39 protein-coding genes are annotated in these 50,153 nt (G+C 46.7%); 21 read left to right on the plus strand and 18 right to left on the minus strand.

All coding sequences use genetic code 11. The features are described from left to right. Nucleotides 1-264 precede the first annotated feature (264 nt). Together QT974_RS00660 and purC are read right to left on the minus strand one after the other, a co-directional pair. Nucleotides 265-2,748, minus strand: coding sequence for a BamA/TamA family outer membrane protein (locus QT974_RS00660; protein WP_333466618.1), 2,484 nt, complete (start codon nt 2,746-2,748; stop codon nt 265-267). A gap of 231 nt (nt 2,749-2,979) precedes the next feature. Further along, on the minus strand, nt 2,980-3,708 hold the full coding sequence (purC, locus tag QT974_RS00665) for a phosphoribosylaminoimidazolesuccinocarboxamide synthase (RefSeq protein ID WP_333466619.1): 729 nt from the start codon (nt 3,706-3,708) through the stop codon (nt 2,980-2,982). 362 nt (nt 3,709-4,070) lie between these two features. Between purC and QT974_RS00670 the strand changes: the two genes are divergently transcribed. From QT974_RS00670 to QT974_RS00710, 9 genes are all read left to right on the plus strand, one after another. Then, nucleotides 4,071-4,502, plus strand: coding sequence for a response regulator (locus QT974_RS00670; RefSeq protein ID WP_333466620.1), 432 nt, complete (start codon nt 4,071-4,073; stop codon nt 4,500-4,502). Between the two features lie 121 nt (nt 4,503-4,623). Further along, nucleotides 4,624-8,043, plus strand: a complete 3,420-nt coding sequence (locus tag QT974_RS00675) for a response regulator (protein ID WP_333466621.1) — start codon at nt 4,624-4,626, stop codon at nt 8,041-8,043. Between the two features lie 336 nt (nt 8,044-8,379). Further along, complete coding sequence (locus QT974_RS00680; protein WP_333466622.1) at nt 8,380-10,728, plus strand: DNA phosphorothioation-associated putative methyltransferase; 2,349 nt, start codon at nt 8,380-8,382, stop codon at nt 10,726-10,728. A 60-nt stretch (nt 10,729-10,788) separates the two neighbouring features. Beyond that, a complete protein-coding gene (locus QT974_RS00685; protein ID WP_333466623.1) occupies nt 10,789-11,190 on the plus strand; it encodes a VOC family protein in 402 nt (133 codons plus the stop codon). 141 nt (nt 11,191-11,331) lie between these two features. Further along, entirely contained in the window at nt 11,332-11,598 is a 267-nt protein-coding gene (locus QT974_RS00690; RefSeq protein WP_333466624.1) for a BrnT family toxin, read from the plus strand. A gap of 2 nt (nt 11,599-11,600) precedes the next feature. Next, entirely contained in the window at nt 11,601-11,858 is a 258-nt protein-coding gene (locus QT974_RS00695; RefSeq protein ID WP_333466625.1) for a BrnA antitoxin family protein, read from the plus strand. A gap of 56 nt (nt 11,859-11,914) precedes the next feature. Beyond that, a complete protein-coding gene (locus QT974_RS00700; protein WP_333466626.1) occupies nt 11,915-12,154 on the plus strand; it encodes a hypothetical protein in 240 nt (79 codons plus the stop codon). Nucleotides 12,155-12,235: 81 nt separating this feature from the next. Beyond that, on the plus strand, nt 12,236-12,841 hold the full coding sequence (locus QT974_RS00705) for a transglutaminase-like domain-containing protein (protein ID WP_333466627.1): 606 nt from the start codon (nt 12,236-12,238) through the stop codon (nt 12,839-12,841). A gap of 9 nt (nt 12,842-12,850) precedes the next feature. Continuing rightward, nucleotides 12,851-13,315, plus strand: coding sequence for a DMT family transporter (locus tag QT974_RS00710; protein WP_333466628.1), 465 nt, complete (start codon nt 12,851-12,853; stop codon nt 13,313-13,315). Between the two features lie 393 nt (nt 13,316-13,708). Here QT974_RS00710 and QT974_RS00715 read toward each other — a convergent pair whose 3' ends face one another. The 4 genes from QT974_RS00715 to QT974_RS00730 all read right to left on the minus strand — a co-directional run bounded on the left by QT974_RS00715 (nt 13,709) and on the right by QT974_RS00730 (nt 16,219). Next, a complete protein-coding gene (locus tag QT974_RS00715; protein ID WP_333466629.1) occupies nt 13,709-14,881 on the minus strand; it encodes a TRC40/GET3/ArsA family transport-energizing ATPase in 1,173 nt (390 codons plus the stop codon). A 229-nt stretch (nt 14,882-15,110) separates the two neighbouring features. Beyond that, nucleotides 15,111-15,320: an antitoxin gene (locus tag QT974_RS00720; protein ID WP_333466630.1), complete on the minus strand. Its 210-nt coding sequence runs from the start codon at nt 15,318-15,320 to the stop codon at nt 15,111-15,113. A 76-nt stretch (nt 15,321-15,396) separates the two neighbouring features. After that, on the minus strand, nt 15,397-15,609 hold the full coding sequence (locus tag QT974_RS00725; protein WP_333466631.1) for a BrnT family toxin: 213 nt from the start codon (nt 15,607-15,609) through the stop codon (nt 15,397-15,399). A 217-nt stretch (nt 15,610-15,826) separates the two neighbouring features. After that, on the minus strand, nt 15,827-16,219 hold the full coding sequence (locus tag QT974_RS00730; protein ID WP_333466632.1) for a DUF2358 domain-containing protein: 393 nt from the start codon (nt 16,217-16,219) through the stop codon (nt 15,827-15,829). 137 nt (nt 16,220-16,356) lie between these two features. Between QT974_RS00730 and QT974_RS00735 the strand changes: the two genes are divergently transcribed. Next, nucleotides 16,357-16,971 (plus strand): glutathione S-transferase N-terminal domain-containing protein, encoded by a 615-nt coding sequence (locus QT974_RS00735; RefSeq protein ID WP_333466633.1) that lies wholly within the window; start codon nt 16,357-16,359, stop codon nt 16,969-16,971. 258 nt (nt 16,972-17,229) lie between these two features. Here the strand turns inward: QT974_RS00735 and QT974_RS00740 are convergent, their stop codons facing one another. The 6 genes from QT974_RS00740 to QT974_RS00765 form a co-directional block, all read right to left on the minus strand. Then, nucleotides 17,230-18,654 carry an NADP-dependent isocitrate dehydrogenase gene (locus tag QT974_RS00740; RefSeq protein ID WP_333466634.1) on the minus strand — a complete coding sequence of 475 codons (1,425 nt, stop codon included), beginning with the start codon at nt 18,652-18,654 and terminating at the stop codon, nt 17,230-17,232. Between the two features lie 42 nt (nt 18,655-18,696). Further along, nucleotides 18,697-18,828: a hypothetical protein gene (locus QT974_RS00745; protein WP_333466635.1), complete on the minus strand. Its 132-nt coding sequence runs from the start codon at nt 18,826-18,828 to the stop codon at nt 18,697-18,699. A 127-nt stretch (nt 18,829-18,955) separates the two neighbouring features. Beyond that, a complete protein-coding gene (locus QT974_RS00750; RefSeq protein ID WP_333466636.1) occupies nt 18,956-19,570 on the minus strand; it encodes a DedA family protein in 615 nt (204 codons plus the stop codon). 318 nt (nt 19,571-19,888) lie between these two features. Further along, a complete protein-coding gene (gene ahcY / locus QT974_RS00755) occupies nt 19,889-21,166 on the minus strand; it encodes an adenosylhomocysteinase (protein WP_333466637.1) in 1,278 nt (425 codons plus the stop codon). 76 nt (nt 21,167-21,242) lie between these two features. Continuing rightward, a complete protein-coding gene (locus tag QT974_RS00760; RefSeq protein ID WP_333466638.1) occupies nt 21,243-21,410 on the minus strand; it encodes a hypothetical protein in 168 nt (55 codons plus the stop codon). Between the two features lie 184 nt (nt 21,411-21,594). Beyond that, the gene (locus QT974_RS00765; RefSeq protein WP_333466639.1) at nt 21,595-22,200 is read right to left on the minus strand and encodes a DedA family protein; all 606 of its coding nucleotides are present in this window, start codon (nt 22,198-22,200) and stop codon (nt 21,595-21,597) included. Between the two features lie 48 nt (nt 22,201-22,248). Here QT974_RS00765 and QT974_RS00770 point away from each other — a divergent pair, with 48 nt between their 5' ends. Further along, complete coding sequence (locus QT974_RS00770) at nt 22,249-23,232, plus strand: mechanosensitive ion channel family protein (RefSeq protein WP_333466640.1); 984 nt, start codon at nt 22,249-22,251, stop codon at nt 23,230-23,232. A 225-nt stretch (nt 23,233-23,457) separates the two neighbouring features. Here QT974_RS00770 and QT974_RS00775 read toward each other — a convergent pair whose 3' ends face one another. Further along, nucleotides 23,458-24,168 carry a PEP-CTERM sorting domain-containing protein gene (locus tag QT974_RS00775; RefSeq protein WP_333466641.1) on the minus strand — a complete coding sequence of 237 codons (711 nt, stop codon included), beginning with the start codon at nt 24,166-24,168 and terminating at the stop codon, nt 23,458-23,460. Between the two features lie 616 nt (nt 24,169-24,784). Beyond that, entirely contained in the window at nt 24,785-25,384 is a 600-nt protein-coding gene (locus tag QT974_RS00780; RefSeq protein ID WP_333466642.1) for a sulfite oxidase-like oxidoreductase, read from the minus strand. Nucleotides 25,385-25,694: 310 nt separating this feature from the next. On the opposite strand from QT974_RS00780, the gene QT974_RS00785 reads away from it, so the two are divergent. After that, nucleotides 25,695-25,928 (plus strand): hypothetical protein, encoded by a 234-nt coding sequence (locus QT974_RS00785; RefSeq protein ID WP_333466643.1) that lies wholly within the window; start codon nt 25,695-25,697, stop codon nt 25,926-25,928. Between the two features lie 783 nt (nt 25,929-26,711). Here QT974_RS00785 and QT974_RS00790 read toward each other — a convergent pair. Both QT974_RS00790 and QT974_RS00795 read right to left on the minus strand, forming a co-directional pair. After that, on the minus strand, nt 26,712-27,407 hold the full coding sequence (locus QT974_RS00790; RefSeq protein WP_333466655.1) for a potassium channel family protein: 696 nt from the start codon (nt 27,405-27,407) through the stop codon (nt 26,712-26,714). A gap of 140 nt (nt 27,408-27,547) precedes the next feature. Next, nucleotides 27,548-28,882 carry a TrkH family potassium uptake protein gene (locus tag QT974_RS00795; protein WP_333466644.1) on the minus strand — a complete coding sequence of 445 codons (1,335 nt, stop codon included), beginning with the start codon at nt 28,880-28,882 and terminating at the stop codon, nt 27,548-27,550. A 254-nt stretch (nt 28,883-29,136) separates the two neighbouring features. Here QT974_RS00795 and QT974_RS00800 point away from each other — a divergent pair, with 254 nt between their 5' ends. From QT974_RS00800 to QT974_RS00810, 3 genes are all read left to right on the plus strand, one after another. Beyond that, complete coding sequence (locus QT974_RS00800; protein ID WP_333466656.1) at nt 29,137-30,072, plus strand: methyltransferase domain-containing protein; 936 nt, start codon at nt 29,137-29,139, stop codon at nt 30,070-30,072. Nucleotides 30,073-30,360: 288 nt separating this feature from the next. Continuing rightward, complete coding sequence (locus tag QT974_RS00805) at nt 30,361-31,359, plus strand: homogentisate phytyltransferase (protein WP_333466645.1); 999 nt, start codon at nt 30,361-30,363, stop codon at nt 31,357-31,359. Between the two features lie 299 nt (nt 31,360-31,658). Continuing rightward, on the plus strand, nt 31,659-41,420 hold the full coding sequence (locus QT974_RS00810; RefSeq protein ID WP_333466646.1) for a tetratricopeptide repeat protein: 9,762 nt from the start codon (nt 31,659-31,661) through the stop codon (nt 41,418-41,420). Between the two features lie 213 nt (nt 41,421-41,633). On the opposite strand, the gene QT974_RS00815 is transcribed toward QT974_RS00810, so the two are convergent. Then, nucleotides 41,634-44,051, minus strand: coding sequence for a class I SAM-dependent methyltransferase (locus QT974_RS00815; protein ID WP_333466647.1), 2,418 nt, complete (start codon nt 44,049-44,051; stop codon nt 41,634-41,636). 71 nt (nt 44,052-44,122) lie between these two features. On the opposite strand from QT974_RS00815, the gene cobA reads away from it, so the two are divergent. From cobA to QT974_RS00845, 6 genes are all read left to right on the plus strand, one after another. After that, complete coding sequence (cobA, locus tag QT974_RS00820; RefSeq protein WP_333466648.1) at nt 44,123-45,679, plus strand: uroporphyrinogen-III C-methyltransferase; 1,557 nt, start codon at nt 44,123-44,125, stop codon at nt 45,677-45,679. A 158-nt stretch (nt 45,680-45,837) separates the two neighbouring features. After that, on the plus strand, nt 45,838-46,029 hold the full coding sequence (locus QT974_RS00825; RefSeq protein WP_333466649.1) for a DUF2281 domain-containing protein: 192 nt from the start codon (nt 45,838-45,840) through the stop codon (nt 46,027-46,029). Beyond that, complete coding sequence (locus QT974_RS00830; RefSeq protein ID WP_333466650.1) at nt 46,016-46,402, plus strand: type II toxin-antitoxin system death-on-curing family toxin; 387 nt, start codon at nt 46,016-46,018, stop codon at nt 46,400-46,402. The genes QT974_RS00825 and QT974_RS00830 overlap by 14 nt, the downstream gene beginning before the upstream one ends. Before the next feature lie 231 nt (nt 46,403-46,633). Beyond that, nucleotides 46,634-47,815, plus strand: a complete 1,182-nt coding sequence (locus QT974_RS00835) for a tetratricopeptide repeat-containing serine protease family protein (protein ID WP_333466651.1) — start codon at nt 46,634-46,636, stop codon at nt 47,813-47,815. A gap of 87 nt (nt 47,816-47,902) precedes the next feature. Next, nucleotides 47,903-48,481, plus strand: a complete 579-nt coding sequence (locus QT974_RS00840; protein WP_333466652.1) for a Uma2 family endonuclease — start codon at nt 47,903-47,905, stop codon at nt 48,479-48,481. A gap of 153 nt (nt 48,482-48,634) precedes the next feature. After that, nucleotides 48,635-49,267, plus strand: coding sequence for a restriction endonuclease subunit R (locus tag QT974_RS00845; RefSeq protein WP_333466653.1), 633 nt, complete (start codon nt 48,635-48,637; stop codon nt 49,265-49,267). A gap of 145 nt (nt 49,268-49,412) precedes the next feature. Here QT974_RS00845 and QT974_RS00850 read toward each other — a convergent pair whose 3' ends face one another. Further along, complete coding sequence (locus tag QT974_RS00850) at nt 49,413-49,997, minus strand: YdeI/OmpD-associated family protein (RefSeq protein WP_333466654.1); 585 nt, start codon at nt 49,995-49,997, stop codon at nt 49,413-49,415. Between the last annotated feature and the right edge of the window lie 156 nt (nt 49,998-50,153).

Consider the following 50,153-nt stretch of genomic DNA (forward strand, 5'->3'; position numbering starts at 1 on the left):
GTCATTGGTCATTGGTCATTGGTCATTGGTCATTGGTCATTGGTCATTGGTCATTAGTCATCTTGCACCGATCGCGGATTGTGTGCCAGCCGAGTCGAGGAGAGCCGAAGCAAGTAGAAGTAGCTCTCGTCGAGGAGAGCCGAAGGTGGTGATTGGTCATCAGTTAAGCCTAAGGTGCGCAATTCCCGATTCCCGATTCCCAATTACCCTAACTAAATGACTGATGACAACTGTCAACGGTCAACTGACAACTGTCAACTGTAATTAGAATCGCTCACCAATCCCAAAGTGAATTTGATTGTTGCCGCTGTCGTTGATACCGTAATCGATGCGGATCGGGCCCAAGGGAGATTGAATCCGCACGCCGAGGCCGTAACCGTAACCGCTACCCGGCTTTTTCCGGATGCCTGCCGGGTCGCCCGGGACATCCTTGCCGGTGCCCAAGTCGGTGCCCGCATCCAAAAACAGGGCTCCGCCGATAAACGAAATAATCGGGAAACGGTACTCAACGCTGCCTTCTAGGAAGCTGCGGCCTGCTCCGACATCACCTTCGTTGTATCCCCGCACTGAGTTGGCGCCACCCAAGGCAAAAGCTTCGTAGGGAGGCAAATCACCGAATACGGTGCCGGCTTTAAAACTAAAGGCCAAGGTTTGGGGGCCGGGGGTAAAGTTGGTGTACTTGACTGGTAGGTAAAAGTTGTAACTGGCCCGCAGGCGGTTGAACAGGATGTTGCCGGAACCGACAGGAATTGATTGTTCCATGCCAAATCTGAGCAGGGAACCGCTAGTGGGGCGGACGGGGTCGTTGCGCCGATCGCGCACAGCACCTGCTTGCAGCGCTGTCAAGTCGTCGGTGCCAGAATTGCTAAAAGTTAACTGGTTGCCGAGTTCGTCCTCGGCTTCGCGCCTGCCTTTGCGATCGGTAGTTGAGACTCGTTGGTACTGCAAGCCGACTGAAGCTGTCCATTCAGAATCGGCAAAAGGATTGCGCGACAGGGGACGGGTAAAATTGATGCCGGCGCCGGTGCGGACGATGCGAGGTCGATCGCCATTTGGCAAAAAAACTTCCCGTTCGCCGCCGTCAAAAATCACGCTGATCGATCGCCTGCTAAAAGCGTTCACCGTATAAGAAGTGCGGTAAGGATCGCCCGCAATCCAAGGGTCAGTAAAACTCAGGTCAAACAGCGTTTGGCGTTCCCCGATTTGTACTTCAGCCCCCAATTTTTGGTTTCTACCGAACAAGTTTTGCTGCTGGTAACTCAGCGTACCGAACAAACCCGTTGCCGAACTCAAACCCGCACCTGCGGCCAGAGAACCAGTATTTTTTTCGATGACGTTGACAATTACCCTGGCCTTGCGGGGGTCAGTCGCTCCCGGTTCCAAGCCCAGGCGCACGTCTTCAAAAATCCCCAAACCAAATACCCGTCTCAAATCCCTTTCCGCCTTGGTGCGGTTAAAGATGTCTCCGGGCTTGAGTTGTACTTCGCGGGTGATGACATAGCGTCTGGTATTGCCTCCGATCGTCTGACCCGTCGCATCCGTGGCTTCTCCTTCCTTGTTCAGGAAACGGACATCAACCGATTCGATTTGGCCTTCTGCCACTACCAGGGTGACTGTGCCGTCATCTGCTACTTGGGGCGCATCAGTGATTTGACCCAAAACATAGCCGTTGTCTTGATACCAGGCATTAATTTTTTTCACTCCCTCCTCAAAGCGGCGGAGGTTGAGAATTTTGCCGTACTGATCGCGGAAGCTGTCGTCAATTACGCTTTGGGGCAGCACTTGCTGACCGGTGATTTTCACTCCCTGGAGCACCGGATTTGCCTGCACGATAAAAGTCACCCGCACGCCTAAGGGGGTGTCTTCCGGTACTGCGCGCACGTTTCTGAAAAAGCCCGTGGCAAAAATAGCATTGATATCTTGTTGCAGTTGGCTGCGGTTGGTCGTGCGTCCCGGTTGGGTGCTGATGACTCGGTAAATCTCGTTTTGCAGGTCTCCCGTCGCACCCGTAATAGTGACTTCGGCAACTAACACCTGCGGTTCTGCCGCCCCTGCTGGTGCCGGGGTTGGTCTCGGCTGCGGTGCTGCTGGGCCCGAGGGCAATGGGGGAACGCTGTTAGCTGGCGGTCTGGTGGGAGCCGGTCTGGTGGGAGCCGGTCTGGTGGGAGCCGGTCTGGTGGGAGCCGGTCTGGGGGTAACTTGGGCGTTTTGCGTGAGTTCTCCGGAGGCGTCCGGGGCCGGTCTGGGAGAAACTTGGAGGTTTTGCGCCCTGGGCCCTAATTCCTGCTGTTTGCGAGGCTCTATTGCAACCCAGGCGGGCGTTGCAGCGGCCCGCCTGGGGGGGAGGGGGCTGGCGAGTTGCGCGTCTGGCAGCACGTTTTGGATGCTAGAGGCGGGGGCTGGGTTGGAGGCTAGCTGAGATTCGAGTTGAACGGAGGCTGGCACAACCGGGGATGGCGGGTCTGTGACTCGGTTTGGGGGTTCGCGGTCGTCTTCTCCTCTACCGGGGGCGACCGCGATTGTTAGAGCTTCGGCTTTGCTGTTTTTAGCTGCTTTGCGATTTTGAGGAGAATTTGGGGTTAATTCTAGAATGGGACGATCGGGTAATTCGATCGACGGGGCGGGGGGAACGGCGGCCGCAGTCCCCTCTGTTGATTCAGAGTAGGATGTTTGACCACTGGCCGAATTTGATAGTCCGAAGGTTGCTGAGACAGTAAAAACTGCCACCAATACAGCAGATAAGCGCATTTTTGTTCACTCTTTTGGGCAATCGACACACACCACATTATTCGTCATTAGTCCTGCCGTCATTAGTCATTAAGTCCGTTGAATTTCGCGCTGACCGCTAATTGATGACTGTTGACCGCTGATTGCTGACATCGAAGTTTGACATACCTCAGGCCTAAAGGCATGAGGATTCTTTCATCACAGGGAGCGTTATCACTTTACCCCAAATTTTTGGTAGCGCATTTCAAGCCTCTATACTTTCTGAGCTAGAACCCGTTGCAGAACTTGTTGGTAAGCGGTTTCTACCGATCCCAAGTCGCGGCGGAATCGGTCTTTGTCCATCACGCGGGCGTCGGGGTCGGTTTCGGCGTTGTCCCAGAGGCGACAAGTGTCGGGACTGATTTCGTCTGCCAGAATCAGATTTTGATGTTGGTCGATGCCGAATTCTAGTTTGAAGTCTACCAGGGTGATGCCGCACTGGGTGAAAAATTCTTTGAGTATTTCGTTGATTTCGCGGGCGGCGATTTCTAGTTGGTCTACTTGTTCTGCGGTGGCTAGCTGCATTAACATCAGCCTGCCTTTTGTCAGCAGTGGGTCTCCCAAATCGTCGTTTTTGTAATAAAACTCCACCAGCGGCGGATTGATAATTGTACCGAGGGCGAGTCCGGTTTGCTTGCAAAGACTGCCGGCGGCAATGTTTCTGACGACGACTTCTAAGGGCAATATCCGGACGCGGCAGACTCGCATTTGATTGGGGGCGGGCGTGTCGATGAAGTGGGTGGGAATCCCTTTGGCTTCTAGCATCCGAAACAGGTGGGCTGATATGGCATTGTTGATTTCGCCTTTGCCGGCGATGCTGCCGCGTTTCTGGGCGTTAAAGGCGGTGGCGTCGTCCTTGAAGTGGGTCAGCAAAATTTCGCCCTCTTCGGTGGAGTAGAGGATTTTGGCTTTGCCTTCGTAGAGTTTGCGATCGGCTGACATGGCAATTAATAATTTAGATCAGTTTGAGATTTTACTGTAGCTCGATCGGACATTATACCATTCAAGCTTTTTAATCTCTAAAAAAATAATCTGCAATCGCGGATTCTGTATGGGTTTCGAGCTATCCTAGCAAACTTGGATTATTTTTTTGAACAGGTGTTATTTCCCAGTTATTGACGAGTTATCGGCCGCTCATACCCCCCCTTTCGAGTATGCCCCTAGATATATACTGCGATCGGCTGAGGCATAAATGATTCTTGACACAGCACAATAGAGTTAGACCTGCTGGGTTCGCGATCGGTGTTCAATCAAGCTCACCACACAGACTGGCGGTTAAAAAACATCTATAAAATGGCTGATTTATGGAAGACAAAAAAATTCATATCCTCTTGGTAGAAGATGATGAGGTGGATGTGATGAACGTCCAGCGAGCGTTCAAAAAAAATAACATCGTTAATCCCCTCTACATGGCTGCAAACGGATTAGAAGCTCTGGCTATATTGCGTGGAAAAAGTAAAATAGAGCCTGAAATGCCTCAAGCGCGCCGGTTGATTTTGCTAGACTTGAATATGCCCAGAATGAATGGGATCGAGTTTCTGCGAGAATTGCGGCTAGATGAAAGTTTGAGGTCTATTCCGGTGATCGTACTTACAACTTCTAATGAAGACAGAGATAAGGTAGAAGCTTATAATTTAAATGTAGCCGGTTATATTCTCAAGCCAGTTACTTTTTCTAATTTTGTAGAAGTTATGGCTACTCTCAACAGATACTGGATGCTGAGCGAAATTCCCTAAATGAGGGAAGATATAACCAAAAAAATTTTAAGGTTACTGTTGTAATTTATCGGCGGTTTATAGCTGGCAATTTCTTTTTGAATGACCCAAATTTGGCAGACAAATCAACAATTCGGTTGTTATGGACAAACTTACTAAAATTTTGATCGTTGATGACGATGAAGTAGATCGGATGGCGGTCAAGCGCGCGTTAAAATCCGCTGGGGTTTCGGTAGAAGTTATAGAAGCAGAAGACTGCGCTGATGCCCTGGCAAAACTATCTGTTACCCAAAAATTTACCCCGGGAGCACAACTCTCAAAACAAGATAAATCTCAAGATTTGAGCGAGGTTGACGGGCCGGAAAATTCGCTGGTATTAAATCAGATATTTGATTGCAAATTTGACTGTGTATTTCTAGACTACCGCTTGCCGGACGGAGACGGACTGACTTTGGTGCGAAATGTGCGGCAAGCCGGGATCAAAGTTCCCTTAATTGTTCTGACAGGTCAAGGTGACGAACAAATTGCTGTGGAATTAATGAAGGCGGGAGCTTCTGATTATATAGCCAAAAATAAGCTGTCCTCGGAGAGTTTGTCCCGGAGTTTGTTCAATGCCCTTCGCGTTTACCGTGCCGAAAGTCAGGCGTTTCAGACCAGCCAACAACTTAGGGAAAGCGAGGAACGCTACAGGTTAGTTTTAGAGGGAGTTAATGACGGAATTTGGGATTGGGATTTAAGTAAAGATGAGGTTTATTGGAACGATCGCCTTTTGGAAATTATCGGTTTGCCGCGACAGCAATTTGGCAGCACTATGGATGCTCTGTACAACCGCTTGCACCCAGATGACAAGGACAGTATCATCCGGGCGATCGCCAGTCACCTCGATCGAGAAATCGACTACAATGTAGAATTCCGCCTGCTGCACTCATCCGGTGCTTACCGCTACTGCACTTCCCAGGGCAAAGCTCAGCGAAACGCCCAAGGACAAGCGGTGCGGATGGCCGGCATGATTAGCGATATTACTGAACGCAAACAGGCGGAAGATGCCTTAGAAAGAGAACGGCAGCAACTGAAACAAATTGTTACCTGCGTGCCCGTAGCCATGGCAATGTTCGATACAGAAATGCGATATGTAGCCAACTCCCACAAATGGCTGACTCAATTTAATTTGGAGTGGCAGTCCCTGACCAACCTCAGTCATTACGAATTGTTTCCAGATACGCCGAATCGCTGGAAAATGATGTATCAAAAGGTGTTAAAGGGTGAAGTCATTTCTGTGAGCGAAGATGCTTGGCAACGAGCAGACGGCTCTGTTTTATTTTTGCGCTGGGCAGCTCACCCTTGGTACAATCCTGAGGGGAAAGTGGCGGGAATTGTGATGGTGGCAGACAAAATTAATGAGTTGGTGGAAGCGAGGGAAACTGCGCTGAAAGCCAGCCAGGTTAAGTCGCAATTTTTAGCGAACATGAGTCACGAAATTCGCACTCCGATGAATGGGGTTTTGGGGATGGCTCAATTGTTGCTGCGCGCTCCTTTGGAACCAAAACAGCGCGAGTGCGCTCAGACTATTTACCGCAGTGCCGAACATTTGCTAATCGTGATTAATGATATTCTCGATTTTTCTAAAATTGAAGCGGGAGAAATGCGGCTGGAAAAGGCAAATTTTGATTTGGATACTTGCCTAGAATCTGTGATAGAAATGGTGGCGCCTTTGGCCGAGGAAAAAAATCTAGAATTGGATTTTTTAATTGACAGTTCGGTACCGAAAGACTTGGTGGGCGACTCTAGCAGGTTGAAACAAATTTTGCTGAATTTGACTGGTAATGCGATCAAATTTACCGATCGCGGTCAAGTTTTAGTTCACGTGACCGTGAAACGGGGCAACCGATTGGCAGACGGCAGACAAGGAGAAAGTTTGCTATTTTCGGTGCGCGATACAGGTATTGGAATTTCACCGGAAGGGCAGACAAAACTGTTCCAATCTTTTTCTCAGGTAGACGATTCTCCAACTAGGGCTTACGGCGGCACTGGTTTGGGTTTGGCTATTTGCAAGCAGTTAGTTGAGATGATGGGAGGTTCGATTGGGGTGCGCAGTCTTGTTGATAGCGGTTCGACTTTTTGGTTTGCTGTACCTTTAGAAAAACAGTTGCAAGTTGAGCCGAAATCGCCGGAAATAGCGGGAAAGAAGCTATTAGTCGTGTCGGGAAGCGCTTTGAAGAGGGCGGCGGTACGATCGCTCGCTCAAAGTTGGGGCGCCCGCTGCTACGAAGCAGAAACTGTGGCTGCTGCTTTGACTTGGTTGCAAAATGCCGCAATTGGCATTTCGAGCCATTCCGAGTACAAGGAAAAATCCTGCGATGCGGTGCTGGTAGATTTGCAAATCCCGGATTTGGATGCTGGGGAATTTGCCAGAAAAGTGCGATCGACCTTGAGAGTTGGCTCCTTAATCGTCATGACTCCTTTGCGCGAACAGCCGAAAGCTGAAGCCCTTTGTTCTCAAGGTTTTAGCAGCTATTTAATCGAGCCTGTACGCCCGCACCGCCTGCACGAAGCTTTGCTGGCGGCGGTTAAGGGAACCGGAGATGTCGGCAGCTTCGATGCTGCAAATAATGGCAAATTACCAGCAGTTAATTCTCAATATGTTACTTCCCATTCGCCATCGTTAAAAATTTTGCTGGCGGAAGATCACCCGATCAACCAACAAGTGATTGTCGAACAGTTGGCAGTTTTAGGGTATGATGCTGACTGCGCCACCAACGGTCAAGAAGCCCTAGACTTGCTAGACCAAAAAAGCTACGATCTAGTGCTGATGGACTGTCAAATGCCCGTACTTGATGGTTACGAAACGGCGCAAAAGTTGAGAAAAATCGAAACAGGCGATCGGCATACTTTTGTAATTGCTTTAACAGCTCACGCTATGCCGGGGGAACGAGAAAAGTGTCTGGCGGCAGGAATGGACGATTATCTCAGCAAACCTGTCGATTTAGATGCTTTGGCGGCGGCGCTGAAAAAGTATGAAGCCAAAATTTTTTATTTAAAAAATAAGTACGGAGTGAAAAGTATTAATTTGGAAAACAACGATCGCAATTCTCAGTTAGCAACAAATCATACAGAAGCTCTGGAAAAAGCCCCTGTTGTGGCGGAGCCAGCAGCAAGATCGATCGCCCTTAAAACTTGGGAACACGGAGACTGCGACGGACTGTTCGACAAGAACAGATTGGAGCAACTCGGACGAGTTAATGTTAAATTGCCGGAGCGACTCTTGCAAGCATTCGTAGGAAACGCGCAAGCTGATGTGGATGCCGCTAAAATAGCAGCCGAAGCTCGAGATTGGCAAGCTGTCGAATATCAGGCTCACCGTCTCAAGGGAACCTCGGCAAATGTGGGGGTTGCTGAGATGTCGCAGTTAGCGGCACAATTAGAGCATCAAGCGCGAGGATTTCAATCTAAAACATCAGCTTCGGGATTGTCAACTATTGAGGGGGTAGAGAATATATTAGTGAGTTTGTCCAGTCATTTAGCCCGAGTTCAAAAATTTGTAGAAACTCGAATGTTTGGTTAATATTTAATTTTTTAGATGCGTCGGCGATTATAGTCACAGATTAAAATCGCCCCTATACCAAAGATGTCCGAGCGAGCGAGGGACTCAAGAAAATAAGGTAATTTTAACTGCACCGTCTAATTATCTTCAACCCACGGAGGCACGTGCAAGTCTGTACAGACGCGGTTGAAACCGCGGGCGTCTTCTTCGATCTCAAGTTAGTTATTGTAGTTATTGTAGGGCGCGTCAGGGCGGATTTTTTTGACAAGAGACGAAGAATATTCTCCCAGACGCACCCTACGGCTCTGTGTCCTATGTATTATCTGCGGTTACTTTAAAAAGTCGATTAGTTTAGCCATGACTGACGATACCGATACAAAAACTATTTCACATAGCGAACCATTAGAAAATAATGGAGAAATTGTAACGCCTTTGATGGCTTTTAGTCGGGAAGTTTGGCTGTATGAAAATAATGCTATGGCTGGGGAAACTTCTGTAAATGCTGTGCCGTGTCCGCCCGATGAAATCAATAATCTTTCTGTGGACACTCTGGTGGAAAAAGTAGCTAAATGCTGTGTAAAAAGCGAAGCGGGAAAAAAATTACCGATCGCTTTTTACGTTCACATTTCCGCTTTACCAACACTCAATCCTATCCTGGGAATCTACGAAAATTGTGCGAGACGCTATCTCGAAAATATTGAGGAAGCAACTTTAGTTAAATTTTCGCTCCAGCAACCTAAAATCTCTTATCTTTTTTATCCAGATTTCGACACAGACGCTCACCCTGCTTTGCAAACTAGCATCCAAATTAATCTGGAAACGGGGGAAGCTAAATATTTTGATTACAGCCACAGCCAAAATCCCCCAGTTTTGCACCGCAAAGAAACTTTTGTGACACCGGATTATCCCCATTACGAAAAGTTTGCTCGACTCACTCACTCCGAGGAAAAGTGGGGACTGCTTGACAATACTAGCGTCATCGGAACTCGTGACGGTTGGCTCAAATATTTGGGATATTGCGGTGTGGAAATCCAAGATCATGCTGTTGTCGAGCGTTTGAAACAGGAGAATAGCGAGTTATCAATTCCCAAGATTGAGCGGCACAAAGCTGCGATGGTGCGCAACTCTATTTCTAAACCTGTGCGCCTGGTTTGGGAATCGGATTTGTTTGTTGATGGGATGACTTTTTTTGATTACGGTTGCGGTTACGGTGGGGATGTTAAATGTATTGCCCAAGAGGGTTATGTTGCTGCGGGTTGGGACCCGTATTATCAGCCGGATACTCCCAGAAATTGTGCGGATATTGTGAATATTGGTTATGTAATTAATGTGATTGAATCTTTGGCGGAACGCCGGGAAGCTTTGCTAAATGCTTGGGAATTAACTAAGAATTTATTGGTGGTGGCGGCTCAGGTTTTGATTGATGATGGCGATAGAGGTCAAATTGCTTATGGGGATGGAGTGATTACTTCTCGGAATACTTTTCAGAAGTATTACGAACAGGAAGAGTTGAAGGTTTATATTGACCAAGTTTTGAATGTTGATGCGATTCCTGTGGCTTTGGGAATCTATTTTGTGTTTCGGGATGCGGCCTGCGGTGAGAGTTTTCGGGCTTCTCGGTTTCGATCGCACTTAGCGACTCCCAGAGTGCGATCGCAAGTCAAGCGTTTTGAGGATTATCAGGAAATGTTAGCACCTTTGATGGCTTTTGTGAGCGATCGCGGCCGCCTTCCTGTCAAAGGCGAATTAGCTGAAGAATCGCCAATTAAGGAGGAATTTCACAGTTTCAATCGCGCTTGGAGGGTGATTTTGCAAGCAACGGATGCGGATGATTGGGAGACAATCGCCGACAAGCGCCGCCAGGATTTGCTAGTATATCTCGCTCTCAACGGTTTGGGCGATCGACCTTCGATGCGGCGGCTTCCGGCTCAAATCCGCAATGACATCAAGGGTTTGTTTGACAGTTATCACAGGGCTTGCACTTTGGCAGATTTAATGCTGTACAGCCTGAGCAAACCGGATATTGTGGCGGACTGTTGCGAGGATAGTGCGATCGGCTACAAACAGCACGGTTCCCTTTCAGTTCATGCCTCATTTTTAGAAGAACTCGACCCTTTGCTGCGCCTCTACGAAGGCTGCGCCAACCGCACAATAGGCAGGCTAGACGGCGCGACAATCATCAAATTTCATGCTCGCAAACCTCAGATTTCCTATTTATTTTATCCCGATTTTGACACTAATCCGCATCCAGCCCTGCACAAGGCTATGCACATACATTTGGGCGACCTTTCTGTCAGCTATCAAGATTATTCCGATTCGTACAACCCGCCGCTTTTGGTGAGAAAAGAAACTTTTGTGACGCCGAGTTATCCTCATTACGAAAAGTTTGCCAAACTCACCCGCCAAGAGGAAAAGTTAGGGATTCTTGATAATAGTGCAGTTAGGAAGTATCGGGAATGGGTGCAGTGTTTGGAGGACAATTGCGTTAAAATCAAGGGTCATAAGTTGTTTTGGCGATCGAATGCTGACCCGAAAAAGTTGAAAATCCTGCAAAAAGCTGCGTCGGAACGTCGCCACAAAAAGATTGAGGTTAATGCAGGAAAGATTGAAGGAACCGCAGAGGGCGCAGAGAGCACAGAGGAGGGAAAAAAGGTTCAGATTGAAGCAGTTGAGAGTGGTACTGTTACGATTGAGACATTTAATTAGAGCGGGGCGATCGAGTAAGGCTTGGTCTAAGACTCAGGTAAACAAGAGAGGATTTCGGTGATGTTTAGTCACGTGACAGTAGGATGCCGGGACATTGAGAAGGCTGTGGCCTTCTATGACGCGATACTTGGTCCAGTTGATTTGAAGCGACGTGTCGTCACGCCCGACGGTGGTCCTCCGGTGGCGTGTTGGGTTGAACCAGATCGTACATTGCCGAGGTTCTACGTTTATATGCCGTTTAACCAGAAGCCCGCAACAGCAGGTAACGGCAGCATGGTCGCGTTCTCCGCCCCTTCCATTGCAGCGGTTGACGCAGCCTATGCCGCAGGCATTGATGCAGGTGGCACGGATGAAGGAGCCCCCGGCCCACGATCTCACTACGGTATTGGCTACTACGGCGCATATCTCCGCGATCCTGACGGCAACAAGGTTCACGTCGTCTATCGTGGGGATTTGCTCTAATAACGAAAGTCACTGTCTTATGAATGCAGACACTATGAACAATATCTGTATGACGGTATTCTGTGGTCATTGGTAGCGCAACCACAGGTGACAAGTGTTTTCGTCCTGGTAATATATAAAAATGTGCATACTATAATTGAGATGGCTTATCAATGGAATCGAGAGAAAGCAGCAGCCAATCTTCATAAACACGGTATCGACTTTGCTGATGCAGTATCGGTTTTCTCAGATGATCTGGCAATTACAATTCCAGATGAGCGTTTTGATGAAGAACGATTCGTCACGATTGGCATGGATGGCTTTGCCAGGGTTTTGGTTGTTGTTTACACATTGCGGGGTGATGAAATTCGACTTATTTCTGCCCGCAAAGCGACTAGGCAAGAGCGACAGCAGTACGAGGAGGAATAGTCATGGAAACAGAGTATGATTTTAGTCAGGGTAAGCGAAAGGCGATCGATCCAACATTACCTGGGAAAACTCGGATCGCAATCTGGTTAGATGATGAGGTTTTAGCGTGGTTTCGCGAACAAGTTCATTTAGCAGATGGAGGGAATTACCAAGCCTTGATTAATCAAGCGTTGCGTCAATATATCCAGCAGAGTTCTGAGCCTTTGGAAGAAACTTTGCGAAGAGTTGTACGAGAAGAACTTCAGCGTATTGAAAAGTGAAGTGCTTGCAGAGGGCTAACACGACACGGTATCTCCAGGGCGAAAGTCACTGTCTTATGAACGCAGACGCTATGAACAATACCTCAAAAACCGACTGGGCTAGAATCGACGCAATCAGCGATGAAGAGCTCGATACTTCCGATATTCCACCACTATCGGAGGAGTTCTTTACTAGAGCGCAATTACGAATGCCTCAGTCGGCTATTACTATGCCAGTTCAAGTCGATCCTGAAACATTTGCTTGGTTTCAAGCACAAGGAGAAAGTGCAGGGGCAGCAAATGTCTGTAGCACTTAGGATTTATGCAGATGCACACAAAACCTATCCTGCATTCGTACCAAAGCCAGCATAGTGAGAGCAGTACGAGCAAGAATAGTCATGGAAATGGAAGAATACTTAAAAGTGAGTGAAGTTATTGATTGGCAACATCCCGAAATCATGGAATGTGCTAAACAAATCGCATCGAGACATGAGACACCAAGTGCGATCGCCCAAGCGTGTTTTGAGTGGGTTCGAGATCAAATTCATCACAGTTATGACTATCAAATGAGTCCTGTTACCTGTCGAGCTTCCGATGTTCTTCAACACAAAACAGGTTATTGTTATGCGAAAAGTCACTTGTTAGCAGCGTTACTAAGAGCAAATGAAATTCCAGCAGGTCTTTGTTACCAGCGGTTGAGTATTGACGGTAAAGGTGCGCCCTACTGTTTGCATGGGTTGAATGCTATCCATTTGCCTGCAATTGGTTGGTATCGGGTTGATGCCAGAGGTAATAAAGAAGCAGTCAACGCTCAATTCACTCCACCTCAAGAACAGTTAGCGTTTAAGATTCAGTTTCCAGAAGAGGCAGATTTTCCAGCCATATTATCAGAGCCGCTTCCAGTGGTTATAGAAGCATTGCAAGGACAGAATACATGGGATGATATGCTTCGCAATCTCCCAGACATTTCGTTCGAGTTCATGAAGAGTTATGGTTTGTGGTGATACACGATTATGATAAACATCACATACGCTACTCGAATCATCCTTTTTCTTCTGGTCGGCCTCGGCGGAGCGGGACTCACAATCCAGATGGCTTGGAATGCGCGTTTGCGATCGTCAACTGGCTCTCCGGTTCTCACTACGATGATCTCAGTGTTCGTAACTCTGCTTTCACTCGCTCTAGTTTGGGCCAGCGGAGCGACTAATCGCGGCTCCATCCCCGCATTTAATTCTCTTCCACAATGGGCCTGGTTCGGTGGGGTTTTGGCGGCATACTATCTTGTTGCGTCATTGATCGCAATCCCGAAATTAGGTGTGACGGTCGTTTTTTCATTGGTGATTTGTGGACAGATGATTGCAGCACTCGTCTTGGATTCTACTGGCGCATTTGGTGTTACTCAAATTTCCCTCAGCGCGTCTCGTGTCTTGGGAACTGCATTATTGCTGATTGGAGTAATCCTGATTCAAAAACAGTGAGAACGGCTAATTTAGAAGTGTCGAGTTAGTTAGTCCTGCGGCAAATATTCCATCGCCAGAATTGCAAGCTGTACTTGATACCAAACAAATCAAGCTAAGTATTGGAGAAGATTATTGCATCCAGCTTGGGTTTGATGGAGAAGTACAGGGGAAAGAGATAGATTTGCGAGCGGGATTACCACTGATTTTAAGTTCGTAGTAGATTTTAATTAAAACTCTGATTATTAGAGCATATTCCAGGTTCATAAAGTACAGTATAAACCTTAATTGTGTGGTTTTTGGTAGGGTGCGTCGCTTCCTATATCTGCAATTTTTATCCCAGATATAAGAAGCGACGCACCTTACTTGTAGCGCCAGATTATCTGTACCACATATACATGGAATATGCTGTAATTAAGCAAACTTAATCTTCAAATAATCATCCTCCATCTTCGCCCCCGAAGGTTGCAGTGCAGCTAAAGCTTGCGGCAAAACCATATTGCGGCGGTGATTCCCAATCCGAACATTTAACTCATCTCCAGTTTTAGTCAACTGAATCTGATCCTTAGCAATTCCCGGCAAATACAGTTCTAAAACATATTGATTGTTGTCCTGAACAATCCTAATCGTATTTTCTGTGTAATAAACCTTGCTGGGATCTTCATCTTTATAAAGCGTTTCTTTCAAGCGCTCCAAAGCTGGTAAACCACACATTTCCTCGGAATAAAGCGGCACTTCCTTCACTGGTAGCGGCCGGAAATTTTCGTGAATTTCCTGACGATACTGTTCCTGGCTTTCTTTCCAACGCTTGAAAAAGGGATCGGTTACTTCTTCGGGAATAATCCGATTGGCTACGATTAAATCTGTGGCAACATTGTACAAACTCAAATAAGCGTGGGCGCGCAAAGACTCTTTAATTACCATTTTTTCGGGATTAGTAATTAACCTGACCGAAGTCACAGTATTATCAGTTAAAATCTTTTCCAAAGCTTCGATTTGTTCGTAAAATTCATAAGGTGCATCCATCACCTCTTTGTTCGGCAAAGAAAAGCCCGCAATTGGTCTAAAAATCGGTTCAACTAAAGGTCTGAGGGCGGCTGATATGCCTTGCAATGGCTTGTAAAATTTTCTCATGTACCAGCCGCCAACTTCTGGCAAACTTAGGAGCCGCAATGCTGTGCCGGTGGGAGCAGAATCGATAATTAAAACATCATAGATTCCCTCGTCGTAATGCCGCTTCATCCGCACCAAACCAAAGATTTCGTCCATTCCCGGCAAAATGGCTAGTTCTTCAGCTTGTACGCCCTCAAGTCCCTGCGCTCTCAAAACCTCACTAATGTAGCGTTTGACAGCTCCCCAGTTGCCTTCTAATTCCCTGAGAGCGTCTAATTCTGCTCCCCACAAATTCGGTTTTACGAGTCGGGGATCGTGTCCGAGTTCCATGTCGAAGCTGTCGGCCAAGGAGTGGGCGGGATCTGTACTCAGCACTAGGGTTTTGTATCCCAATTCGGCGCATCGCAGCCCTGTGGCGGCGGCTACGGAGGTTTTACCCACCCCGCCTTTTCCGGTCATTAATATTAAGCGCATTGATTGTTTAGCTCGTTTGAAAGTTCTTTACTCCTATATTGTAACGTTATGTAACGGAGATTAATTTAGTGGGGGAATCAATTTGGGCGATCGCGCCTAGTAGAAAGCTGATTTCCTGTGAAGCACTAAATTGGTGCGATGTCAATAGATGAGTTGAGTTAAAAGGGCGATCGCATTGTAGCTATAGTTAAAAAATCAGTGAGTGCAATTGTCTTTGGTTTATCCTAGGCTAATTCAGAGATAATTTTCGCTTAGAAACAACGCAATCTTGCAAATAAAAATTAATTAGTTCCTGAGAAGATATACCTTTTTCTTCAGCCATCGTTTCAAAATATTCAATCACATCAATTCCTAGAGAAATCGTGATCTGTTTTTTTAACTGTTTGGCAAAAGGATTAGGTCTTTTTTTCATTTTTGAAAGATCGTATTCTGGTTCCATTGTTTTATCTCCTATATTCTTTACTTTCATTTTTAGTAGGTTTTCTTGCAGATATAATTCTAATGATAGAATCTTCTTATCGAAAACAATGAACTACAAGTAATATTCTCATCTTAGAGCTTATACCCAGAAGTAAAAAACGTTCTTCTTCTTGGGAGTGATCTTCGTCCCAAAATTGAAGGGCATAATCATCAAAGAAAACTGATTCAGCTTCTTCAAAAGAAATGCCATGCTTTTGTTGATTAATTTTATTTTTTTGCTCATCCCACTGAAAGGTTATTTTATTCATTCTGCCAAAAGGTCATTCAATCTTTATCCTTAGTCATTAAATCATCTTTGGGGATTTTGACAATAGCCATATATTTATCCTCCTATTTGTTCGGGTAATAATTTAATTTATAGTTCAACTTCCTTTCTACTCCACACTTCCCTATTATACATCATCCATGACCGATCGCACTACCGAACAAATTGATTTTGATTTAATCGTTTGGAGTGTCGGCAATTCAAACATTAGTCTGGACTGGAAATACCAATTGTTTGAGCACATCCAACCGCGAACAGTTCCAGTAATCGATGTGGGAAACGATTAAATTATCGCTGTTGACTTTCAGTTCGCTCCTACCCGCGATCGCCATTTGCGGCCGCCAAGGTAACGGTGCTTTCCAACTCAGCGTCCACCGAGTTTCTATCGTATCTCCCGACTGCGAAATCCCGTGCAAATCTAGATTTACATCCTGAAAAAAAGTCCCCATAAACCCGATCATTTGGCGGTAGCGATCGACTCCGGTAAATCGATTCACCGGGTCTTCAAAATATACGTCTTTTGCGTAAATGTTGTAAGTCTGATTTTCGGGAAATCTTTGATAGTCGTCTTTGAGAATTTCAATAATGTCCATTGCGGGCGATCGTCATGCTTCTATTATTATCACCTAATTTTAACACGAGCGATTAAAAATCCGCAATTTTCTGCCAAATTGTGATAAAATGTGCGTTTATTTACTGCCTTCCCAACTTTCAACATAACATCACAAGTATGATCGACCTCTACACTTTTACCACGCCCAACGGCCGCAAAGTCTCTATCATGCTCGAAGAAATAGGTTTACCCTACAACGTGCACGTCATAGACATCACAAAAAACGACCAATTTAGCCCAGAATTCATCGCCATCAACCCCAACAGCAAAATACCAGCGATAGTCGATCGGGATAACGGCATCACCGTCTTCGAGTCCGGCGCTATCCTGATCTATCTAGCCGAAAAAGCAGGTCAATTTCTGCCCACAGACAAAGCAGAATACTTTCAAGTGATGGAGTGGCTGATGTTTCAAATGGGCAGCGTCGGGCCAATGTTCGGTCAGCTCAACCACTTCAGGCGCTTTGCACCGGAACAAATTCCCTATGCAATTCAACGCTACGAAAAAGAAACTTTGCGACTCTACGGAGTATTAGATTCTCAACTAGCAAAACACGAATATATATGTGGCGACTATTCAATTGCCGATATCGCGACTTATCCGTGGGTGGCTATTTATGAATTTCAAGGATTAACCCTCGACAACCATCCCCACCTCAAACGTTGGGTAGAAACCTTGAAAAAGCGTCCCGCCGTTGAGCGCGGTATGGCTGTTCCAGCTATAGAAAAATAGCACTTTTTTGTGGCGGGTTCGCGTGCCTACCCCACAGTAATCTGATGATTTTGGGCTGGCTCGCGTGCCAGCCCAAAATCAACTTTACTCGGTGCATCTCAGTTTTACATTTGTAGTAGTGCTGTCTCGCTCGGGTGCTTTACAAAGCACGCGATCGGGGACAGCACTGTAAAAAAAAATATTTTTGCGAAAATGAGATGCTCCCATTCAGTCTTTGTGGAACGGGCACGCGAGCCCGTTCTACAAAATCCCTACAACTTAATCAGCAAAGTGCTTAATAATCGCCTCAGCAAACTCCGAACACTTGAGTTCCGGCACCGGAGGCTCCATCAACCTTGCCAAATCGTAGGTAACTTCACCATTAGAAATTGCAGCGCCCAAACCCTTCTTAATCAAATCTGCGGCTTCCTGCCATCCCATATATTCTAACATCATCACCCCAGACAAAATCAGGGAACCGGGATTAACTCGATCGAGTCCGGCGTGTTTGGGTGCAGTGCCGTGAGTCGCCTCAAAAACAGCAGATTCATCACCAATATTCGCACCGGGGCCCATGCCCAATCCGCCGACAATTGCTGCGGCTGCATCTGACAAATAATCGCCGTTTAAATTCATCGTTGCCAAAATCGAATATTCGGCTGGTCGAGTTTGAATTTGCTGGAAAATACTATCAGCAATCCGGTCATTGACCATAATTTTTTCTTTCCACTTCCCGCTACCGTGACTTTCCCAAATTGCGGACAAAACATCGGCAACTTCTTTACAAATTACGGCTTGTTTTTCGGGTGTCAAAGCGTCGTAGCCCGGATCTATTTGGCGGGCATTGTCTTCTAGGCTAATCTCGGGATTGTGTTCTTTGTTGCCGAGAATCCAGGACTCTCTTTCTGTTACGCAATCAGCGCGAAATTCGGTGGTTGCTAACTCGTAACCCCAATCTCGGAAGCCTCCTTCGGTGTATTTCATGATGTTGCCTTTGTGCACCAAGGTTACTTGCTGCTTGTCTTTTGGCAACCGCAAAGCGTGGGTAATTGCCCGCCGTACTAAACGCTGAGAACCGCTTTTGCTAATTGGTTTAATGCCGATCGCAGAATCGAGGCGTATTTGTTTTTTGCCGTGTTCTGGCGTTGCGGGAATTAACTCATTGTTGAGGTATTCAATTAGTTTGTTACAGATTTCGCTGCCTTGTTTCCATTCAATTCCCAGGTAAATATCTTCTGTATTTTCCCGGTAAATAATTACGTCTAGGAGTTCGGGAGTTTTGTGCAGCGATGGGGTTCCATCATAATATTTGCAGGGACGGACGCAGGCGTAAAGGTCAAAGATTTGCCGCAAAGCGACGTTTAGCGATCGAATTCCGCCACCGATTGGGGTTGTCAGCGGGCCTTTGATGGCGACGCCGTACTCTTTGATGGCGTCTAGGGAATCTTGGGGCAAATATTGGTAAGTACCGTAGACATCGCAGGCTTCGTCGCCTACGTAAATTTTGAACCAGTTAATTTTCCGCTGGCCGCCGTAAGCCTTTTCTACGGCAGTATCCATGACTTTCTGGGATGCCGGCCAGAGGTCTACACCCGTACCGTCGCCGCGTATGAAGGGGATAATTGGGTCGTTGGGGACGATCGGCAAACCGTCAGAGAAAGTAATTTTAGAACCAGTTGTCGGGGCTACAATCTTTTCGTACATATCTTAACAGTGCGGATAGCAATGTTCCCTATTGTGCCACGATTATACCAGAAGGAAGAAGGAAGAAGGAAAAAGGCAGAAGCGATCGGCTGCCTGTCGCTGTGCTAATCTGGCGATCGCCAATTTAAAACTAAATTCAAAAAAGTAGTAAAAATAGCAGAAGTTTCTTTTCATTATGTATATCTATTTTTTGCTCCTACTTTTTGGGACATCGTGGAAGCGAGTCACAATGATGATTGTTTTTTAACCGCAGATGATAGCAGATGCACACAGATAAACGCAGATAATTTTGAGGATATCTTTACTTGCGATATTTTTCCTTCTGCATATTCTTTTTCACAACCCACAAAATAAATGCAATGACAATAGTCACCGCAACTATTTTGGAAACAGGAGCTAGGTAATCATCTACAAGCGCATAATTTTCAGCTAACTTATATCCCGCAAAAGTCAGGAAACTTACCCACAAAATTGTGCCGCCAGTTGAGTAGAGTAAAAACGGGATTAAAGCCATATTGTTAATGCCAGCGGGCAGGGAAATCAGGGTGCGGACTCCCGGTACGAGGCGACATAAAAATACGGCTTTGTTGCCGTGTCTGTTAAACCATCTATTTGCTTTGTCAATGTCGGCACCGGATACTGTAATCCATTTGCCGTATTTGTCGGCTAAATCCCTCAAGCGTTCTTCGCTCAATATTTTACCCGCATAGTACCAGGGAAGCGCCCCTAGAACAGTGCCTATTACCCCTGCTGCGATCGCGGGTGCCAACTGCATATCGCCCTTGGATGCGGTGAATCCTGCCAGCGGCATAATCAATTCTGAGGGGATGGGCGGAAACAGGTTTTCTAAGAACATCAACAGTGCAATGCCGAGATAGCCCATCGACTGCATTGTGTTAGTAATCCATTCAACCATTTTGATTTAATAATTTGGTAAGAAGAAGTCAGTAGTCCTGCCGTCAGTAGTCCTGCCGTCAGTAGTCATTAGTTTTCTCGTTCCTAGGCTCTGCCAATTGGTGACAACTTAAGACTGAAAGCCCTGATAAATCTCGTTTTTACCTGAGTCTAGATCCCCCTCGCATCCCCCTTAATAAGGGGGACTTTGAGAAGATTCCGGTTCCCCCCTTATTAAGGGGGGTTAGGGGGGATCTAGACTTCGACACAAACAAGAAAGACTGTCGGTTTAAGATTAAGTTGTCAGCAATGGGATCGACTATACAACTCTAAACTACGATTAAGTTCCCGAAGTCCAAGAGTTGGTGTACTCAATTTGATCGGGAGTCAAGGTATCAATGAAAATACCCATTGCTTCCAATTTTAGACGGGCAATTTCTCTGTCAACTTCGACTGGGATTGAATGAATACCCGGCTCTAGTTTGCCTTTGTTGGTGACCAGATGTTCGGCGGCTAAGGCTTGGTTAGCAAAGCTCATATCCATCACGGCGCTGGGGTGTCCTTCGGCGGCTGCCAAGTTGATCAAACGGCCTTCGCCCAACACAATAATCGACTTGCCATTATTCAGGCGGTATTCTTGGGTGAAAGAACGTACTGTCTTCACGCCAGTGCTTTTTGCACCGAGGGATTTGAGGTCAATTTCGATGTCGAAGTGACCGGAATTGCAAACCATGGCGCCGTCTTTCATGGTGTCGAAATGTTCGGCACGAATGACGTGTTTGTTGCCGGTAACGGTGATGAAGATATCTCCGACTTTTGCGGCTTCGTCCATTGGCATTACGCGGAAACCATCCATCACTGCTTCGATCGCCCGGATCGGATCGATTTCGGTGACAATTACGTTAGCGCCCATGCCGCGAGCGCGCTGTGCCGTGCCTTTACCGCACCAACCGTAGCCTGCAACCACAATATTTTTACCGGCTAACAAGATGTTGGTAGCGCGGATAATCCCGTCTAGAGTAGATTGACCGGTGCCGTAGCGGTTGTCGAAGAAGTGCTTGGTGTCGGCGTCGTTAACGTTCATTGCTGGGAAAGTCAGCACGCCATCTTTCAACATAGCGCGCAGGCGCACGATGCCGGTGGTGGTTTCTTCGGTGGTGCCGATCAAGTCGGAAATTTGGTTGGGGCGGTGCTGGATCAGCGCAGCTACCACGTCGCTGCCGTCGTCGATGATGATGTTGGGACGGTGATCTAGGGCTGTGTTAACGTGACGTTCGTAGGTAGCTGCGTCTTCTCCTCTGAGGGCGAAGACGGAAATGCCGTAGTCTTCAACTAGGCAAGCTGCTACGTCATCTTGGGTGCTCAAGGGGTTGCTAGCGATGAGTACAGCGTCTGCACCGCCCATTTTCAGGGCGATCGCCAAATGAGCTGTTTCTGTTGTAACGTGGCAGCAAGCTGAAATACGGATGCCTGCGAAGGGCTTTTCTTTAGCGAAGCGTTCTTGAATTTGACGCAATACCGGCATTTCGCGGCCGGCCCACTCGATACGTTGCTTGCCCAACGGGGCGAGGGATAAGTCTTTGACTTCGTGTTTAATTTTGACGGATGTAGCTACCATTTATGTTATTTCCCAGAAATCATCAAACTTTGTTAGTTTTAGCAGATAAACCCATCTGCGGGCAAGTGCTGTGATTTTACTCGATCGCCAAAGGCGGTGCAGATATTAAATTTTGATTGTGAGCGATCGACTTGCTTTGCGATATCAGCACCGAGGAGTAACCCACACAGCCAGAGTCAGTCGATTTGAGATTTGAGATTTTAGATTGACTCCATCGATCGGGAATCTTCAACTTTGCTTTCAAACCTTACTCTTTGGCGGAGTCAATCTTTTTTGTTAACTCAATCCCCCTAACTAAACCTAAAATACCGAGCGCGAAAAAGCTTGTGTATGCCTTCTTCCTTCTTCCTTCTTCCTTCAATCCGTTATATCCGTTATATCCGTTATATCCGTTATATCCGTTACAAAATCCGCTGCCGAACTTCTTTCTACTTATTAGCGCGGCGTTCTTGAATTATATGAATAACTGAAGGCACAAAAGAAAGTACAATTATTGCGCCAACAATCGGCAGTAAATATTCATCTACTTTATCCGGCGGAATCATCTTTCCCAAATAATAACCGAGTAGAGTCAGCCCCACCGTCCACACAAACCCGCCGATCAGGTTGTAAAACATAAAAGTTTTGTATTTCATTGCCGCCACTCCCGCCACTATCGGTGCAAAAGTGCGGACAATTGGCATAAATCTGGCCATTACAACTGCTTTTGGGCCGTGTTTTTCGTAGAAGTTTTCAGTTTTTTCTAAATATTTTTTCTTAAACAGCCACGAATCTTCCTTGTTAAATAAGCGACGGCCCCAACGGTGTCCGCTGGCATAGCCCACATTATCGCCAGCCACAGCGCAGACAAAACACCCAAAAATCAGCGTCCAAATATTCAGAGAGTTGGGGCCAGACGCCACAATTCCCGCAGCAAATAGCAAGCTGTCTCCCGGCAGAAAAAAACCGAACAGCAATCCGGATTCTGCGAAGACAATAGCCCAAATCCCCAAATAGCCAAAGGTTTTAATCAGTTGCTGCAAATCTAAATTCATCTTTCTATTTTTCCGAGGAATGAGCTAAGCAGTAGATAAATGATATCTATGATATCATTGTCTTTTGAATATACCATAAACAAAAATCTGGAAAAATCCGAAATTAGCCAGCGATCGATTATTGGTATAAAATTTTTTAGTTCAAATTTAACGATGGGTGCAGTAATTCAACAAATCCAAAGCAGCTTGTTAAACCTGCTGGGTCAAGCGATTGAGGCAATGCCTTCAATAGCAGCGGCTGTGGTAGTTCTGGTGCTGACGAACACCGCAACGAAGTTTGTTCGCCGAACAATCTCGGCAGCTACTCAACAAACTGTAAAAAGTTTGTCGTTGCGATCGCTCTTGGTGCAGATAGCCTTGGCGCTGACTTGGGCGGCTGGGAGTTCGATCGCCTCTGTGATTGCTTTCCCGGCTTTGCGTCCGGGAGATATCATCGGCTTGTTAGGGTTGGGTTCAGTAGCTATTAGTTTCGCTTTTCAAGACATCTTCAAAAACTTTTTAGCGGGAATATTGATGCTGCTGCACGAACCGTTTCAATTAGGCGACCAGATAGTTGTAGAAGGCTTTGAAGGTACTGTTGAAGAAATTTCGATGCGTTCAACTCAAATTATGACTTATCAGGGAGAACGAGTTATTGTGCCAAATGCGATCGTCTTTACTAATTCAGTGCGGGTACTCACTGCCATGCCACACAGGCGAACTGACTTGCCTTTAATTTTAAACTACGATACCGAACCTTCCTTCGCAATTGAAACCTTAGTTACAGCTATTTCCGAAGTCGAAGGCGTGTTGTCGCAACCAACCCCAGAAGTAGATATTTCAGGTCTTAACGATGGTTGTTTGCATTTGATTGTCCGCTATTGGACGCTGCCGGAACAAGCACAGGTGCGACGGACAAAAACTAGGGCTGTGGTGGCCATTAAAGCAGCGTGCGATCGAGCTCAGATTAAAATTCCTCAACCGATACCGGTGAATTTGTATGACTTCCATTCCTCGAACCACCCTGCCTCAAATTCAGCTAGCGACGCATAATTAAGTTGCTGCGCGATCGTCCGAGCGTCCGACGAGGGGGAGATCGGAAAAATATTCCTTCTTCCCTCGGACTTCTTGCTGATGACTAATGACTACTGACTGCTGACTACTGACTGCTGACTTCTCAAACAAAGCAAAAGGCGAGCCGATTTCCGTATCGGCGCGCCTGTACTATCCTATGCTTTTTTCCGAAACGTCATTGAGGCGATCGTTCGCTGTGAAAAATTATGAAGCGGTATTGCTAGCGCGGCGGCGGCGGCGGGCTGCAATCAAGCCGCCCAAACCTAGAGCCATACCAGTCATCGTAATCGGCTCGGGAACTGCTTCAGCAGTCACGGTGAAGTCTTGGAAGTCTGCGTCGTTACCGTTACCGCGATCGTCGAAGGAGATTGTTGTGCCTCCGTTAAACAGAGAACCTATTCCGTCTGTGAAATTTCCGGCTGCTTGGAAGCTGTTAGTTGTTTCTTTGCCGAGTGCGCTCCACAGTGGCGATCCGCCAAACACTGCTTGCTGGCTGCCTGTAGAAGCGACGTTCAGGTTGAGTCCGGATGTCGAGTAGACCATGCCAGCGGCGCCGCTGGAGAGTCCCAAACTGTAAACTTGATTTGCTAAGAAGGTGAATGCTGCGGTACCAGAACCCAAGACTGTATTGCCCAGAGTTCCTTTCCATTCGTTGGCGCCGCCGTTGTCTGAGGATTTAGTTTCCGAAAATAATTCGGCAACTTTGGAGAGTGTAAAACCGTTCACGTTATAAATCCCTAAAGAGGATTGGTACATACCGTGAGATTCTTTGAAGTTGAAGTTGACGCTGGTGTCTTCTCTGAAGCTGATGCCGTTGGTACCGAAAGAGAAGGCATGAGCTGGAGCTGCTGGGCCCAACATGGCGGCTGTAACGGCTGCGGTAGCTGTCAGGGCGGATAAGAGTTTGGTATTCATAACTGCTTCTTGGTGTGTGAGGATGTTAATACTTTTATTATCTGATATTTTGTTGCCGTTTGTGGTACTTTAAGTTAATTTTGACAGATTCTTTATCTAGGCTTTACACATCCTTTATAAATGCTGGGACTCGAATCTGCTGCTAGGGCGATCGCTCTTTTTAAACACACACAATAATTATCACTATTATGCTCTGAAACCTTTGAGTTGCAAGCAGCCTAGCGCGGAAGTGTCAAACAGATTTTGGTCTGGTTTCGCCTAATGTTATATTTATTTACAGTCTCAGTTATTAACTACAAAAAGTTACGTATAAACACGGTTGCACCGACGCTTATTCAAAGTTAAAAAAAAAATTATCAACCACAAAGTAGGAATATTTGTTTGTTTGGGACTTGCTTGGGGCAGTTAAAGGAGTTTATATGTCGGGAAAATTACGTAAAAAGTGCGATCGTTGGGTTGACATTTTTTGATTTTAATTTCCGCAAAGCCACGCCTCCGAAAGATCCTCGGTAGGTGATGGAATCGGAGTTAAGGAACGCGATCGCCAGTGGACTTGGGCACAATAAATACTGTAGGTACAAAGTCTCGCCCGCGTATTCGATCGCGATCGACCCTATCAAAACAAACCGCTGTAGCGTTCCTCGGCCCAAGGTTCGCCCCGCTGGTGATAGCCGTTGCGTTCCCAAAAACCGAGTTCTTCGCTTTGTGTAAACTCCAGCCCGTTAATCCATTTAGCGCTTTTCCAAGCGTACAAGTGAGGAACTACCAGCCGCATCGGGCCGCCGTGGTCGGGGGAGAGGGGTTCGCCGAAGACGGTGTGGGCGAAAAAGTTTTCTTCTCGCAGGAAGTCGGCGATCGTAATATTGGTAGTGTACCCACCGTAGCAGTGTTCGAGGACGTGCAGGGCCGAGCGATCGAGTTCTACGCAGTTCATGAAATCTGTGACTTTGACTCCCGTCCACTGCACGTCTAGTTTCGACCAGCGGGTGACGCAGTGAAAATCCGCTGTAAAGTTACTTTGGGGCATCGCCTGGAAGTCCGACCAAGTGAAGGTTTTTGGTTTTACCAATCCCCAGACTTTAAATTCCCAACTCTCAATACTCACCGAGGGTGTATCGCCGTAGGTCAGCACGGGAAAGCCGTTGGCGAGGTATTGACCCGGGGGGACGCGATCGCTTGTTTCTGGTTCTGGCTTGCGAAAAAATTTGCCCTGCATTGATTCACGCTCTACAGTAACTGACTGCAACACTCAGTATAGCTTGCAGATATCAGCCCGCGGCAATTGGTCTCAAGGTATAAAGCTTTCAGGTCTGGTGCGCGAATCTCAATCGCCACATTCCGGCGTTTGCCTGTATATTTCTGCCAAAAGAGAGATGAGGCAGCAAAAATTTAGTATTTATTGGTGAAGCTTTGTAATTACTTAACATTAAATTTTATCTCAATTTGGTGTTCATTTTCAAAAAATTAATGTATCGTTACAATAGGCTGAGAGGCCAGATGTCAAAAAATTTAATGGGGTAAAAATCATGATCGCAACTTGCTTGATTCCATTGACCGTCTGCTTGATTGCTGGGTGGGTGACTGCTGGGACTAACGAAAGAACGTTAGACGGGATTCCGGCTCCCATAGCTGCAATTATTGGAGTGTGTTCGTTAATTTGGTTTTTGGCTGTATGTCCTTGGCCTGTTGAACTCGCTCTAGTCTTGGCGGTACTGGTTTTGGGTAGAGTTTACTTGCAAGATATTTTGAAAGCCGGCTGAATTTTCAGGCTTAGTGCGATCGGGTGCTTCTACTTTTTTGTGAAAATTTTCGCTCTTGGCTGTGATGTCGGCTGTGTTGTCAGAGGACGGCGCAACGAACCAAGCCAGCCCTGTATTGGTGAAATTCAATTGAGATATTTCGGTTAAAAATTAGAACATAAAGCAATACGCTTGGCTTAAGACTGTTCAGTCTATAAAACCATGTGATATCTATTTTCCGTAAATCTCAAAAACCGGGTCGATCTCTATATTTCTCGTCACCCAACCCAAAAAATCGTATAAACCCGGTTTCTCGCCACGAGCGTAAATCTCCGAAACAGGTTTTTCTCTATATTTTTCGTCACCCAACCCAAAAACTCAAAGATGTCAAATGGGTTCTATAAAACCCTGTGAAAAATATATACAGATTGGCGCGCGGGGAAGTTCTCTTCGGACAAAAAAGTATTAAGCCAAGCGTATTGGAATATAAAGCTGTGGTTCTCTTGGGACAGAATATAAGGCAATACGCTTGGCTTATATTAGACTTGAATTGCAAAAATCGGAAAACACCCTGAAATTATCTGCGTTTATCTGCGTTTATCTGTCTGACATCTGCGGTTTCTGTATCGATCGAAGACTTATGCAATTCAAGTCTATTCTGTTGAGTCTATCAAACCATGTGAAAAATATATACTGCGATTGCTTTGTTGGAGCGCAATCACAAAAAAGCGTTAAGCCAAGCGTATTGAAATATAAGGTGCGCCACAAGCACCTTATATATCGATCGAGTCAAAGGGAGAGCTGTTAAATTGGCAAGCGATTGATATCTTTATTAGAACCAATTACTACCATCACCTCGCCGTTTGTCAATCGTTCGTTTGGCTGGGGATTGATCTCGAACTTGTCGCCGCGACCGACTGCTAGCAAGTTCAAACCATACCTGCGCCGGAGATCCAATTCGGCGATCGTTTTACCGTCAAACTTTTCAGGAACGACCAACTCAACGATGCTGTGATTTGGGTCGAGGTCAAAGCGTTCTAAAATGCTGGGTTGTGTCAGAATCCGAGCCAAAGAGCAGCCCATTTCTCGTTCGGGAAAAACGACATGATCGGCGCCGACTTTTTTCAACAGTTTTAAGTGAGTTTCCGAGGAAGCTTTGGCGATTACGTGAGCTACTCCGCCTTCCTTAAGGTTGAGGGTGGTGGTAATGCTTTCTGCTAAATAATTGCCGATCGCCACAATCACTGTTTCAAATTCAAATATACCGGCTTGGGCCAGAGCGCTAGGCTCGGTAGAATCTAACTGGACAACGTGAGCCGAAATGCGATCGCTCAAAGCTTGAGTTACTTTTTTTTCGTCGGAGTCAACTCCTAGGACTTCGTAGCCCAAGCCGTGCAGAGTCGAACACACAGCTTTGCCAAAGCGTCCCAAACCAATAACTGCAAACTGCTTGTTTTCGGCGCGCAAACTGCGAAAAAAATTCAAAGATGAAAGGTTCACGCTCATATTCAGCGCTGAAGGTCTTGCTTTTCAAACTTTAGCAGAGACAGCGCCGCCTCCTTTTGATTTTTGAGTAAATAGTAAAGTGGATTTGGGTTGTTACCCAATATTTAGATTATCAGCAAACAGACAGAATTTTTCTATCCAACTAACAAACTTTCCTCAGCATACTTAAAAGGTCTGGGCTTGGGGTCGCCGAAAGCTGCGCTCATCAGTAGTAATATGCCAACCCTACCGATGTACATTGTAGCAATCAAAATTAATTTACCGATCGCCGAAATCTTGGCTGTAATCCCTGTGGAAAGGCCGACTGTGCCAAAAGCTGACACTGCCTCAAACAGCACTTGGATAAATTCTAGTTCGGGATTGGTCAGCTCAATTAAAATTGCCGATCCGAAGGCGACCACCAGGGAACCGAAGACTACGCTAATAGTTTTCAGAATCAGTGGCGGCGGGATTTGACGCTGATAGCACTCCACCTCTTCCTGGCCTTCGAGAACTGCTGTAGTACAGCTAAACAATATCCTGAAAGTTGTGGTTTTGATGCCGCCGCCGGTGCTTCCGGGACTGGCGCCGACAAACATGAGTGCGATCGTCATAAATAGCGCGGCTTCGCTCATTTTGCCGATGTCAATTGTATTGAATCCTGCCGTGCGGGGAGTAACTGATTGAAACCAAGCTGCCATCACCTTTTGCGGAAAATTTAGAGAGCCTAAAGTTGCTGGATTGTTTTGTTCCAGCAGAAAATATCCGAGGGTTCCTAAAATTAAAAGGAAAGCAGTTGTACTGGTAACGACTTTAAAATTTAGGGAAAACACTGTGCAAATCGGGCTTTTTTTGAAGCGATCGCGCAGCCACAGGTACATTTCCATAATTACTTGATAGCCGATTCCTCCAAATACGATCAAACCCGTGACTGTGAAGTTAATTACAGGCGAATTTACGTAGCCGATCAAATTATCTGAATAAATGCTAAACCCGGCGTTGTTAAAGGAATTAACGCTGTGAAATATAGCAGACCACAGACCGTCTTTAAATCCGTATTGGGGGACGAAAACCAACATCAGCAAAAACACTCCAGTTAATTCAAACAACAGGGTTGTTGCTAGAATTGACTGCACGAGTTGGACTACGCCGGCTAGTCCAGATTTGTCAAGAGATTGTTGCAGGGCAATTTTCTCTTTCAAGCCAAAGCGGCGGCCGACTAACAGCAGCAAGAAAGTCGTGGCTGTCATGTAGCCCAACCCTCCTATTTGCACCAGAAGAACTAGGCACAGTTGCCCCCAAAAAGAGTAATATTTTCCGACATCGACAACCGACAAGCCGGTGACGCAGACAGCGGAAGTAGAGGTAAACAGTGCTGTTATTGGATCGCTCCAAGTTCCATCAGTTGTGGAAAAGGGCATCATCAGTAATAGAGCACCTGCGGTAATGACGGCGAGAAAGCCCAAAGCAATGGTTCGCGAGACAGTCATTCTATTTTAGATTTGAGATTGAAGAATTGAAGAATTGAAGAATTGGAGATTGAAGAATTGGAAATTTCGGATTTGAAAGGGAACCCAGAAATCGATTTGAGAGTTGAGAGGTAGCCCATAAATCGATCGCCCGGCTGGAAATCAGGACATCTCTGCGAGTGCGAGTGGCCCAGGTCGATCGCCCAAAATAGCAAAATTCGATGACAACATCGGGAAATAACGGTAAAATTCCTTTAATAACTTGCGATCCGGCCATGACATCAACACTTTACCAGCAAATTCAGCAACTATACGACGCTTCTAGCGGTTTGTGGGAGCAGGTGTGGGGCGAACATATGCACCACGGGTTCTACGGCCCGGATGGTAATTTGAAAAAAGAGCGGCGACAGGCTCAAATTGATTTGATCGAAGAACTGCTGGGCCAGGCTGGAATAACCTCAGCTCCAGCGGGATCGGAACCTTACCGGATTCTGGATGTCGGTTGCGGGATCGGCGGGAGCACCCTGTATTTGACTCAAAAGTTTAGCTCGTTAGCGCAGCCCTCGAAGAGGATCGCGCCAAATAATTTAAAGTCGGATGGTGGAGTCGATCGCGTCAGTGCTACGGGAATTACTCTGAGTCCGGTACAAGCAAACAGAGCAACGGAACGCGCAAAAATTGCTGGACTCGAAAGCAATGTTAATTTTTTGGTAGCAGATGCTTTGAATATGCCTTTTCCCGATGAGTCCTTTGACTTGGTTTGGTCGCTCGAAAGCGGCGAACATATGCCGGACAAAATTAAGTTTTTGCAGGAATGCTGCCGCGTGCTCAAGCCGGGAGGAACTCTGATGCTAGCAACTTGGTGTCACCGCCCGCTGGGAGAAACGAGGGGAGAATTGACTGATGCAGAGAGAAGGGAATTGGCAGAAATTTACCGGGTTTATGCTTTGCCTTATGTGATTTCTTTGCCGGAATACGAGGAAATTGTTCGCAGTTTGCCTTTCACAAGTATTCGCAGCGCTGATTGGTCAAAGGCGGTTGCTCCGTTTTGGGATGTGGTGATAGATTCTGCTTTGACTCCGAGCGCGATTTGGGGTTTGCTAACTAGCGGTTGGACGACTGTTCAAGCTGCACTTGCTCTCGGATTGATGAGTCGGGGATATGAGAGCGGATTGATTCGTTTTGGGTTGATTTGTGCTGTAAAATCTTAGGGATGGAGCGGAGAATTTTTGAGGGTTCAGTTAAGGGCTAAGGCGCTCTGAAGTATTGGTGTAAACTGGCGATCGAAGGTAGTATGAGTCTACTGTTTGACTGTGAAACCCGATCGCCCCTAACTGCTTTTTGAAAGGGCGGACTGGATACTCTCTGTTTCGTGGGCCCCGTTGAAGGGGAATGGGCGACAGACGAGAGATTTAAAGGGTTTTAGGCGATTGTTGAGACGAAGTGTAAGGTGTTCGGCACCCTAGAGAATGTTATTTTTTGTGGCAGTTGTGTGATTTATGAGCAACGATTCGATCGGCAAGTCTTGGATTGAGCGGGAAAATGGCTCGGCTCCGCAAAGCTGGGTGAGGGCATTTTGGGAGTTTTCTCGGCCGCATACGATCGTCGGGACTACGTTGAGCGTGCTGGCTTTGTATGCGATCGCCCAAAGCAACAGGCTGTTGGTGAATCCGGTATTTCTGCCCCTAGCTTGTGCTTGGTTGGCTTGCATTTGTGGCAATATTTATATTGTGGGATTGAACCAGTTAGAAGATGTGGAAATTGATAAAATCAATAAGCCGTATTTGCCGATCGCCTCGGGAGCATTTTCTCGCAAAACTGGAGAGGCGATCGTACTTAGCACGGGCATTTTAGCAGTGTTGATTGCACTTTTGCAAGGCCCGTTTTTGCTGGCTACAGTTGGCGTGAGTTTGGTGATTGGGACTGCTTATTCTCTGCCGCCAATTCGGCTGAAACGGTTTCCTTTTTGGGCGGCGCTGTGCATTTTGGGCGTGCGGGGGGCGATCGTCAATCTCGGGCTGTTTCTGCACTTTAATTGGGTGTTGAGTTTGTCCCGGGCGAAAAGCGTTTTTTCGGGCTGGAGTTTAAACAGTGTGTCTTTTGAGATACCCGCGGAAGTTTGGGTGTTGACGGTGTTTGTGGTGGTGTTTACTTTGGCGATCGCGATTTTTAAAGATATTCCCGACATGGAGGGCGACAAACAATACAATATTAGTACGTTGACGATCGAGCTGGGCAAGCCTGCTGTGTTTAATTTGTCTCGCTGGGTACTGACGGTTTGCTATTTGGGCGCGATTTTAGCGGCAGCAGTCGTGTTGTCTAACATTAATTTCGGATTTTTGGCTTTGGCTCATTTGACGGCTTTGGGTTTGATGTGGTTTTGGAGTTTCAAAGTTGATTTGGACGATCCCAAAGCAATTACTGATTTTTATCAGTTTATCTGGAAGTTGTTTTTCTTAGAATATTTGATTTTTCCAGCAGCTTGTTGGTTGGGCTAGAAGAAGGGACAGTTGAGGGTTGACCGCTTGAGGGTTGACCGCTTGAGGGTTGATTGAAGAAATAAGGAAGAGTTGAGAGTTGAGAGTTGAGAGTTGACAGGAAGAAGAGAAATGGAAGTCGGAAGAAGGAGCAATTAGATTGTCTAGTCTAAAAAGGGTTAATTTTTTAAGAGTGCAAGACAGCACACCAAAGCGTAGATATTTATCCCGGACAGCAAATGCAGAAGGTAGGAAGAGTTAACGGATTCAAATAAGTTAGTAATTACAAGTTAGCGAACTCCCAAACAACAAAGACAACTATGGCTTCTTCTAAGAAAAAATCACAAAAATCTGCCGTTAAAATGCGTGCTGAAGATTCTTTGAACATAGCTTGGGAATATCATCAAGCGGGGCGTTTGTTAGAAGCTGAAAATTTGTACAGGCAAATTTTGGAAACGCAGCCGGAGTCAGCAAATGTGTTGTGTTTGCTGGGAATAGCGCTGAGACAGCAGGGAAAAATTGCCTCAGCGATGGAATTTTACGATCGCGCGATCGCCCACAACCCCGATTTTGTAGAAGCACATTTAAACAAAGCTCATGTTTTGATGGATGTCGGGGAAACTCAAAGGGCGATCGCCAGTTACGAACAAGTCATCAAAATTCAGCCTAATTCGGCACTAGCATACAATAATTTGGGCTGGCTCAAACAGCACTCGGGCGAAATAGACTCGGCAATTTTATATTATCAAACAGCGCTCTCCCTCGACCCCAACTTGCTGGAAAGTGCGCACAATTTAGCAAAAATATTTACTGAAAAAAATCAATTAAACGATGCAGAAGTTAGTTACAGACAAGCCTTAAAAATAAATCCTCGATTGACATTTTCTCTGCTGGGATTGGGAAGAGTTTTGCAGCAGCAAGGTAAATTAACCGACGAAGCTTTCAACTGCTACCAGCAAGCTCTAGAACTAGAACCAAACAATCCCGATGTTCAGAACAATGTGGGAGCATTTTACCACGAACAAGGCAATACAAAAGCAGCAATATCGTATTACCGCCAAGCCTTAAGCTTAAAACCAGACTTAGTGGATGCTATTAACAACCTCGGACACGCTTTGGTAGATATAGGAGAATTTCAAGAGGCTTTTTGGTGTCACTGTCGAGCCTTGGAATTGCAGCCAGACAATGCGATCGCCCACCTGGAATTAGCTTTGACTTTGTTGTTATTTGGAGATTTTGAGCGAGGTTTTGCTGAGTACGAGTGGCGGTGGCGCACTCCCCAACTACAACCGAGGCCGTTTCAACAGCCGCTTTGGGATGGTTCGGATCTGCGGGGAAAAACTATTTTACTGCACGTCGAGCAAGGCTTCGGCGATTCGATTCAGTTTATTCGCTACGCGCCGATTCTGTGCAGCCGAGGCGCTAAAGTTATGGTGGCTTGCTATCCGGAACTGATGCGGTTGTTTGCGACAGTTGGCGGGATTAAATATTTATCAGTCTCTTTTGAGAATTTGCCAGAATTTGACTTGCAGGCTCCGCTGATGAGTTTGCCGCGAATTTTGGGGACAACTATCGAAACAATTCCTGCAAATGTTCCTTATTTAAGTCCGCCTGCTGAGTCTAAGTTTGCGCTGGCTTCTGATGCAAAGTTGAAGGTGGGGATTGTGTGGGCGGGAAGTCCGAATCGCCGCAAAGATCGCGATCGCTCTTGCAATTTGCAGGATTTTGTGGGATTTTTTGATGTGCCGGGAATTGCTTTTTATAGTTTACAAAAAAACTTGTCCCAGAACGATCGCACTTTGCTCAACCAGCACCTTGTACCGGATTTAAGCGCGCACCTGAGCGACTTTGCTGATACAGCTTCGGCGATATCTCAACTGGATTTAGTGATTGCTGTCGATACCTCTGTGGCGCACTTAGCCGGTGCTTTGGGAAAACCAGTTTGGGTGTTGCTGTCTTTTACTCCTGACTGGCGCTGGCTGCTAGAGCGCGAGGACAATCCTTGGTATCCAACTGCAAGGCTTTTCCGCCAAAAGCAGCGGGAAAGTTGGCAAGAATTGTTTCAGGAAGTACACGCGGCTTTGAGTTTATTTGCGATCGCCAATGCTGCTGCTGATTGCGAGGATTTGGCGCCAAATCATCCGCTGACAATGACTGTGAATCCTGCGGCGGGGCTCTCAATCACAGGCGCCAGTGAGAGCAAACAAAGATTTTTGACAGCGGGTGAAGCCCCCGCTAACGGCTCCGCAGTCAAGGAATTGTCGGAAGTTGAGACATTGGCGATCGCAAATTCTGTGATGTTAGAGAATTTATTGCGGCAAGCCGAACATTTAATGGAAACTGGCGAGAAAGAAGAGGCGATCGCGCTTTACGAACAAATCATCTCTCTGGAACCAAATTGCGTGCAAGCGCGGATTAATTTTGGCTTTCTCAAGCAAGAAAACGGCGAGTTAGATGCAGCTATCCCGCATTACCGAGAAGCTTTGGCGATCGATCCAAATATTCCTCAAACAGCTTACAACTTGGCAAAGATTTTTGAGGAACAAGGTAAAGTCGAAGAGGCGATCGCCCATTACGAACAAGCTCTAGTAGCCGAACCAAATTTCGTACCCGCACTGATTAATTTAGCGGTGGCGCTGCAAGAAAAGGGCGAGCAGTTAAGGGCGATGGATCTCTATCGGCGGGCGCTAGAAATTCAGCCGCATAGCTGGGAAGCATACAACAATCTGGGAACAGTGCTGCAACAACAGGGCAATTTAGAAGCGGCGCTGGAATATTATCACAAAGCTCTGGAGTTGCTGCCGGATTTTGTGGAAGCTATCAACAATTTAGGCAGGACTTTTCTGGAAAAAGGAGCGCTGGAAGATGCGATCGCCTGTTACAGGCGGGCGATTAGTTTGAGTCCGGATCATGCTAGCGCTCACCTGAATTTGTCCTTGGCTTTACTGCTGTCGGGAGATTTGGAAAATGGTCTAGCCGAATACGAATGGCGCTGGAAAATTAAAGAATTTCAAACCGGACATACTTGTTTTTTAACGGGGCAGGAAACCGCAGTTTCGGCGAGAGAATACCGGCCGCTGTGGGATGGTTCCGATTTGCACGGAAAGACTATTTTGCTGCACGCTGAACAAGGTTTGGGCGATTCGATTCAGTTTGTGCGCTATGCTGCGATGGTTAAAGCTCGAGGCGGTAGGGTAATTGTTGGCTGTTACCCGCAAGTGCAGCGTTTGTTTGCAACGGTTGAGGGGATTGATTTGCTGATAGTTAGGGGCGAGCCGCTGCCGGAATTTGACGTGCAAGTGCCGATGTTGAGTTTGCCCTACGCGATGGGTACAACACTTGACAAAATCCCCGCAACTACTGCTTATTTATCTCCACCTGCTGGTGCAGAATTTGCGCTTTTACCCGATCGCAATCTGAAAGTTGGGATTGTCTGGGCGGGAAATCCCAAACACCGCAAAAATATGCAGCGTTCTTGCAGTTTAAGTCAGTTTCTACCGCTTTTGGACGTGGCGGGGGTAACTTTTTACAGCTTGCAAAAAGAGGTTCCCGAGATCGATCGCGCTTTGTTGGATCGAACGCCGATCGTCGATTTGAGCCCGCATTTTGGCGATTTGGCCGATACTGCTGCTGCGATCGCCAAACTCGATTTGGTGATTGCTGTCGATACGGCCCTCGCCCATTTGGCGGGGGCTTTGGGCAAGCCGGTCTGGATTTTGCTAGCGTTTTCGCCGGATTGGCGGTGGTTGTTGGAGCGCGAGGACAGTCCTTGGTATCCGACGGCGCGGCTGTTCCGCCAGAAAAAGCGGGGCGATTGGGAACCTGTTTTCGCTCGCGTGGCGCAAGCTTTGGGGAGCCTGGTTGCGCCACCGAGAGCGCCGTCTGAGGCGGCGGATGCAGAGTTTCGCTCGGGCCGGGATTTGCAGCAGCAGGGAAATTTTGGCGGTGCGATCGACTGTTACGAGCGGGCGATCGCGATCGATCCGAATTACGCCGCCGCCCACAGCAATTTAGGCGTGGTTAAACAGCAAAGCGGGCAATTGACAGAGGCGATCGCGCACTACCGTCAAGCTCTCGCCATCGATCGGCATTTGGGCGAAACTGCGAGCAATTTGGGCAGCGCCCTAGCGGAAGCAGGGGACACAGCAGGGGCGATCGCCCAATACGAGCGGGCGCTGTCTTTGAACCCGAATTGCGCCGAAGCGCTGGTGAATTTGGGCGTGCTGCGCTCCGAGCAAGGGGAAATTGAGGAGGCTGTAAAGCTTTACCAGCAGGCAATTGAGCTAAATCCAAATTGCGCGGCGGCTTATTTAAATTTGGGAATTGTGCAGGAGGAACAAGGACAGGAAGTGCAAGCGATCGCGAATTACGAGCTGGCGATCGCGAATTACGAACAAGCGCTCCATCGCGAGCCGAATTATTTTCACGCCTTGCACAACTTAGCCTACGCCTCGATCCGGCAGGGCAAAATTGCTCGCGCCATCGAATTTTACGATCGCGCTCTGGCCGTAGGGCCGAATTTAGCAGCATCTGCGATCGCTTTGGGGAATTCGCTGCAACAGCAAGACAAGTTAGATGAGGCTGTGGCCGTTTTCCAGCAAGCGATTGGGAAGTTTCCAAATCATGCAGCAGTTCGCTGGTATCTGGCAATTGTCCTGCACAAACAGGGGAAAATCGAAGATGCGATCGCCTGCTACCAGCAAGTTTTGAGCCTGCAACCCGACTTTCCAGCAGCTTGGAACAATCTGGCTAAAGCTTTTGAGGAAACGGGAAAAATCGCAGAGGCGATCGATTGTTACGATCGCGCCAGCGAACTCAAACCAGCCGATCTCAATAGCCTCAACAGTTCCCAAACTGCTATGCAACATCGCGGCGAGTTGGCCGCTGCTGTCACCTGCTACAGCCAAGCAGTAGAATTTAATATCGCCACCCCGGAAGCTCATCTAAATTTAGGTTTAGCATTGCTGCTGGCGGGAGATTTGCAGCGCGGTTTTTCCGAGTACGAATGGCGGCTGCTGGTTGAACAAAAACAGTTTCCCCAACACAGCTTTCACCAGCCTGTTTGGGACGGCAAAGATTTAGCAGGAAAAACAATTTTGGTTTGCCCAGAACAGGGCTTGGGCGATGCAATTCAGTTTGTGCGCTACGTAGAGTTAGTCAAGCAAAAAGGCGGCAAGGTAATTTTTTGGTGTTTGCCGCACTTAGAGCGGTTGTTTGCTCAAGTTTCGGGAATCGATATGTTAATTGTCAGCCCCGAAGCTGCACCAGATTTTCAAGTGTGCGCGCAGCTATTGAGTTTGCCCTATCTGCTGGGAACAACTTTAGAAACAATCCCAGCAAAAGTTCCTTATTTAGCTCCGCCGCCCGATTTAAAATGTTATTTACCTAAAAATCATCAATTTAAAGTGGGAATTGTTTGGTCGGGAAATCCCAAACATTCACAAAATAAGGTGCGCTCGTTACCGTTAAATTTGTTTTCAAAACTGTTAGAGATTCCCGGAGCAGAATTTTACAGTTTGCAAAAGGAAATGACCGCAGACGATCGCGCTTTGTTAGACCAATTGCCGATCGCAGATTTAAGCTCTCATTTGCACGACATGGCGGATACTGCGGCGGCGATTTTGGCTTTGGATTTAGTGATTTCTGTAGATACTTCTGTAGCGCACTTGGCCGGTGCTTTGGGTAAACCGGTGTGGGTGGCGCTGTGTTTTGTGCCGGATTGGCGGTGGATGTTGGAGGGCGAAGACAGTCCTTGGTATCCGACGGCACGGCTGTTTCGCCAGCCCCAGCGGGGCGATTGGGAAGCAGTTTTAGCACGAGTTTCGTTGGCGCTGACTGAAAAAATATCCCAGCATCAAGCCGCTTTACCCCCCGCAGCCACTCAGTCGAATCTGGAACTAGCTAAGAAACAGTTTGAACGCGGAAATCTGCTGAAATCCCAAGGAAAATTAATCGAGGCGATCGCGTATTTTAAGAATGCTTTGGTTTTGCAGCCAGATTCGATCGAGTCGGCTACTAATTTAGCAGTGACGCTGCACCAAACAGGCGATTTAGCCGAAGCTGCTGTCTATTATCAGCGCGCGATCGAAATCGACCCCAACAGCCCTCAAGGGCAAAATAACTTGGGAATTTTGCAGCAAGATAGCGGAAATACCGCCGAGGCTGTGATTTGCTTTCAAAAGGCGATCGCCCTAAATCCGCTTTACGTCAAAGCTCTCAACAACATCGGCGCCACACTCCAGCAGCAGGGAGAGCTCTCAAGTGCGATCGCCTATTTTCAGCAAGCACTTTCCATCAATGCCAATTACGTGTCAGCGCTGTTAAATTTGGGCGTAGCGATGCAAGCAAAATCTCAGCCAGAAGACGCCGAACGGCTTTACCAGCGAGCGATTGCAGCAGAGCCAAACAATCCCAAAACCTACTATCAGCTCGGTAATTTATACTTAGAAATGGGGCGAATAGAACAGGCAGTTGATAATTTGGAGCTAGCCATATTGTGGCAACCAAACTATGTAGAAGCCCTGACCAACTTAGGCAGTGCTTGCGAACAAATAGGAGACGCAAACAAAGCTACTTCCTGTTACAATCGAGCCTTAGAAATTGATAAAAACTGTGTGAAAGCTCGCTTCAATTTAAGCTTAATTTTGCTGTTATCTGGGGACTTGGCGCGCGGTTTAGCCGAATACGAGTCGCGCTGGCAAACTGAACAAGCGAAAAACTTACCGCGGTTGCATTTTGAGCAACCGATTTGGGACGGTTCAGATTTGAACGGGCAAACTATTTTGCTCCGCTGCGAACAAGGTTTGGGCGATGCCATTCAATTTGTGCGCTACGCAGCAATTGTGCAGCAAAAAGGTGGCAAAGTCATCATTTCTTGCTATCAAGAATTGCAGCGCTTGTTCAAGCAGATTCCCGGCATCGAACAAGTGGCGGTGCGGATGGAAGAATTGCCCGATTTTCAAGTGCAAGCACCGCTGATGAGTTTGCCGCACATTCTGGGGACAAATTTAGAAAACATACCCGCAAATGTTCCTTATCTGACGCCGCCGGCTGGCGGGGATTTTGCGCTTAATTCCCCTCAAACTTTCAAAGTAGGGATGGTTTGGGCGGGAAGTTCGGAACATTTGAAGGATTTTGTGCGATCGCTCGATTTAAGCTATTTCCTCAAGTTGTTAGATATTCCCGGCGTAAGTTTTTACAGCCTTCAGAAACAAGTTTCGGCTCCCGATCTTAGTTTGTTAACTCAAACGCCCGTAATAGATTTGAGCCACAAGTTAAACGATTTTGCCGATACCGCAGCCCTGATCTCGCAACTAGATTTAGTCATTTGTGCCGATACTGCTGTCGCCCATTTAGCTGGTGCTTTGGGTAAACCCGTATGGATTTTGCTGTGTTTTATGCCAGATTGGCGGTGGATGTTGCAGCGCGAAGACAGCCCCTGGTATCCCACGGCGCGGCTGTTTCGCCAGGAAAAATCGGGTGATTGGGATGGAGTGTGCGATCGCGTAAAAACTGCCTTGCAAGAATTAACAACCTCGTTTTTTGCAAGGAAAGAGCTACAACCCCCAAGCGCGATCGTTCCCCACGCACTAACCGAAATTGACATACAGTTTCACATAGCAAATGCCTTGCGAACAAAAGGTCAAAAAGCAGACGCCGCCGCGCGCTACGAACAAGTAATCGCCGCCTCGCCCACCCACGCCGGAGCCCACAGTTATTTAGGTTATTACAAACAGGAAAACGGACAAATAGCCGCAGCAATTTGGCACTACCAACAAGCCCTAAAAACAAATCCCCATCTCGGCGAAACGAATTTGTATTTAGGTAGCGCCCTCGAAGAACAAGGAAAATTTGCTGATGCCATCGACTGCTATACTAAAGCAATTCAACTATGTCCAGAATCACCAGAAGCGCACCTGAGACTAGCCTTAGCTTTGCTATTAACTGGGAATTTTGAACAGGGCTTTCGGGAGTACGAATCGCGCTGGAAAACTCAAGAATTGGAACCGAGATTTTTCGCGCAACCGCTGTGGGACGGTTCAGATTTACAGGGAAAAACAATTTTGCTGCACCCAGAACAAGGTTTGGGCGATACCATTCAGTTTGTCCGCTACGCATCTTTAGTCAAACAAAAAGGTGGCACAGTTGTTGTGGCTTGTCATGTCTTGCTCAAGCCTTTATTTGAAGGTATCGCCGGAGTCGATCGCGTAGTAGTGCGCCCCACTGAGTGCGTGGATTTTGACGTGCAAGCACCGCTGTTAAGTTTGCCACGAATTTTGGCAACGACTTTAGAAAATATACCTGCAAATATTCCTTATTTAGCTGCGCCGCCGGATGCAAAAGTTACTCTAGAATCCAACAAACTAAAAGTAGGCATTGTCTGGGCGGGCGGCCCGCTCCACCGCAAGAATCGCGATCGCTCTTGCAAATTCACCGAGTTTGTGAATTTTTTAGATGTTGCGGGAGTCAGTGTTTACAGCCTTCAGAAAGATTTGTCGGCGGGCGATCGCGCTTTGTTAAACCAACAACCGCAAATTAGAGATTTGAGCGAACATTGCATCAATTTTGCCGACACCGCGGCGATTGTTTCGCAACTCGATTTAGTAATTTGCGTAGATACTTCTATTGCTCATTTGGCTGGTGCTTTAGGCAAACCGGTCTGGATTTTGCTGTCTTTCGTCCCCGATTGGCGCTGGATGTTGGAGCGCGAAGACAGTCCTTGGTATCCCGCTGCACGGTTGTTTAGGCAGCAAAAACCGGGTGATTGGGTAGGCGTGGGCGATCGTATCAAAGCAGCCCTAGAACAGCTAATTTCTACTTCCGGGCCTCGTTCCCAGGCTGTTATTGGTAACGCATATCCAGAGGCTGGGCCTCAAAATCCCCTCCCAGAAACCCCACCCCAAATAACCGGAATCGGAATTAGTTGGCCAGTCAGCATCACCAGCGGCTGGGGAATTTACGGCATGAATTTAACACTGCAACTGCTGCGAAATCCCGCCTGGGAAGTTGCACTTTTAGCACCCCCATCCATCGCTTCAGAATCCATCAATCCGCTGCACAAATCGCTGTTATTACCTGCAATAGAAAAACAGAAAGATTTTCAGGAATTAGTAACCGCGAATTCCGACAAACAGATTACCTGCAACTTTCCCGTACTTTATGCTTTAGGGAATAATTTAGCATCCTCGGGAGTCGAAAACCAAATTACCAGCGCTTGTCAAGTCGGAGTCATCTTTTTTGAAGATACGCGCATCTCTGCCGCCGCCCTAGAAAAAGCCAAAAAATACAGCGCCATTGTCGCCGGTTCCCACTGGAATGCCGATGTTTTGAGAAGCTGCGGCTTGGCTAATGTGGCGATGGTAAACCAAGGAATTGACCCGGCAATTTTCCATCCTGCACCCAAATCTAATCTATTTGGCGATCGCTTCGTCATCTTCTCCGGCGGCAAACTCGAATATCGCAAAGGACAAGACATTATAATTGCCGCTTTCAAGCGATTTCGCGCCAAACATCCCGAAGCTTTATTACTCACAACCTGGCACAACTTCTGGCCTCAATATATGCTAGGAATCGAACAAACCGGAAATGTTGCGGGACTTCCCAATATCAACCGCGACGGAAGTTTAGGAATTTCGCAATGGTTGGCGGCTAACGGTTTGCCGGTTGACTCTTTTATCGACATCGGCTTAATTCCCAATCACCTCGCCGGACAAATTTTGCGAGAAGCCGACTGCGCTGTTTTCACCAACCGCTGCGAAGGCGGTACTAACCTAGTGGCGATGGAAAGTATGGCCTGCGGAATTCCCACTATTTTATCAGCAAATACCGGGCATTTAGACTTGATTTACAGCAACATTTGCTATCCTTTATCGCATCAGGAACGAGTTAAACCGACTGCTCATTTTCCCGGTGTAGAAGGTTGGGGAGAATCGGATGTTGAGGAAGTTGTCGAGGCTTTGGAGCAAGTTTATACTAATCGCGAAGCAGCCAAAAATCGAGGTTTAGCTGCGGCTAATTTCATGATCGATTGGACTTGGGAAAAACAAGTTAAGCGCTTTCTTGATGTTGTTAACGAGCTTTAGATCGGCTATTCTGTATGTGATATCAATTCCGGTTGCATCGTCAGGTGATTTAACCTTTCTAGAACGCAGAGAACACAGAGGAAGAGAAAAGAGAGACGAATAATTCCGATGAAGAGTGGATTTGATATGATATCAAGCATCACAAAATAATTAAACTCTTGTGGGGCTGGCCGGAGATCCCGCCCCAAATATGCAATTTAACTGCGCAAAAGTTTATTTCAACTTTTGAAACCAGACTCCTGTTTCATCAATAGTATGCAGAGAAAATGACTCACCTTTCATCTTCTCAAAATCGTGCACTGCTTGCTTGCAGCCTTCCCAATGTCCGTAATCATCAACCTGAATCAAACCATTAGCAATCACGCTGTCATAAAGCGTATTAAAGATATCCATTGTGGACTCGTACCAATCGCCGTCAGCGTGCAGAAATGCAATACTTCCGATTGCTGACTTGTATTGGGGTAAAGTCTCAGCAAACAATCCCTTAACTGGTACCACAATATCTGTAACTTGCAGCAACTGACAGATTTTATCTAAATTTTCACTAATCGCAGCTTTGAGAGTTCCTTCGCCAAAATTGGTGAGATTTGCAGGTATTCCCTGATGTTTATCAATCTCAGTAGGTGCGGGCATTCCTTCAAACGTATCAAAAGCATACAGCACTCGCGGACGGCGGCTGTAATGTTTAATTACAAATGCAATTAACGCTGCTGAACCGCCTTTACAAGTTCCGCATTCGACAAAATTTCCCGGCAAATCTTCCACACATATTTGTTTTGCCAAACAATACAAAGAAAACAGTCTCGATTCGCTCAGCAGCGTGTAGGGGCGCACAATTGACAATATATTTTTAAAGTTTGCAGGAGAAGTTTGCAGTGACGATTTGCTGCTGTCAATAATTGTCTGCCAATCTCGCTGTTGTAGCGCTGGAAATTGCTGTGTTGGCACAACCGAAATACTGCTGACGGAATAACCTTGCAAATGTGCTGGTAATTGCCAAAAAATATTAGGATCTGGTTGATGTTTTACAGGCGCGACATTTCCCCGCCAAGCTGCACCCATAATTTGCATTGTTTGATATATTATTGTTTGCCATCCCCTTTGCTTCAAGTAATCTAAACCTTGAGCAACATCGGGCGCATTTAAATCGTGAAATAAAATTATTGCATCTTCCTCAGCAAATTGTTCGCAAACAATTGCGTCATTTAACGGGCCCGGCGCTCCGTGTTCTCCGTCAATAAAAATTAGCGACCATTTGCGGTTAAATTGATTTGCTAATTCCTCTACTCTTTGGGGGCTGTAACCGGGTATTAGCTCGACGGTAGTTTGCACGCCAGACGCATTGAGAGCGCCTTGAATTGAATCGATGACGCTTTGTCTGATGTCCTCTCTTTCTAACAGCGGATCGACGACATCTAATGCAACTCCGGCGAGGGCTAAGTGACAGGCTGACCAACCCAGCCAGCAACCTATTTCTAGTGCTTTTTTACCTGCAAATTGCAGGGCTGTATTGTAAAGGATGTGTGCTTCGTCGCGGCTGAGAAATCCTACTGAACTCGCACGGCTATCGACATACCAATTGTGCGGGATTTCTCGGCGCAGGTAAGGCCAGGGACAAGTATTAGTGTCGCCTACAATCATGTTGGGAAAGTAGGCATCTGGGAGGATAATTTTCAATCCGGGCGACACGTAGTCTCCGCCCGGCAATAAAGTATTGTTTGTGATTTCAGATTGTGGTTGTATTGTTTTTAACTGTGGAGATACTGGGGGTTGTATCGGTTGGTAGCGGAGACTAATTTCTACTTGATTCCCGTCGGTTGTTGCTAATTTTACTAAGTCGTGCTTGTGACCGGTGATGTGCAGAATGCCGATCGCCCCGTGCGGCAAATACGGCTCCACAAAACAGGCTTGCTGCTTGTCCCAAACGGGCAAACCGAAGTTGCAGCTCCAGTTACAGCTAGCGGGCAGCATCTCTGTGCGATCGAACATTTCAGTGCCGTAAACCAACCGATTTAAAGCTATTTGGTCAGTCATCAAAGAAACGTGCCGCTGCAAGCCCTGTTCTAAATATTCCGCCCAAAGTTCCCAGTGCGGCGCGTCTTTGTGCAGCGCGAAAATACCTGCATTGATGGTTGGGTAACTGTGCAACTGTTTTGCCACTTCGTCGCCAAAAACTGCTTGATAATCGCGGTAAACAAATTCCCAGTACCAAGGCAATTTGCCGTAAGCTAAATAATAGCCTCTATCCAATTCTGGAACAACTGCCAAACCACGTTTTTGGGCTCCTTTCACAAAAATTTCAACACTTGTCCAATCTTGCACCCAAGCATCGGCATCTATCCACAGGTAGATTTCAAAATTGGGAAAGTAGCGGCGCAGAAACGGACGCGCTAAAAGTCCTTTGAGATAGTCAGCCGCTTCATTTTTGCCGGGAAAGTCAAACTCCCAATCCGGTTTTTCAATAAAATTAACTTGTGTTTCCAGCCATTGCAACTGTTCCGAAGTACAGCCGAGATCGAAAAAGCCGATCGCCACATTTTCACTCTCTGATTTTTCCCGCACCGATAAAATAGTGCCTCGCACCAGTTCAAAGTAATTTGCATCGGCAGCCGTAATGATGATAATCTGCATAATAAGTTCGATAGAAGTCGGAAGAAGGAAGAATGTTTATACAGCATAAAGTATACTATTGAGGATGACTTATGAAAAACCCAACAGGAAAAGTTTATCTAGTCGGTGCGGGGCCGGGGGATTGTAACTTGATGACAGTGCGATCGCACCAACTGCTATCCCAAGCCGAAGTCTTAATCTACGACGCCCTCATCGACATCCCGCAACTCGCATTAATTCCAGCAACTTGTCGAAAAATCGAAGTTGGCAAACGCGGCGGTCAACCTTCCGCCCAGCAACAAGAAATTAACCGATTGCTGGTAGAACATTGCCAGCTAGGCAAACAAGTAGTTCGGCTCAAAAGCGGCGATCCATTTATTTTTGGTCGCTCTAGTTCTGAAATTCAAGCATTAATTGCAGCGGGGTGCAAGTTTGAAGTAATCCCCGGAATATCATCAGCATTAGCAGCTCCTTTACTAGCAGGGATTCCCCTCACAGATCCGGTGATGAGCCGCTGTTTTGCGGTGATGAGCGCCCACGAACCGGATGCGCTGGAATGGGAAGCTTTAGTGCGGATTGAAACTTTAGTCATATTGATGGGAGGACGCAATTTAAGCGAGATCATTTGGCAACTGCAAAAACACGGACGATCGCCCGAAACACCGATCGCCATTATCCGAGATTGCGGCCGCCCCGAACAGCTTATTTGGATCGGCACTCTCTCCAACATTCTACAGCAAACAGCCGGTGAATCTCTATCGCCTTGCGCGATCGTCATTGGGGAAGTAGTTAGATTGCGCGAATATTTAATCGAGCCTGAAAACAGCAACACCAGCGGGAATCACAGCCAATTGCCGCTATCGGGAAAAACCATTTTAGTCACCCGCGCAGCTTCTCAGTCGGGTCAATTTAGCGATCGACTCCAGCAACTCGGTGCCCGCGCGATCGAAATGCCAGCATTGGTAATTGGTGCGCCTTCGAGTTGGGAACCGTTAGACAGCGCGATCGTCCAAATGTCAAGCTTTCACTGGTTAATTTTCAGTTCCCACAACGCCGTAGACTGGTTTTTTCAGCGATTAGAAGCCAAAGGCAAAGACGCCCGCAGCTTGTTTGGCATTAAAATCGCAGTAGTGGGGAAAAAGACAGCAGAGAGTTTGCGATCGCACTCGCTACAACCCGACTTTATCCCCCCCAACTTTATCGCCGATTCCCTAGTCGAAAACTTCCCCGACAATTTGGAAAACTGCAAAATCCTATTTCCCAGAGTAGAAAGCGGCGGAAGAGAAGTTTTAGTTAAAGAATTCACCGCCAAAGGTGCGCAAGTAATCGAAGTACCAGCGTACCAATCTTGCTGTCCCGAAACAATCGATCCGATCGCCCTAACAGCACTCCAAAATCAAGCCATAGATATCATAACTTTTGCCAGTTCCAAAACCGTACATAACTTTTGCCACCTGATCGAAAAAACTCCCGAATTCTGCTTGTCTCAGGATTGGCTAGAAAGCGTTTGCATCGCCTCCATCGGCCCGGAAACCTCCAAAAGCTGCCTAAATTTATTGGGCAAGTTAGACGTAGAAGCCACAGAATACACATTAGATGGATTGACTGAGGCGATTATTCAATGGGCAACAAAACAGCAAAATTTGTAACTTTACTTTACTCTTCAGTCTGCGGAGGCAGACGAAAGTTTGTGTAGACGCGGTTTCAACCGCCGAGTTTTACCTGTCAACTGTCCACTGAATGAAGGGTAGCCCTTGATCATCTGCTCTGCAAGTTGTAAAATGGTGTAAAATAACTAGGAGGAAACATGACCGCAAAAGACCAACTTCTCCAAGAACTCGACCAAGTACCAGAACCTCTGTTGAAAGAAGTGCTTGAGTTTGTACTAGCCCTCAAAGCAAAAAATCCTGAAAAATCAGATAAAAGTGATGTTTGGAACGCTTATCTAGAATCTAAAAAAGAACGAGAGGAGGTTTACCGTCGCCTTGCAAACTCCTAAATTTATTTCCATAGATGAAGTATTAGAACTTCATGAAGACCAAATTTATAGCTTTGGCGGCACTTCCGGCGTTAGGGATGAAGGCTTGTTAGAGTCAGCTTTGGCTCAACCTCAAGCAACTTTTGGCGGTCAACTTTTGCATCCAACAATTAGCGAACAAGCTGCCGCCTATCTCTATCACCTAGCGATGAATCATCCATTTATTGATGGAAATAAAAGAACCGCTTTTGCCGTGGCAGATACATTTTTGCGTGTGAATGGCTGCACTCTAAATTTGACGGACGATCGAGCATATGATTTAGTCATGCAAGTCGCACGGGGAACGATGACTAAAGAAGAATTAAGCACCGAGTTGGAGTCATGTATTGTTTAGTTTTATTAACAAGTAACTCGCTCGACATACGTTGAAATTAGGAAAATGCGCAGTGCGCACCCTACAAGTGACTGTAGACCTAGCAAATCGCGGAACAAAATAGCGAGTAAAATTATCAGTAAAGAACAAAGCCGATCGCCCCAAGCGTCAAAACACTAATCAACCTAAAAACAAAAAAATCCCAAACCACCAGCAGCTAACCGCCCTACCCAACTACCAATTAGCAATACCATGAATAGAAACTTTTCTCGTTTCGACACCCTCGCCACCTTGCTAGCAGGAACCACCGCAGCCTTAACCATAGTCATCAGCCAACCCGCGATCGCCAAAACTCCCCAAGAAGTCGCCAGTATTGCCGGGCCGCTGACAGTACAAATTAACAGTTCCCTAGGAGACGGTTCTGGGGTAATTATTGCTAAAAACGGCAAAACTTACACAGTTTTAACAGTCAATCACGTCGTAGAAAAAGCAGACGTGAAATACACCGTTCGCACCTCGATCGGCAAAAACTATCAAGCCACCGCAGTCACCCGCTTGCAAACAGCAACAACAGACGCCGATTTAGCCGTCGTCAAATTTGAAAGTCCCGAAGAATATCCAGTGGCGACGATCGCCGATTCCGACGCGGCCGTCATCGGCACTCAAATCTTCGTTTACGGCTATCCCGCTACGGGCGGACTCTTCGGCGCCGAACGAGAACCAGAACTGTCTCCCGGACTCGTTACCAGCCGCCCGCGCAACCGCCCCGAAGGTTACAATTTGCGTTATCAGGCAGTAACTTGGAGCGGTATGAGCGGCGGGCCGGTGTTCGACTCCGAAGGCCGAGTCATCGGTTTACACGGACAAGGGGAATTCGGTTTTGCTCAAACCAGTTCCGGCGAAGTCGCCCCGATTAAAACCGGATTTAACGCAGCAGTTCCGATCAATACATTTATCGCGAAGCTACTGGCGGCGGGAATGAACAAATCCGAGTTGAAAGTAGACAATACTCCCCCAACCGTCGGCCCGGTATCCACCGCCAATCCGCTAGACGCCCAATCCTATTATTTTCGAGGACTTTCTCGGTTAGATCGAGGAGATGCTTGGGAGGCGATCGCCGATTTCAACAAAGCACTCGCTTTCAAGCCCAAGAACACCCCAGAATTGCATTTCAATATTGGTAATGCGCGCACGCTGATCTCCGTCATGCCCGACCCCACCCGCGGTTCCACGGCTATTCAAGCATACACGCTGGCGATCGCAACCAACCCCGGTTTTGCCGACGCCTACTACAACCGAGCCTTAGCTTACCTGGCGACAGAAGACAAACCCAAAGCAATTGCCGACTTTCAAAAAGCAGCAGAACTTTACAAGCAAGGCGGCAGAACCAGCGCCTATCAAGACGCCCTCAACCGCATCAAACAATTGCAGTAGAATTAGAATTTAAGAATTAAGAATTAAAAATGAATAATCCCATTTTTAGTTCTTAATCTAGTTCATACAAACAGCAGGTAAATAATCATGACTGCGATCACATTAAATCTCAATTCCATTGTGAAACTAACTTCCGAACAGTTTTATCAACTGTGTGAAGAACACCGCGATTTACAATTAGAGCGCAACGCCAACGGAGAATTAATCGTCATGCCGCCAACCGGAGGAGAAACAGGGAAACGCAACTTAACAGCAGGCGCTCTACTCTGGATCTGGAACGACCAAACCGAACTCGGTGAAGCCTTTGATTCCTCCACAGGATTTACTCTTCCCAATGGTGCAAACCGCTCTCCTGATGCGTCTTGGGTCGAAAAATCGCGGTGGGAAGCTTTGACATCGGAACAAAAAGACAAATTTATCCCCTTATGTCCTGATTTTGTCATCGAGTTTCTTTCTCCGAGTGACAGATTGATAAAGACTCAGGAAAAAATGCAAGAATATATGGATAATGGCTGCCGTTTGGGTTGGCTGATTAACCGTAAAAAACGCGAAGTAGAAATTTATCGCCCCGGCCAACCAGTTGAAGTTTTACAATCTCCTCTCACCCTTTCTGGGGAAGATGTTTTGCCGGGATTTGTGCTGAATTTGCAAAAAATTTGGAATTAGTAATATCAAACTATAACTTCGCCTATCTTCGGTTCGATCGTTCGGACTTTAGTCCTCATCAAAGAAGGACTGAAGTCCTCACGCTCGATCCAATTTGATTGTACATAAAATTGATATAATTGTCAATATTTATAAAATTAAGGCTAGCGAATTATGGTTCAAACTATTCAAGCTAAAAATGTCACGCTAGCAGAATTAAAAACACTTTTCAACCTGCAACTTGTCACAGACGACCAATTTTTCCCTGAATGGCAAGACGAGTTGCCAGAAATCACCGACTTTCAGAAACGACAGCTAGATCAGATTCAAGCGGGTTACTTCAACTTGCTAGAGTATCCGCCGCTGCTGGAAAAAACCATCAGTTTGTCGATCGTCTCTCCGCTGTTATTTGCTGGCGAATTTTACCTGCACCCATTTTATATTAAACCGGAAAAATCTGTCGAAATTTCCGAAGAAGATGAAGGCGTAATTATTAAAGGCAGCCTCGACACTTTAGTTTTAAAAGACCAATTGTGGCTGATGGTAATCGAATCGAAACGAGTTTCGTTTTCCATCGAAGCGGGGCTGGCGCAAATCTTAGCTTATATGCTGGCAAATCCCAATCGCGACCAACCCAGTTACGGCATGATTGCTACAGGTGGCAGTTTCATCTTTGTCAAATTAGTCAACGGAGAATCACCGCGATATGCCACATCTGATTTATTTGGAATTAGCAATCGTACCAATAATCTACACGATGTACTCCGCATCCTCAAACGCTTGAGTCAGATAGCTGCTAACAATTAGTCATCAGTCATACCATATCACGTCCGGTCAATTAGCATAACAAAAAAGGTTCGTAGTACGCCCGAAAGTCCGCTCTTTTCTCAAGACTAAAGTCCGAACGATCGAACCTTAGGTATTAGTCATTCGCAAGGTTGAGCAGCCATCATCAGCGAATCAAGGGATTTTTGTTTTGTGCGATCGCAAATATCGTTTTCTCGATTCTACTCAATCTCGTCTCTGGGCGTTTAGCACTTTGAATCCAAAATAAAATATTTTTTTTAGTTGTTTTGTTGAATCTTGCAAAGTTGCTGTTTGCAGTATCATCTGTTTCTAAAGCTTCTTTTAAATCTGCTGGAATCACTAATGCTTCAATCAAATCTAAACTTGTCCATGAGCCATCTTGTTTAGCTGCTATAATTTTTTCTAACCCAGCTTCGGTCATCTGCCCCTCAGCAATTAATTCTTCGATATATTGCTTGTTCAATGTTGACCAGACACTTTTGGGTTTTCGAGGCGTAAAGATTTGTCGGTAACTTTCTGCATCCAAGGATTTGACTTTGCTGTCAATCCAGCCAAAGCAAAGCGCCTCTTTGACTGCTTCGCTGTACAGCACGCTTGGTTTGCCACTTTTGACTTTGTAGTAAACCAGCCAAACTCCGATCGCCTTTCCAGAGTTTTGATCCAACCACTGCCGCCAGCAGGCGCGATCGCTAGCATAAACCATATCGAGTTGGTCTTCAAATTTCGGCATAACAGCAAAGAGATTTAACCAAAACTATCTTACCAAGGCGAACCAATCATCGTAAAAGCCGCCCAATAATAAGGATGCGACAAATTACGATCGCCCCTAGCGGCCAACTCCGGCGGCAAAGGCAGAGCTTGATTGTTGCCCGATCGTACCAAATAA

This window comes from Microcoleus sp. BM001215392, from assembly GCF_036700185.1.
Classification (GTDB): domain Bacteria; phylum Cyanobacteriota; class Cyanobacteriia; order Cyanobacteriales; family Microcoleaceae; genus Microcoleus.

Coding starts and splice junctions, on each gene's coding strand:
- QT974_RS00660 (WP_333466618.1), bottom strand. CDS start 2,748: ATGCGCTTATCTGCTGTATTGGTGGCAGTTTTTACTGTCTCAGCAACC.
- purC (WP_333466619.1), bottom strand. CDS start 3,708: ATGTCAGCCGATCGCAAACTCTACGAAGGCAAAGCCAAAATCCTCTAC.
- cobA (WP_333466648.1), top strand. CDS start 44,123: ATGAAAAACCCAACAGGAAAAGTTTATCTAGTCGGTGCGGGGCCGGGG.
- QT974_RS00715 (WP_333466629.1), bottom strand. CDS start 14,881: ATGCGCTTAATATTAATGACCGGAAAAGGCGGGGTGGGTAAAACCTCC.
- QT974_RS00805 (WP_333466645.1), top strand. CDS start 30,361: ATGAGCAACGATTCGATCGGCAAGTCTTGGATTGAGCGGGAAAATGGC.
- QT974_RS00750 (WP_333466636.1), bottom strand. CDS start 19,570: ATGGTTGAATGGATTACTAACACAATGCAGTCGATGGGCTATCTCGGC.
- QT974_RS00730 (WP_333466632.1), bottom strand. CDS start 16,219: ATGGACATTATTGAAATTCTCAAAGACGACTATCAAAGATTTCCCGAA.
- QT974_RS00795 (WP_333466644.1), bottom strand. CDS start 28,882: ATGACTGTCTCGCGAACCATTGCTTTGGGCTTTCTCGCCGTCATTACC.
- QT974_RS00785 (WP_333466643.1), top strand. CDS start 25,695: ATGATCGCAACTTGCTTGATTCCATTGACCGTCTGCTTGATTGCTGGG.
- QT974_RS00745 (WP_333466635.1), bottom strand. CDS start 18,828: ATGAAAAGAAACTTCTGCTATTTTTACTACTTTTTTGAATTTAGTTTT.
- QT974_RS00685 (WP_333466623.1), top strand. CDS start 10,789: ATGTTTAGTCACGTGACAGTAGGATGCCGGGACATTGAGAAGGCTGTG.
- QT974_RS00850 (WP_333466654.1), bottom strand. CDS start 49,997: ATGCCGAAATTTGAAGACCAACTCGATATGGTTTATGCTAGCGATCGC.
- QT974_RS00725 (WP_333466631.1), bottom strand. CDS start 15,609: ATGAATAAAATAACCTTTCAGTGGGATGAGCAAAAAAATAAAATTAAT.
- QT974_RS00780 (WP_333466642.1), bottom strand. CDS start 25,384: ATGCAGGGCAAATTTTTTCGCAAGCCAGAACCAGAAACAAGCGATCGC.
- QT974_RS00695 (WP_333466625.1), top strand. CDS start 11,601: ATGGAAACAGAGTATGATTTTAGTCAGGGTAAGCGAAAGGCGATCGAT.
- QT974_RS00710 (WP_333466628.1), top strand. CDS start 12,851: ATGATAAACATCACATACGCTACTCGAATCATCCTTTTTCTTCTGGTC.
- QT974_RS00690 (WP_333466624.1), top strand. CDS start 11,332: ATGGCTTATCAATGGAATCGAGAGAAAGCAGCAGCCAATCTTCATAAA.
- QT974_RS00810 (WP_333466646.1), top strand. CDS start 31,659: ATGGCTTCTTCTAAGAAAAAATCACAAAAATCTGCCGTTAAAATGCGT.
- QT974_RS00700 (WP_333466626.1), top strand. CDS start 11,915: ATGAACGCAGACGCTATGAACAATACCTCAAAAACCGACTGGGCTAGA.
- QT974_RS00735 (WP_333466633.1), top strand. CDS start 16,357: ATGATCGACCTCTACACTTTTACCACGCCCAACGGCCGCAAAGTCTCT.
- QT974_RS00675 (WP_333466621.1), top strand. CDS start 4,624: ATGGACAAACTTACTAAAATTTTGATCGTTGATGACGATGAAGTAGAT.
- QT974_RS00770 (WP_333466640.1), top strand. CDS start 22,249: ATGATATCATTGTCTTTTGAATATACCATAAACAAAAATCTGGAAAAA.
- QT974_RS00705 (WP_333466627.1), top strand. CDS start 12,236: ATGGAAATGGAAGAATACTTAAAAGTGAGTGAAGTTATTGATTGGCAA.
- QT974_RS00825 (WP_333466649.1), top strand. CDS start 45,838: ATGACCGCAAAAGACCAACTTCTCCAAGAACTCGACCAAGTACCAGAA.
- QT974_RS00720 (WP_333466630.1), bottom strand. CDS start 15,320: ATGGAACCAGAATACGATCTTTCAAAAATGAAAAAAAGACCTAATCCT.
- ahcY (WP_333466637.1), bottom strand. CDS start 21,166: ATGGTAGCTACATCCGTCAAAATTAAACACGAAGTCAAAGACTTATCC.
- QT974_RS00680 (WP_333466622.1), top strand. CDS start 8,380: ATGACTGACGATACCGATACAAAAACTATTTCACATAGCGAACCATTA.
- QT974_RS00835 (WP_333466651.1), top strand. CDS start 46,634: ATGAATAGAAACTTTTCTCGTTTCGACACCCTCGCCACCTTGCTAGCA.
- QT974_RS00800 (WP_333466656.1), top strand. CDS start 29,137: ATGACATCAACACTTTACCAGCAAATTCAGCAACTATACGACGCTTCT.
- QT974_RS00840 (WP_333466652.1), top strand. CDS start 47,903: ATGACTGCGATCACATTAAATCTCAATTCCATTGTGAAACTAACTTCC.
- QT974_RS00775 (WP_333466641.1), bottom strand. CDS start 24,168: ATGAATACCAAACTCTTATCCGCCCTGACAGCTACCGCAGCCGTTACA.
- QT974_RS00815 (WP_333466647.1), bottom strand. CDS start 44,051: ATGCAGATTATCATCATTACGGCTGCCGATGCAAATTACTTTGAACTG.
- QT974_RS00740 (WP_333466634.1), bottom strand. CDS start 18,654: ATGTACGAAAAGATTGTAGCCCCGACAACTGGTTCTAAAATTACTTTC.
- QT974_RS00670 (WP_333466620.1), top strand. CDS start 4,071: ATGGAAGACAAAAAAATTCATATCCTCTTGGTAGAAGATGATGAGGTG.
- QT974_RS00765 (WP_333466639.1), bottom strand. CDS start 22,200: ATGAATTTAGATTTGCAGCAACTGATTAAAACCTTTGGCTATTTGGGG.
- QT974_RS00845 (WP_333466653.1), top strand. CDS start 48,635: ATGGTTCAAACTATTCAAGCTAAAAATGTCACGCTAGCAGAATTAAAA.